Source organism: bacterium, assembly GCA_018814885.1.
Lineage (GTDB): Bacteria > Krumholzibacteriota > Krumholzibacteriia > LZORAL124-64-63 > LZORAL124-64-63 > JAHIYU01.
Genome location: JAHIYU010000122.1, coordinates 1 through 49,414 on the forward strand (window position 1 = coordinate 1; position 49,414 = coordinate 49,414).

Consider the following 49,414-nt stretch of genomic DNA (forward strand, 5'->3'; position numbering starts at 1 on the left):
CCGCCGCCACCTGTCCGGGGGCGGCGCGATCGTCCCGCTCGACCCCGCGCCGATGGCCGTGCCGGCGCAGCTGCCGGCAGTGGACATCGTCCACCGCTCGCTGGCCATCGACCGCATCCTGTCGGACGTGGTGCTCGCGGGCCTGCGGCAGGACCTGCAGAAGGGCCTGGAGACCGAGGCCCAGGGCTTCGCCCGCTGCAAGCGGACGGTCGACTACGGCATCGGCATGACCAACTTCATCCAGAACGGACCCCGGGTGCCCGCGGTGTTCATGCACGAGTAGACGGGAGATGCGCATGACCAAGGACCGAGCCATCGTCATCCTCGACGGCGCCCGTCGCACCCCGCGGGCCGACATCCTGATCGACAACAACGAACCGGGGCTCTTCAGCCGCTTCTCGACCACCGCCCTCGGCGGCCTCGCCATCGCGGCGACGCTCGAGCACACACCCGTGGACAAGCGCCTGGTCGGCCACGTGATCATGGGCATGGCGTCGCACAGCCACCGCGACAGCATCTACGCCGCCCAGGGCATGAAGTGGCGCGGCGGACTCGGGGACGACGTGCCCGCCTTGACCGTGGCGCGGATCTGCGGCAGCGGCGTCGAGTCGCTGGCCGTGGGCGTCGAGCACCTGCTGGCCGGCGTGCGCCACGACCGCGAGCGCCCGTTCCTGGTCGTCGGCGGCGCCGAGAGCATGCAGTACCCGTTCAGCGTCTACAACCTGCGCGGCAGGAAGGTGGGCGAGGCCGTGCAGAAGTACGGCCCGGCGGACCCGCAGGGACTGCCCCGCGGCACGCAGCTGCAGGACAGCCTGCTGATGGGCCTCTACGATCCGGGCGCTGCGATGGCCATGGCCAACACCGCCGAGGAGCTGGGCCGCCGCTACGGCATCACCCGCGAGCAGGCCGACGAGTTCGGCTACCGCTCGCACATGAACGCCAGGGCCGCCCGCGACGCCGGCTGGTTCGACGAGGAGATCGCCCCCGTCACAGTGCCCGGCACCGGGGGCGCCCCCGACACCGTCGTGCGCCACGACACCCACATCATGGACGGCATCAGCCTGGCCAAGATGGCCCGCCTGCGCGCCGCCTTCGAGATGGGCGGCATCATCACCGCCGGCAACGCCAGCGCCGTGGTCGACGGCGCCGCGGCCATGGCCCTGTGTTTCGAGTCGGACGCCGAGCGGCACGGCCTGAAGCCCCTGGCCCGCGTCGTGGGCCTGGGCACCGCCGCCTGCGACCCGCAGATCATGGGCTGGGGCCCCGTGCCCGCCTCGCGGATCGCGCTGGCGCAGGCCGGCCTCACGGGCCGCGACATCGACCACATCGAATTGAACGAGGCCTTCGCGCCCCAGGCCCTGGCCTGCATCAAGGATTTCGAGGAGATGGGCATCGATCCCGGGAAGGTAAACCCCATGGGCAACGCCATCGCCATGGGACACCCCCTCGGGGCCACCGGCGCGGTCCTGACGTTGACCTGCGCCTACGCCCTGCGCCGCAAGAAGGAGCGGTACGGCCTGGTGACCATGTGCATCGGCGGTGGCCAGGGCAACGCACTGATCATCGAGTCCCTGTCATGACCGTCCCGGTGCCGGGCCACGCCGACGCCCGTTACGGTCCCAGCGAAAGGTCGCCGATCATGTCCCTGGACTACTGCTGCCCCCACTGCCACGCTGTCCTGAATCCGAACGTCCGCGTGATCCTGGCCGCCGTCTTCGAGGGACAGCGGGGACTGGTGCTCATGAGCTCGAAGCTCGGCGACTACCAGCTGATCTGCGACAAGGGTTTCTGCAGCCGGGTCGAGGCCGGCGACATCGTCGAGTTCCACTGCCCGGTGTGCTCCGAGTCCCTGACCAGCAAGCAGATGGACCACTTCAGCGAGCTGGAGATGGCCGACAACGAGAAGCCTGACCAGCACCCCGCCAAGGTCCTGTTCAGCCGCGTCTGCGACGAGCGGGCCACCTTCGTCTACGACGGCGACTCGATCCGCGAGTACGGCGAGGCGGCCCAGCGACTGCGCGACCGGATGTCCATCGAGGGTGACTGGGGCTGGTAGGTCGGTGTACCGTGATGAATCCAGGTCACGATGCCGCCGACCCAGGCGCCGTTGTTTTGACAAGAACGAGCGGTCCAGCCTGAGAGATTCCTCCAACAAGCGTGGCGATCGAAACGGGAGCGTTGGTAACCGCCCGAAGGTCATCGAGTGGGTTTGCGTGCCCGCGGCCTTGAATCGCCCCCATGAATGCTTGTTTTCGGCGCTCAACGTATCTCTGGGGACCCCGGCGAATTGACAGCGAGATATCAGCACATGTAGAATCAAGCTCACTCGGTCACGAAGGGAGCGGACTCGGTGGTTGAATCCTCAGTACCCCGATACAGATCTCACATCGTTTCACCGTCGGACCTGCTCCGGCGTCGTCATACAGATATAGAAATGCGCTTCGTGACACTCTCTCGGATATCGCCCGGAAGCCGCACCCGCCAGAACCGAGGAGGCAATGACATGAGAAGGCTCGGAAGTACCTGTAGAGTGGACACCTGGTCCGCCCCTTTCCAGCGCACCCTCGCACTGAGCCTGGTTACGATGCTCCTCGCCGCCGCGGCGGGCGGTTCGGTCCTCGCCGACGAGCTCCCCTGGACGGACTGGGTGTACGCCTACGGAGGTTCCCAAGGTGATTGGTGCAAATCGGTCATCGAGACCTCAGACGGCAGCTTTCTCATGGCTGGCGATACGGAGTCGTTCGGCAACGGGAGTTCCGACGGGTGGCTGGTAAAGGTCGATGCGGACGGGAACACCGAGTGGAGCCAGACCTACGGCGGTCCGGACATCGACCGCTTCCGGTCGGTGGTCGAGGTGGAGAGCTCGGGAGGCTACGTGGCGGTCGGTTACCGCGATGTCCCGGGTGAGATTCTTTACGACGCCTGGGTAGTCCGAGTGGACTCGTTCGGTCAGGCGATCTACGAATCCACCTACGGCGGAACGGGTCGAGACGAGGCGAACCACGTCATCGTGACGAGTGGGAACAACGTGATCGTCGCCGCCGAGGCCGACGGCGGGGTTGCTGGCGTCGGCTACGGCGTGCCCTGGCTCTTCGAGCTCGACGACTCGGGCAACACTCAGTGGAGCACGAAGTTCACGCAGGTCTTGGAAGGGCGTGCCATGATCGTGGCCCACGATCATGGGAATCTCGCAGTCGGCGGCACGGTCGTCGACGAGTCAGGGAAAGGTAACTGCTGGCTCGCCCAAGTGGACCTCAACGGGAACCTGAACTGGGACGCGACCTACCCCGCCGCCTACGGCTCGAATCTTACGGGGCTCGCCGTGCACCCGACCCGCGGCTACGTGCTGTCCGGAAACGTAATCATTAATGCCGGGGGTGTGATCGAATCACACTACCCCCGCGTGCTCGAAACCCCAGGGCAGGGGATAGTCGCGTGGGACTCGACCTACGCCGGTTACGAAGGCAAGTGGGTGAACTCCTTGGCCCCCACCCCCGAAGGCGGTTATTCACTGGCCGGGGAGGACTGGCCATCGGCCTGGCTGCTCGTCATCGACGAATGGGGGGGGCCGGTCTGGGACTACAGGATCCCCGATGCGCAGCGGGGCTACGCGCATACGGTCACCTCCGACGGGGGCTACGCCGTGACGGGTTACACCACCTACATCGGCACTTGGGTCGCCGATTTCTTCCTCGCAAAGGTCGTTACCTCGGAATGCGTCGTCTCCCCGGCACGGATCGACTTCGATGATGTCTTGGTGTCGACGAGTCGGGACGAGAGCTTCGAGATCCGCAACGACTACGCCGACGCGCAGCTTGACGGGTTGGTCTCCTCGGACAGTCCGGAGTTCGAGATCGTAGCGGGCGAGGGCCCGTTCAGCATACTTCCGGGCAACTCGCTCACGGTGACGGTGCGTTTCCAGCCGCCCGACATCGGATGGTACGAGGGTACGATCGAAACGGGGCTGGATCTGTGCTCCGACGTGGGGTGCAAGGGTTACGGGGCATCCCAGTGCGTTGTCGAACCTTCAGTCTTCAACTTCGAAGAAACCTGCAGTTATGCGGACACCACCTTCACGATCCGCAACATCGGCTACACGCCCCTGGACGGCAACGTAGCCCTGCCGGCAGGCGACTTCTGGATCGTCGACGGCGAGGGGCCGTTCAGTATCGAGCCGGGAGGCTCGCTCGTGGTCACCGTCCGTTTCGAACCACTGTCGGAAGGCTCGCACCACGACACCGTGACGACGGGAACGGATATGTGCAATGTATATCTCAACGGGAGCTCGCCGTGTCAATGCGGGGTCTCCGCGACGGACCTCGACTTCCATACTCACACGGTCGGCAACGCCACCGACCTGGATTTCACGATACGCAGCTGTAGCGGCGTTCAGCTCAGCGGCACGATCACCGAGTCGTGCGACCACTTCCAGATCATCCAAGGAGAGGGCCCCTATTTACTGGACCCAGGAGACATGCTGACGGTGACTGTGCGCTACGAGCCAACCGAGGAGGGTTCGCACGAATGTCTCGTGAGCCTCGGGGAGGCGCTGTGCAGTGACGTGATGTGTACAGGGACGGCTGTACCTCCAGGGACGGAGGTGCTCGACCCGATGCCCTCGTTTCCCGAAAAAGCAACGCTCCGCAATCGGCCGAACCCCTTCAATCCGACCACGCTGATCGAGTACTCGATTCCGACCGCCGGTCACGTGCAACTCGACGTCTACGACGTGTTCGGCAGGTGCGTGAGCACGCTCGCGAACGGATATCGGGAAGCGGGCCGATACGAGGCCCACTGGAGCCCGAACGCGCAGGACGGACGAGGACTGCCGAGCGGCATGTTCCTCTGCCGCCTGGTCGCGCCAGGCGAGATCCTGACACTGAGGATGGTGCTGGTGCGCTGACGTCGGCCCCATCTCGAACGGCAAGGTTTCGCCACCGGGTGGGGTCGGGGCCGACCTCACCCGGACGAAAGGACCCAGAAGCGCCAGGAAGCGAGCATTACGATCTTCATTCCATTTGACAGTGTCCCACTGCTTCGCTATCATGGGCTTCGAACATATGTTCGATTTGCATAATCCTATTAATTTGAAAGCGATTTCGCCTGTCGGGTGCGATCGAGAATACACGACCCTGCGGACCGGCCCGGCACCGGCCGTGAAACAGGCCGGGCCGTGACAGGTTCGGAGACTGGTCGGGAGGCACACCCGGATGAAGCAGCCGGAATACATCCACAGCGGACGTTTCTTCCGGACTCTGATCCCCCCGGAGCCGCGACGCTACGCCGGGCAGCGCTGGGCCAAGATGATCGCCCGCTCGACCCACGTGGTCTTCGCCGGCATCTACCTCGGCGCCCTCGTGTTTGAAATCGATCCCGAGACCCGCGGGCCCTGGTTCCTGGCCGCCCTGCTCTCCGGTCTCGCGATGGTCTGCCTGGACCTGTACGAGAGCGGCGGTTTCCTGCTGCAGCTGCGCGGCCTGGTGACGGTCTCGAAGCTCGTCCTGCTCGCCTGCGCGCCCAAGTTCGGCGCGGCGGTCGTCTGGGTGACCGCTGCGGTCGCGTTCTGCTCCGTGATTTCCAGCCACGCCACGGCGAACTTCCGCTACTACCTCGTCTGGGGACGGGGACGGATCAAGGCGGCGGAGACCAGGGGCTGAATACGGTGCGCACGAGCCGGGATCCGTGGTAGAACTCCGGCCTGGAGACTGGCGTCAAGACCAACGAGGAGGGAACCATGCATCTCCATCGGCCCCTTCCCGAATCCGCGGACCGGAGCGGACCGGTGACGAATACCCGCTGGCGCCTGGTCTGCCTGGTCCTGCTGGCCTCGGCCTGGGGACTGAGCGAGTTGATCGGCGGCGAGACGATCCGGCTCACGGTCGTGGCCCTGCTCCTGCTCGCCGCGGCCCGGGCCCTGGTGAACCGCCCCGGCTCCTCGACCGCCATGGCCGCGATCGCCGTGCTCTTCAAGTCGGTCAACGCCCCACCGTTCTTCTGTCACCTGATGGGCATCGCCCTGCTGAGCGTCGCCTTCGACCTCGCGGCCACGCTCCTGTGGCGAGACGATCGCGGAGCGTTCCTCCGCGCGGCCCTCACGGGAGCGATCAGCGCTTATTTGAGCAGTTTTCTCTTCGCCACCTCGATGGTCTGGATCTTCAAGTACAAGGATTGGGCCGAAGGCGGGCTCGAGCGGATCGGCGAGTACACGCTGTATCCGGGAAGTCCAAGCGCGTTCGCCGCCCTGATCGTCGTCCCTGTCGGCCTCTGGCTCGGCTGCCTGCTGGCGCGGCAGGCAGCAGGCCACCCGCGTACGGCTCTGGCCACGGCGGTGACGGCCTGTCTGGCGCTCTGGGTGCTCGGGCCCTTCGCCGGCTGATCCCTCTTGACATTGTCCCTAAAACCGTCTAGTTTCCTGTCGATACCTATTTCGAACGGACGTTCGAACGGGAGTCGATGATGCCCCTCGAAACCACACGCCAGCGACCTCCCGCCTACGACAGGAAGCGGCTTCAAGTTCTGACTGCGGCGGCACGGGTCTTCAGTTCGGTGGGTTACGACAAGGCCTCGATGAGGCGTGTCGCGGCGGAGGCCCAGTCCAGCCTCGCCGGGATCTACCACTACATTGCGAGCAAGGAAGAGCTTCTCTACTCGATCCAGCTCCACACCTTCGATTCGTTGCTCCGGGGCCTGCAGAACAGCCTCGAAGGGATCGTCGATCCGCGACAGCGCCTCGGTGCGGTCGTTCGCAATCACGTCCGCCATTTCGGCGAGAACATGCCCGAGCTCAGGATCTGTGCCCGCGAGCTCGAGACCCTCGACGGCAAAGCCTACGACGAGGTCCACGATCGTCGGCGTTCCTACTTCGAAGCCGTTCACGATCTCGTCAAGGAGCTCCGACCACGACGTGACGCCCCCCTCCGATCGTGGCTCGCCACGGCGAACCTGTTCGGCATGCTCAACTGGTTCTATCAGTGGTACGACGCCGAGCGAACCCGGGTGAGCCTCGACGATCTCGCCGCGCAGCAGACCGCCCTCTTTCTGGATGGGTATACCGCTTCCGCCTCCAACGATGACAGCGGAGGAAACGAATGAGATACGCAGAGACGGGATTCGATCTGGAAATCGATCTGACCCGGGGAAACATCGAGCGGGTGGCCACGGACCCGCAGCTCACCGAGCTTCATCTCGGAGGGTTGGGCACCAACGCCAAGCTGTTCTGGGATCGGGTCCCCCCCGAGGTCGGGCACTTCGATCCGGAAAACCTGCTCGTATTCGGCACCGGACTGCTGGTGGGAACGCCCGCTCCCAGCTGCAACCGCACCGTCGTATCTTCCATCTCTCCGCAGACCCGACTGTTCGGGTTCTCGATGATGGGCGGGTTCTTCGGCCCCGAGCTGAAGCGCGCCGGGTACGACAAGGTGGTCCTGAGCGGCAAGTCCCCCACGCCGGTCTTCCTGTGGATCCATGACGACAAGGTGGAACTGCGGGACGCGAAGCATCTGATGGGTCTGGGTACCCTCGAGAGTGCCGAGGTCATCCGCCAGGAGCTGGGCCAACCGAACGCCGCGGTCTCTTCCATCGGTCTGGCCGGCGAGAACCGGGTCTTCTTCGCTTCCATCGAGCAGGGCAGATCCAGCGCCAGCCGACTCGGCATGGGCGCCGTGATGGGGGACAAGAACCTCAAGGCGGTCGCCGTGCTCGGAACCGGGGACATCCACATCGCGCACCCCGCCGAGTTCATGGAGCTCTGCAACGAGTCGCTGGCGTACATCCAGCACCGGGAAAAGAACCCGATCCCGGGCGTGATGCCCATCCTGGCCGGCCTCGGCTCCCCGCAGGAGATGGCCATCGACGACGAGAAGTGGCACACCGAGAACTTCGCCTGGGGCAACGCCCGCGTCCGCCGCAAGGGCTTCTGGACCGAGGAGGTCAGCGAGCAGTGGACGAACACGATGGAGTCCATGCGGACCCGGCTCCTGAGCTGCTACAACTGCCCGATGAAGTGCGGCGCCGCCATCTCCGTCGACACGCGGATGTGCTCGTACATGATGAAGTGCTTCTCCAAGCTCACCTACACCATGGGCGCGTTCTCGAACCTGGACTTCGGCCTGCGCATCGCCCAGAAGGCCACCGAACACGGCGTGGACGCCTTCTCGGCGCCGCAGACGATGGCCTTCGCCCTCGAGCTGCTGGAAGCCGGCATCCTCAAGGACGAGGATTTCCCGGGCATGCCCCTGGACAACGAGGGCCGGTTCTACTGGCTGCTCGACAGGATCGTCCGGCGGGAGGGCATCGGCGACATCCTGGCCGACGGCACCTACTGGGCCGCCGAGAGGATCGGCAACGGCGCGCAGGAATACGCGCACAACAACATCAAGAAGACCGAGCAGCTGCCGCTCAAGCTGGGCATGCTGAACCAGATGTACTTCCTGATGTACTGCACCGGCGAGAAGGCCAACATCACCCAGATCGAGGGCAACTTCCCCCAGGCGCCGTTCCCGACGAGGGAAGAGCGGGAGGACTTCACCGAGAACTGGCCCCACGTCCCGGACGAGCGCTTCAAGAAGTGGTTCGAGGACTGGGAGCTCCGCGGCGACAACTCGATTCCCAACTATCCGACCGCCGAGGCGAGCTGCGAGATCGTGAACTGGCAGGAGAAGATGCACTACATCGACGACAGCACCGGGATGTGCGCCGGGCTGTCGTCCTTCCCCTACAAGCCGCCGTTCCACATCCACAACCTGCCCTCGCTGATCTCGGCGGGATCCGGGCTCGAACTTGACGAGGACTCCCTGACCCGCATCACGAAGCGGAACCGGGACCTGGTCAGGGCCCTCAACATCCGCAGGGGCATGCGGCGGGCGGACGAGGCGCCCCCGGCGGACCACTGGAAGAGGCGGTTCCCAGAACTCGAGGAGAACCTGCTGGACACCTACTACGAGTTCAAGGGCTGGAACCGCGAGGGTATTCCCACCGGCGAGTCCCTGCACGACCTGGATCTGGACTACGTGGCCGAGGACTTCCGGCGGCGGGGCATCCTGACGGAGAACGACGGGGTCCCACCCCGAACGGCCTCCGAAGATGGAGGCGGATCGTGATGGCCCCGAAGAAGAAGACCATCAAGAAGATCAAGATCGACGTGAGCAAGTGCAACGGCTGCCGGGGCTGCGAGGTGATCTGCTCCGCTTTTCACTCTTCACCGCGATTCAGCAGCAACAATCCGGCGAGATCCCGTATCCGCGTGATCTGCGATCCCCTGTCGGACATCTACGTGCCGGTGTATGCGGGCGAGTACACGGCCGCCGAGTGCGCGGGCAGGGACCAGTACACGATCGACGGGAAGGAATACGAGGAGTGCACCTTCTGCCGGGCCTCCTGTCCGTCCCGTGACATCTTCAAGGAACCGGACTCCGGTCTCCCGCTGAAGTGCGACATGTGCGAATCCGATCCGTCGCTCGCAGAGCCGATGTGCGTCCAGTGGTGTCTGTCGGGTGCGCTGACCTTCGAGGTGCGGGAAGTGGAAGCGGAAGAAGAGGAAGAGGAAGCCCCCGGGGAGATCGACGCCGGGCTGGAGGCTCTGGCCAACAAGCATGGCTGGTCGAAGGTGATCGACGCCGTCGACCGGATGTCGAACAGGCCCTAATCGCCAATTGGAGATCGGTGAACATCGTGGAGACGGTCAGCCCCCTCGCGGAAATCGTCCAGGAGATCATGAAGGCCGGTGGGGAATCCTTCAAGTTCTGCTATCAGTGCGGGAAATGCGATGTCGTCTGCCCCTGGAACAGGGTTACGGACTTCAGCATGCGCAGGATCGTCCGGCAGGCCGCCCTTGGTTTGCCGGAGATCGAACTCGACGACATCTGGCGCTGCACGACCTGCGGTTACTGCCCGTCGGTGTGCCCCCGGGGCGTCGGGCAGATCGAGGTGGGTGTCGCGATGCGCAGGATCGCCGCGGCCTATGGCGTGTTCTCCGGCTCTGCGAAGACCGTGCCCGCCGCCGGCGCGAGCCTCGCCAGCGACGGCAATCCCCTGGGCGAAGCGAGAGACAAGCGGACGGCCTGGGCGAGCGGTCTTTCCGTCAGGCCGTTCACCGAGGGGATGGAGATCCTCTACTTCGTGGGGTGCTACTACAGCTATGACCCGCGCAACATGAAGGTGGCGGTCGCCACCGCCAGGATCCTCGACAGGGCAGGCGTGGATTTCGGGATCCTGGGCACCCGGGAGAGCTGCTGCGGCGAGAGCATCCGCAAGGCGGGCGATGAGGCGAAGTTCAAGACCCTGGCCAGGGAGAACATCAAGGCCTTCATCGACCATGGGGTGAAGAGGATCCTCGTGTCCTCCCCCCACTGCTACCACACTTTCAAGAACGAGTACTCCGAGTTCATGATGAACCTCGAGGTCGTTCACATCTCCCAGTACCTGAACGAGCTGGTCGAACAGGGACGACTCGAGCTCGACGGGCGGTTCGAGAAGAGGGTCACCTATCACGACCCATGCTACCTGGGGCGACACAACGGCCTCTTCGACCAGCCGAGGGACGTGCTGAAGAAGCTGTCCGGCCTGGAGCTGGTGGAGATGCCCGATTCCCGGCAGAAAAGCCTATGTTGCGGCGGAGGGGGCGGTCGGATCTGGATGCACACGGACAAGGACGAGAGATTCGGCAACCTCAGATTGGCTCAGGCGAAGGAGGTCGGCGCAGAAGTGCTGGTCACTTCGTGCCCCTACTGCATCAGCAACTTCGAGGAGAGCAGGCTTTCCCTTCTGACCGATGAAACGCTGTCGGACGAGGAAGCCTTGCAGATCATGGACCTCACCGAGGTCGTCCTGGAGTCGCTCGCGGGAAGCGAGGAGACGCCGTGAGCACCCCCAAGAACGGCTTCGGAGATGTCATGGTCGTCGGCGGCGGTATCAGCGGCATCCAGGCCGCGCTCGATCTCGCCTCGTCGGGCTTCAAGGTCTGCATGGTCGAGAAGGCGCCGACCATCGGCGGGAAGATGGCCCAGCTCGACAAGACCTTCCCCACCAACGACTGTTCGATGTGCATCGAGTCGCCGAAGTTCATCGAATGTGACCGGCACCCCAACATCGAGATCCTGACCTACACGGAGATCGACAACGTCGAAGGCCGGGCGGGCGACTTCGAGGTCGCCATGACCAGGAAGCCCCGATACGTCGATGAGGATCTCTGCACGGGCTGCACGGTCTGTGCCGAGTACTGCCCGATCCTGGTCCCCGACCTGTTCAACCAGGAGTTGTCCGACAACAAGGCCATCCACATCCACTTCTCCCAGGCCGTTCCGCTCGTCCCCTACATCGATGAACGTTGCCGCTTCCTGGAGGACGGGAGGTGCACCATCTGCGAAAGCGTCTGCAAGAACAACGCCATCGACCTGCATCAGAAGCCCGAGAAGATGGTCGTGAAGGTGGGGGCGATCGTCCTGTCTCCGGGCTACGGGGTGTTCGATCCCAGGCTGCGGGGAGACTACGGCTACGGGAAGCTCGAGAACGTGGTGACCAGCCTGGACTTCGAACGGCTCCTGTGCGCCACCGGACCGCACGAAGGTGAGATCCTGCGCCCTTCAGACAAGAAGCACCCCAAGAAGATCGCCTGGATCCACTGCGTCGGCTCGAGACAGATTCTCGAGGGCGGCCACAGCTACTGTTCATCGGTCTGCTGCTCCTACATCCAGAAGCAGGTGATCCTGACCAAGGATCACGACGCCGATATCGAGGCGGTCATCTTCCACAACGACATCCGCTCCTTCGGCAAGGACTTCGAGCGCTTCTATCAGCGGGCAGCAAACCTCCCCGGGATCGAGTTCATCCGCAGCTACGTGGATGTCGGTCGCGAGATCCCGGATACGAAGAACGTGACGATCCGGTACGCCACCGACACCGACGGCGTGAAGGAACAGGAATTCGATCTGGTGGTCCTGGGCGTGGGGCTGGGCCCGCCCGCCGATGTCGAGCGGCTGGCGGAGCAGTTCGGCATCGAGCTCGACGGGCACGGGTTCTGCAAGACCGATCCGCGCAATCCCATCAAGACCACCCGCCCGGGTGTGTTCGTCTGCGGCGCCTTCCGGGGGCCTGTCGACATCCCCGAATCGGTGATGAGCGCCAGCGGGACCAACGCCCTGGCGGGGGCATTGCTGAAGACCAGGCGAGGCAAGCTGGACGAGGAAAGGGTGTACCCCGAGGAACGGGATGTCTCCGGAGAGGAGGTCAAGGTCGGCGTCTTCGCCTGCCACTGCGGCGCGAACATCGGGCGCGTGGTGGACATTCCTTCGCTGGTCGAGTACGCGAAGACCCTGGACCATGTCGAACACGCCGAGGAGGGCCTCTTCATCTGTTCCACGGACGCGGCCGAGCATATCGCGGACACGATCCGCGACAAGGGGCTAAACCGCGTGGTGGTGGCCGCCTGCACCCCCCGGACTCACGAACCGCTGTTCCGGGACACGCTGCGGGAAGGCGGGATCAACCAGTACTTCTTCGACATGGCCAACATCCGTGAGCACTGCTCATGGGTGCACTCCAAGCAGAAGGAGGAAGCCACCGCGAAGGCCAAGGACATCGTGCGCATGTCGGTGGCCCGGACCATAGGCCTGGAGCCGCTCGAGGAGTTCCAGCTGCCCGTCGACAAGACGACCCTCGTCGTCGGCGGTGGCGTGGCCGGGATGACCGCCGCGCTGGGTCTCGCCGAACAGGGTTTCGAGGTCCACCTGGTGGAGAAGCAGAAGGACCTGGGCGGCATGGCGCGACGGATCCGTACCACCCTGGAGGGGCTGGACGTCCGGGCCTACCTGAGCAACCTGATTCGCCGGGTCTACGAGCACCCCCTCGTCCACGTGTCCCACGAGGCGACCATCACCGACGTGTCGGGGTACGTGGGCAGCTTCGTCACCACGCTGGAAGCGGAGGGTCGGGTCAAGACGATCCGCCACGGCGCCGCCATCCTCGCCACCGGAGCCGACGAGCACAAGCCCACCGAGTACCTCTACGGCGAGGACGAGAGGGTGTGGACCCAGCTCGAACTGGAGGAGCGGATCCACGAGGGTGACGAAGCGCTCGCGGCCGCGCGGAGCCTGGTGATGATCCAGTGCGTCGGTTGCCGGCAAAAGGGCCGGGACTACTGCGCCCGGATCTGTTGCAGCCAGGCCATCAAGAACGCCCTCTCGCTCAAGACGAGGCGCCCCGGGCTGGATGTCTACATCCTGTTCCGGGACATGCGGACCTACGGCTTCAGCGAGGACCGATACCGCGAGGCGGCCGACAGGGGCGTCGTTTTCGTCCGCTGGGAGCCGCAACGCAGGCCCGATGTGGAGACCGCCCAGGACAATGAGGGCAAGCCCGTCCTGCGGGTCACCGTGCCCGACCCCATCCTGGGTCAGCAGCTGGCCATCGACGCCGACCTCGTGGTCCTGTCGGCCGCCGTGGTCCCCTCGGCCGGCACCCCGGAAGTCACCCGGCTCTTCAAGGTACCCGTGAACCCGGACGGTTTCTTCCAGGAAGCCCACGTGAAGCTGCGGCCGGTTGACTTCGCCGCGGACGGCGTCTTCATGTGCGGGGCCAGTCACTACCCCAAGCACCTCGCGGAGACGATCAGCCAGGCCTACGGCGCGGCCGGCCGGGCCGTCACGCTCCTCTCCCATGAGACGGTCACCGCCTCGGGGGCCGTCTGCGAGGTCGAGGAACAGGACTGCATATCCTGCGGGGCGTGCCTCACGGCCTGCAGCTACGACGCGATCCACTGGCGCGAGACACAGGCGGGCAAGAAAGCCGAGGTGAATCCAGCCCTCTGCAAGGGGGACGGCCTCTGTTGCGCCAAGTGCCCGACCGACGCCATCGTCCTGAAGCACTACACCAACGAGGAGATCGCGGACCAGATCGACGCGGCGCTTTCGGGCTCACGGAGCTCGACGGGCGAGAAGACCGGGAACGAATCGAGAAACCCCGGAGCTACCACGGAGGTGGGAACATGACAGGACTCGGGCACACGCAGAGGATCGTCGCATTCCTTTGCAACTGGTGAGCATACTCCGCTGCGGATCTGTCTGGCGTGACCAGACAAAGCTATGCACCGGAGATTCGGATCATCCGCCTGATGTGCACGGGTCGGGTGGACCTGGCCTTCGTGCTCCGCGCGTTCCGGGGCGGAGCCGATGGGGTGATCATCGGCGGCTGCCGGCCGGGCGAATGCCACTACGAGACCGAAGGAAACTTCGACGCACTGGGCAACATGCACCTGTGCAAGAATCTCATGCGGCAGATCGGGGTGTACCCCGGCCGGCTGCGGCTGGAGTGGATCTCCGCCGCTGAGGGGAGCCGTTTCGCCGAGATCATGAGCGACTTCGCCGCGCAGCTGCGGGAGCTCGGACCGCTCGGCCAGGGAGAGGGGATCGACGCCCCCGACCTGAAGCTGAAGCTCGATGCCCTGAGCCGCCTGATCCCCTACGTGAAGCTGGTGGAACGGGAGAAGCTGCGTGTTCCGGTGAGGTCGGAGGAGGTGTACCGGGCGCTCTACGGGAGTGACGCGACGGATCGGCTGCTGCACGACCTGATCGCCGACAAGCTCGCCGTCAGCCAGATCCTGATGCTGCTGGAGGAGAGACCTCTCTCCACCCGGGAGATCTCCGAGCGGCTGGGCCTGAATCCGTCCGACGTCTCCAGACACATGAACGACTCCTCGCGGCGGAGCCTGGTCCGGTACGACCTCGACCAGAAGCGTTACGCCCTCGCAGGAGAAACAAGGCAGGCAGCGGATTGACAGAAGCAGTCATGGATCGCGATCGCGTCGATCAGATCATCGATGGACACCAGAGCGAAGCCAGCTCGCTGATCCAGGTGCTGCTTGATATCCAGGGCGAGATACACTGGCTGCCCAGGGAAGCCCTGGAGCGGATCAGCGAACGGCTGGAGGTCCCGCTTTCGACGGTGCAGCACATCACCACCTTCTACAAGGCGTTCAGCCTGGTCCCGAAGGGCCGTCACCAGGTCCACATCTGCCTGGGCACCGCCTGTCACGTCCGGGGCGCGCCGCGGGTCCTGGACGCGGTGCAGGATCTGACCGGCCTCGAGCCCGGCGAGACGGACATGGACCTGAAGTTCAGCCTGGAGACCGTCAACTGCCTCGGCTGCTGCGCACTGGGACCGGTGATCGAGATCGACGGCAAGACCCACGGCAACGTGTCGACCGCGAAAACGGCAGACGTGCTGAAGAGCTACGAGTAGAGGAAACCCATGGCGCGATTCAGTACACCATTCCGGACAAAACAGGAACTCGCCGACTACCGGCAGGCTCTGGCCGACCGGAGGCCCCCCGACCGGCCCTGCGTCTCCATCTGCGCCGGGGCGGGTTGCCTGGCTTCGGGCGCGAGCGAGGTCATCGCCGCCTTCGAGACCGAGCTCGCGGCGCAAGGTCTTCAGGAAGGTCTCGGGACGGACGTCGATACCAGGGGCGCCGGCTGCCCGGGATTCTGCGAGCGGGGCCCCGTGGTGGTCCTCCATCCCGAGGGGATCTGCTACCTCCAGGTCAAACCCGAAGACGTCCCGGAGATCGTCTCGCGGAGCATCAAGGGCAAGGAGGTGGTCGAGCGTCTGCTCTACGAGGATCCGGCCACGGGCGAACGGGCGGTCCACGAGGCCGACATCCCGTTCTACAAGCTCCAGGAACGGACCCTGCTCTCCAGCAACATCCTGATCGACTCGCGCAGCATCGACGACTACCTGGCCATCGGCGGATACGCGGCGCTGGTCAGGGCCCTGTTCGAGATGGGCCCCGAGGCGGTGCTGGAGGAGATCAAGAAGTCCAACCTCCGGGGCCGGGGCGGGGCCGGCTTCCCCGCGGGTCGCAAGTGGGAGGGCTCCCGCAACGCCCCCGACAAACCAAAGTACGTGCTCGTCAACGCCGACGAGGGGGACCCCGGGGCGTTCATGGACCGGGCGCTGCTGGAGGGGAACCCCCACTCCGTTCTCGAGGGACTGATGATCGGCGGCTTCACCATCGGCGCCGACGAGGGCTACATCTACGTCCGGCAGGAGTACCCCCTCGCGGTGAAGAACGTACGCCACGCGATCGCGCAGGCCGAGGCGTGCGGCCTGCTGGGCGAGGACATCCTCGGCTCCGGCTTCGACTTCACGATCAAGGTGCACAAGGGGGCCGGCGCCTTCGTCTGCGGCGAGTCCACGGCGCTGATGACGGCACTGGAGGGCCGGGTCGGCGAGCCCCGGCCGAAGTACGTCCGCTCCAACGTCAAGGGGCTCTGGGGCAAACCCACCGTGCTGAACAACGTCGAGACCTGGGCCAACGTGCCACTGATCGTAGAAAGGGGTTCCGACTGGTTCACGCGGATCGGCACAGAGGGAAGCAAGGGCACGAAGATCTTCTCCCTGGTCGGCAAGATCAGGAACACCGGCCTGGTGGAAGTGCCCATGGGCATGCCGCTGCGGGACATCATCTACGAGATCGGCGGCGGCATCCCGGGCGGGAAGAGGTTCAAGGCCGTGCAGACGGGCGGGCCTTCCGGCGGCTGCCTCCCCGAGGAGATGCTGCATCTCGAGGTCGGCTTCGACGAGCTGACCGGCGCCGGCTCCATGATGGGATCCGGCGGCATGATCGTCATGGACGAGGACAACTGCATGGTGGACGTCGCCAGGTATTTCATCAACTTCCTGACGGAGGAGTCCTGCGGCAAGTGCCTTCCCTGCCGCGAGGGTCTGCGGCAGATGCACAGGATCCTGACGAACATCTGCGAAGGAAGAGGCCGCGACGGCGACATCGAGACCCTCGAGGAGCTGTCCGAGGTTCTCACCGAGGCTTCGCTCTGCGGCCTCGGACAGAGCGCCGCCAACCCGTTCCTGAGCACGTTGCGCTACTTCCGCGCGGAATACGAGGCGCACATCGAGCAGAAGCGGTGCCCGGCTCTGTCCTGCAAGGGGCTGGTCTCGTACTGGATCGACCCGGACAAATGCACGGCGTGCATGCTCTGCCTGAAGCAGTGCCCCTCGCAGGGAATCGAGGGCGGCAAGAAGCGGATCCATGTGATCGACCAGGCGAAGTGCGACGCTTGCGGCGTGTGCTTCGAGGTCTGCCCCGACAAGTTCGACGCGGTGAGGAAGATCTCGGGCGGGCCCGTCCCGGGTCCCCTGCCGATGGAGGAGCGGACGCTCCGGACGAGCGGGAAGGGGGCAGTGCAATGAGCGACATCCGCCTGCAGATCGACGGCCGGGAAGTCCGCGCAAGCGAAAGCATGACCTTGCTGGAGGCGGCCCGCGAGGCGGGGATCCCGATCCCGACCCTCTGCCTTCACGACGCCCTGGAGCCCTTCGGAGGATGCCGGCTGTGCATCGTCGAGGTGGAAGTGCGCGGATGGAGCCGGCTCGTCGTGTCCTGCGTGTATCCGGTGGCCGCCGACCTGATCGTCACGACGCGCAACGAAAAGATCGACCGGATCCGCAAGACCCTCCTGGAGCTGCTGCTGGCCCACGCCCCCCATGCTCCTGCCCTGCAGGAGATGGCCGCGGAGTACGGAGCGGACCGGGGCCGGTTCGAGCAGGAGGCCTCCTTCTGCATCCACTGCGGGCTGTGCGTCCGCTACTGCGCCGAGGTGAAGAAGAAGCACGCCGTGGGGTTCATCGACCGCGGCATCCGGAAAGAGATCAGCTTCCTGCCGGAGATCGCCGCCAAGGAGTGCAGCAGCTGCAAGGAATGCTTCCCGCTCTGCCCGACGTCGTACCTGCAGGCGGCCTTTGTGCTGGTCGAGGCCCTCACGTCACGCCGATGATTCGGAGCGCATGTACGCTGCGACCTGCGTGTGGCGCTGCGCCAGGATCCCCATCCGTCCGCGCCCTGGCTCGAGTTTTCCGCGGCCGGCGTCGCCGCAGCGCCGTCGGTCGAGGGCGTCTACCGACTCCTCGACGAGAAAAAGGGGTTCCACGCCACCGTGGGCTTGGACAACCTGCATGAAGCGTTTAGCGGGTTGCTCGAGACCCCGGACAAGGCCCGCTTCCTCTTCTTCGGCGAATCGTAGTGGACGGCTCGCCTCAATTCCAGGCGTCGCCGAGCTGCCCAAGCCCACTCACGGCGTCGCTGGTGAACCTCGGCGGAATTCCGAAACGCTCCGCGACGATCTGGACCAGTTCGTCGCGGCCGGCCAGCTTCCGGATGTCCGACACGGTTCCCCTGGATTCGATGACGGTCAGATTGTGAATGACCAGGAAACGGTCGGGAAAGAAGCGCGCAAGCAGGATCGCGTTCATGAAGGTCGCCTCGGCCCGATAGGAATCGGCGATGACCGCCCGGAAGTCGGCTATCCTCCTTGGCGCCGGCTTGGCGACGTAGCCGTGCTTCAAATCGCCGTCCCGGTACAGCTCGAGCCTCGAACGCCCCTCGGCGTCCTGCGGTTTGAGCACATAGCGATCACGGCCCGATCCGACGACATGATCCACCGCCAGATCACGGGGCAATGGGGCCACCAGCGGTGCCGCATAACCGACATCCACCAGATACTGTCGTTTCTCCAGATCCACCATGCTGACCAGATGGACGTCGGGACCGGACATGTCGGCGCCGCACAACGTCGTCCGATACCCCAGGTTGGCGAGCAGCTGGTAGAAGTAGAAGTTGTTGGGGTAGCAGGTCCCGCCGAAGTTGAACTTCTCGATGCCGTCGAGGAACGACTCGAGACCTGGCAATCCCCGAAGACCCCGATGCTTCATGCAGTACAGCTTGGACACGTTCTCGAAGGGCACCCGGCACACGTGGGCCCGCACGAGTTCGCGCAATCCCGCCACACTCGGCCTGCCTCCCGGGACTCCCAGGAGACCGAGGTAACGCGCCAAGAACACAGGCGGCATGGGTGGATACGGTATTGTCACTTCCGGGGGGCCTTCATCCTTCGCCAAGTCCGGGTCGAGCGGTCCGGTCCGCGCGGGACTATGCAAACCGAGTGTGCTTGGTGCGCCATTTCCTGAGAGAGATCCCCAGCCAGAAGCTGTAGATCCCGAGGGTGATGATCGTCAGGAGCAGCCACTTGATCCAGTTCCCGAAGAGCTGCGACGCGGTCCCATCGAAGGAAAGCCGCCGACCGTTGATCACGGTATGCTTGGCTTCCCAGGCGAACATCATGCAGAATGCCCAGGGATAGCAGATGCCGAGGGTGAAAACCGTGACCAGGATCCCGAGGAGCGACCAGCCGATCAGCTGCAGGAGGCCGCCGTCGAAATATGAATCGGCTGCAGTGTCGCCGTCTACGCGCACGGTAACGTTGACGTCGCTGGACATGGGACTCTCCTTTGTGACGGTTGGTGGATCCGAGGGTCCTAGAACCAGTTCTTCTTGCCGATGATGTAGGCCGCATGAAACTCGGCGTCCGACTTGGTCAGATAGAGGATCCCTTCTATCAGGCCGATAGTGCCCATGACACCGGTGGCTATGCCCACGGTCAGCAACCCGAGAACGAGCGATATCAGCAGCATGATGATTCCCGCTCCGGTATATCCGAGATAGAACTTGTGGACCCCGAGAGATCCCAACAGGATTCCCAGGATACCGGCCGTGACCTTGTTCTTGCCGCCTGCCCCGGCTGCCGCACCCCGGCCGAGCATGGCGCCGCAACTCGTGCACATGACCTGGTTTTCCAGCGTCTCCTTGCCACACGCCTGGCAGAACTTCTTCTCCGAGAGTGGAGAAACGCCGCAGCCTGGGCAAGCCAGGGCATTTTCGTTCAGTTCCTTGCCGCAGTTTCGACAGAACATGAGAATCTCCTTCCGAGAAATGGATTGCGAAATCCGGACGGAAGATCGATCCAGGCCAGGTCGGGCCGCCTCTTCGGTTCGAACCTCGCCTATAGATCCCCTCCGTCGGGGTACGGAGAGAACTGGTCCGCGATCACCCACCACCGGCCGGCGTCTCTGACCAACACTATCATGTCGCGACCCGAAGGGCGAAAGCTCATTCCAGCTCGCTCACACCGCATCTCGTAAGAGTACGTCACGATGGCGGTGTCGCCGTAGACGCGGATGTTCGGATTGTGGGTCTGCCACGAAATGATCTTGGTGGTCTCCGCGTACTCCGTCCAGGCCGAGACACAGGCCTCTCGCCCTAGCAGCGGCATCCGGTCCGCTGGCGTGATCGCGACCATCGTCTCGTGGAAATAGTCGCGCAGATCCGCCGCGCTCCCGGTGGTCCAGCACCGATTCAGCGCTTCCACGGGGTCCCACACCTCGGTTTCAACAGCATTCATGGACGGCTGCCCCCTCGTCGATCTGCCGGCCCGACATGGCGTCGAGCCGCGGGTTGGCCCCGGCGCCCGGGTCACTCTGGTCCATCAACTACCGGCTGGCTACGGTCCACGCACTTCACCGACAGGAGGAGCATCATCAGCAGGCTCGCCGCCTCCACCGGGACATCGAGCATCGCGTAGCCCAGCCGGTACTCGCCGAGGTACACCGAAAGCATGTCCAGAGCGATGGCCAAGATGTTTGCCGCGGCGATCACGGCCGCTGCCCATCGTCGAGTTAGCGGGGACCTGGCGACGAAGACGTAGAGCAGGGAATATGGGACAATGCTGCCTCCCGCGCCACGAAGCATGCCGAGGATGACGGGATCCTGCGGTCCCGCGATCCGGGCGATGAACGCGGGGAACAGCACGAGCGCGAGACCCATGGCCAGGAAGTAGAGGGCGCACACGTAGCAGACGACGCGGAATCCGTCCAGGAAGCCGCGGTGCGAACTTGCGGAAGAACCATCCATCGCCTCTCCTCACGGAGACTCCCCGACGGCTTCGATGAACCGCAGGAGTTTCCGTTCGTCCAGTGCACCCGAAGTGCGAACCCCGGTGCATATGTCGACCCCGAACGGATGAACCGCACGAATCGCACCGCCCACGTTTTCCGCGCCCAGCCCGCCGGCGAGGAATACCGGGACAGGCGAGTCCCTGACGATCCTGGCGCTGAGAGACCAGTCATGCGTGCGGCCCGTACCGCCGAGTTCCTTGACCGGAAGGGACCGATTCCCGGAATCGAGCAGAAGCGCGTCTACCGCGCGCGCAACCCGCATCGCTTCCGAAACCGCCTCGTCGCCGGCGACATGGACGACCTGCACCAGCGAGATCCCGGGCATGGCTTCGCGCAATTCCGCGTGAACCTCCGGGGGAAGACGGTCGCAGAGCTGCACGGTGCTCACCCGGCACCGTTTCTGCTGGGCGACGATCTCCGCGGTGTCGGTCCTGCTGGTGAGCAGGAACGTGGCGATCGGCGGTGGCACCGTTGCGACGATCTCCGCAATGAGAGCTTCCGGAATGACGCCCGGACCGCTCGGCATCTCGGATACGAAGCCCAGCGCCGACGCCCCGAGACGGACGGCAAGGCGGGCCTCCTCGACCGAACCGATGCAGCAGATCTTGATTCGTGTCATTGCCTGCCCGCTTGTCCCCGACGTGCCGGGCTTCGTCCGGCTCGGCCGGGCTGAGGGATGCTCCGGGTCAACGCCATGGTGGCCCAACCGCACCCGGGATGCCATTGAATAATCGACCCCGATGGACCATCATCGATGCGTTCCAGATGGCCTCCCGGCCCGGCCCCCGGAGCGTGAACCGGGAATGCACCGTCTTGTCACGCGGACACCCTCCGCGTCCGGCTATACCCTGGTGCGGCACGCGCGGCATTTCAGGAGCGTAACATGGCCTCCCGGAAACCGATCGACTACTTGACCGAGGCAGACAGGCTGGAGCAAGCCGGTGATCTGGTGAAGGCTGCCGAAGCGGCGGCACGGGCGCTCGCTCTCTCGCCGGAGACCGACGAGATCCGCCTGTACCTGGCCAAGCTGCTCAAGCTGAACGGCAGGACGGACGAGGCGTACGCCCACTATCGCCGCCAGTTGAAGCTGGGCAGAACCGATCTGGATCTGCAGGTGAACCTGGTCGAGATGCTGAGGCTGCAGACCGACCGCGCCGCGGATCCAGATCTCGAGGACGAAATCCGGCAATGCCTGGCCTTCCCGAATGTCGATCATAACATGTTGGCCCGGGTGGCCGCCGCCCGGCTGAACCACAAGCACCCTGCCGGGCCGCGGATGAAGCCGCCCGATCCCGCCGAATGTTGCAAGGATGATTTCCTGATCTCCACCCTGGCGAAGATCTACTTCACCGACAGCGATCTGGAACCGACGCTGAAGGCCCTGCGGCGGGCACTGCTGCTGGAGATCCTCTCATCCGGAACCCTGTGTTCCGACAGGGTGGGCCTGATCACCGCCATGGCGCTGCAGGGCGCCAACAACGAGTACGTTTATGGCATCGACGACCAGGAAAAGCGGATGCTGGCGGCACTGCTGCAGCTGCAGGAGGCGCTGATTGCCGGCGACGGGCCCTCGACGGGCCTCCTCGGCGCGGTGCTGGCTGCGGCGATGTACATGCCGATCTGCGATATGCCCGTCGCGCACCGACTGCAATCGATTCACCTGACCGATTGGCCGGAAAACGTGAGACCGCTGATCAGCAGCACGCTGCTGGATCGACTGGTCGAGCGGGAAATCGCGGCCGCGGTTCCCCGTCTGCTGCCGATCCGGGATGAGGTCTCGAAACTCGTGAAAGCGCAATACGAGGAGCATCCCTACCCTCGCTGGCTGTCGGTGGCTTACCGGCCGAAGGTCAGCTATCGTGCCGATCTGCAGTCGCGTCTGCCGCGGGCCGAACTACCCGATATCCTCGACCGCGGGAAACTGGAAGTGCTGGTCGCCGGTTGTGGTACCGGCCGCCAGCCCATCTCGATAGCGAAGACCTACAAGGACATCTCGGTCACGGCCCTGGACCTGAGCAGCATGAGCCTGGCCTACGGGATGCGGATGGCCGCCGGGATGGGCATCGACAACATCGAATTCCATCAGGGTGACATCCTGGATCTGCCGCACCTGGACAAACGCTTCGCGCTCATCTACTGCTCCGGGGTGCTGCACCATATGCGAGATCCGGTCGCCGGTTGGCGGGTGCTGTGCGGGATGCTGGAGCCGGGCGGCATGATGAACATCGCCCTCTACAGCGAAAGGGCGCGAGCGGTGATCGCAAGGGCCCGCGAGATCATCGCCGGAGCGGGGATCGGCAACGATGCCGAGGCCATCCGCGGTTTCCGGCGCGATGTCCTCGCCGGGCGTTACGGCAAAGAACTGGCGCCATTGACCGGGATCGCCGACTTCTACAGCCTGAGCGGCTGCCGTGACCTGGTCTTCCATGTGCAGGAGCACCGGTTCAGCCTGCCGCGGATCGACGAGATCCGACGCGAACTGGGCCTGGTGGTCATGGGCTTCAACCTGCTGCCGCCCGCCTTCCAGGCTGCCTACCGCAGGAAGTTTCCCGGGGATCCGGGCATGGCCGATCTGGCGAACTGGGACATGCTGGAAGAAATGAACCCCGGCATGTTCCTCAACATGTACAATCTCTGGTTCCGCACCGAAAACTGAGCGCCTGTCGTCGTCTCCGGCGCAGGAGCTCGTCGGGCTTCAATGCCCCCGTTTCCGAGGACCCCGAGTGGTTTTGTGCCGCCGAAGACGACCAAGGCGGACAGGACGAATCCGACACCGGCAAGGCGGGCCGCAATCCGGACTGCCGGATTTCCTGCAACCATGGATACCGCATTCCAACATCGGCCGGAGACACGACGGACGAGCAGGGCCGGCGCGGCTTACCGATCCTCGACCACAGGCTTGAATAATCCGGCTTCATCAGCACCCCGCAAACCCGCATCATACAACCGCTCGTCGACCGGAGAGAGACCAGCGATCATCCTCGGCGTCAGCAGGGAATAGCTCCGGATCGAATCGGTCCGGTCCGCGATGCGCTCCATCGACTCGTCGCTGGTCATCCAGTCGAACGCGTCGTACGCCTCCAGATTCAAGGGCACGGTATAGCTCCGCAGGGTCTTTTCGCGTTCGACGTTGTAGTACTGCTCGAAATACGACATGACAAGTTCACGCAAACTCCGGAATACCGGCTCCCGGAAACGCAGGCCCGCGAAGTTCGATTTGGCGATCGCCCCCCAATGGCCGTCCCGCCTGAACAGGGACAGCAGATGATCGTCATCACGGCCATCCGGGAGCATGTCCAGGATCAGGGGAGGATGGCCGATCCGGCGTAGGGCCGCCGCCGCGAACAAGGCGCCGTCGAAGCAATGCGCGACCCGGTCCCGGAGCACCTTCAACGGGCAGCGGTAGACTGGTTCGCTGCTGTAGGGGATCGAATCGAGAAATCCCTGGATCCTGGCGGGGGTGCTCAGTTCGGCGATCACTCGCCGCTCCGGAGCTGTCAGCGCCTTGATGAAGGAATCGGTTCCGGACATTCAGACCTCCGGCTTCCAGCCCGCGACGTGGGTCGACCGTGCCGCGGCATGCCTGCGATGAAGGATTGCGACAGACCAGTCCGGCATATCGGCTCGGGCATCTGCACGCTGTTGCCATTCTGCACGTGGCCCGTACCGACATGCATATTTACGATGCGTTGAGCTGCGGGTGGATCTGGCGCGGGCCTGGCGAATGCCAGGGCCGAGGCGGGGCCGACCATCGACTCGAACGTCCCGTAATACGGTGAACCCACTACCCTTCCCACATCGCATCTCTATCGCGGCTCTATACGATACCACCAGCTCTCTCCGCCATCTGATGGCATGTAGACCGACCGGCCGTCGTTGAAGATCTTATCCTTGTCGCCGTTGCATGTTGAAAGGAGGATATACTCCTCGGTCACTTCGGCAACCGAGTCGTAGATGACTCCGCTCTCGATGACACACTTCCCGGGGCTGAACAGGCTTTCGTCGATCTGCAGGGGAACTTCTTCGACTGCAGATTCCGAACCCTCCCGAAACATCGAGTAGTCCAGTACGATCTCGGGACCACCGGCCCCTACCTGGCGCAGTCGCAGGTTCTGCTTCCTTGCGATTCCACGATCGGTATAACAGACCTGGGATGCACCGCAGTAGATGTTTGCCGATGCGCTGTCTCCGGCCGCCGAAACGACGAAGTAGTGAGAGTCGGTCCAAATCGTGTAGGCGCCACCTTCAGACACCCACACGCCCGCACGCATCGCGCGAAGCCGCTCGCCTGTTGTCGGAGTGCGGGAACATGACGCGACCGAGAACAACGCGACGGCTATCAGACCTACGAGAACAACTTTCCTCATATCTCCCTCAAATCCGTATAACGCTGCGCATCGGGCGCAGCGAGCCTTGCGGGCCGACGCCTGCATGCGCTTCGGCGGTCGGCCTTCGCAAGCATCGACCCGCACATCACTTCTCGTCAAGCCCGAGGAACCGCACCGCATTGTTGTAGAAGATGTCGCGCTTCTCCTCTTCGGTCAGGAAAGCGGCTGATTCGATCCCTTCCACTGCCATTCCGATGGCCTCGGGCCACACCATCTGGTCTGACCCGAAGAGCAGCCGCCTGCCGAAGCCGGCGCGGACGAGCTCCCGCATGTAGCTGTGGAATTCCTCTCGAGGCAGGATCCAATTGATCGTCGCGAGATCGACGTAGACCTGCGGGTACACCGACAGGATTGCCTTCGTTTCCTGAAGGTACGGGGCCCCGCCGTGCATCAGGTAGATGCGCAACCGTGGGTGGCGAATGAGCACTTCCTCAACGAGGATAGGGTTTCCGAGCGTCACGCGGAAATTCGGGCAGCACGGGTCGTACGGCGTTCCCGGGGGGCCAATCCCCGTGTGGATCCCTACTGGGATATCCATTTCTTCGGCGAGCGCGTAGTAGGGCTCCATGCAAGGGTCGTTCGGCGCCATGCCTCTGTGTTGCAGGATCAACTCGCCCAGAACGTGCACGCGACCCGCTTGTATTTCGGCGCGAAGTCTCGCGAGGTCAGGAAGGGGGCTCGCCTCGTCCACGAACGCGCCAACCATGATCCTGTCCGGCGCGGCCTCACGCCAACGACCGATTGTTTCCGGTGGCCCGCTGGCGACGGCCTTCACGATGTTGTAGCGCTCGAGCTCCGCCAAGGACATGTCGCGAAGTTCGGCGCTCGTTCTCGCGGCGGACGGTCGCCCGGTGACGGGATTCACTGCGGGTGGCTCTCCGTCATCCAGGTGGAAGGCATGAAGATGCATGTCGATGATGGGTGGCCTGCGGCTGTCGATGCTCGTCTGGGCCACCGCGGGGTCCAAGCAAATCGCAGCCACCACAAGCAGGAATACTAGCGCAGTCAATCTCTGCATGAGATCCTCCATCAAGTGCGTGAACCCGCCGCCGACTTCAGCCGGGGCTGAACGAACCGCCGAACGTTGGCTTCAGGTGCAAGAGTCGGTTGGCGCGGACTTGGCGCAAGCCAAGTACGTGACAAGCGGCTTCATCGGCCGTAAGCATTGTCGGGCTAGCCCTCCACATGGCATACCGCGCGTTCATCTCGTTCGACTGACTAGAAAGGCGATTAGAAGAGCCATTACGCCTGGCGCAGCTACCATCACGGTGAGCGGCCATCCCCCATTGAACCGGCCACCCAGGCTGGCCACGAGGCCCGATCCTGCGGCGCCTGCAATGGAAACCCAGATGTAAGCCGTGAATTTGTTCGGGCCTCGCCCGGGTTCGTTGTCCACTTCCCTCACTCCTTCGAATCGTCGGGTTAATTTTGGCTTCACCTGCAAGCGCGACTGGCGCGGCTTGTGCGCCAGCACAAGGCGTGACAGGCGCGATTGACACCGGCGGAGGGATCTCGGGCGCAGATTCACCGACCACAGCCTATCGAGGTCCCCTGAAGTTGATCTGCGCCGATCAAAAATGGTAGAATCGTCGCCTGCCTGGGCACCTGGAAGCGGGAATATGCGGCTGAAATTCCTATTCCCTCCCAGAACGCAGATAGCTCGTTACCGGCCTATGCTGAAATCGGCATAGGCCACGATCGGAAGATCGGACACCCAGGAGAGGCGGGGCGTCGGACCGCGCGTAATTCCTGCGTAACACCCGTTTGCGAAGCTGGTTTCTGCAAGGCCCTGATAGTCGCGGGAGAGGCATCGACGGCCGATGCCCCCGCCGGAGAGGGCCGGGAGGGATAGCAATGAATTCTACGAGAATCGTCGTGATCGCGGTGATCGCCGGGTTCTGTTGCGCCGGAACCGCCGGCGGCGAGGCATGGGACGTCACCGAGGACTGGAGCGACACGCAGAACCCGAATGGCGTCTGGTCCTATAACGCCGCCGTCGGAGATCCGCTCACGGTCCACCAGGAGGACTACGGCCTCTGGGAGGGCGATCCGCCCCAGCCCGCCTGGGCCTTCAATCCCGTGAGCGTCGGCGGGGCCCACCTGCCGAGCTTTCTCCGGTGCACGGACGACGTGACCGGAGGGGGGCTGGACTATCCAATCGGAAAGATCTTCATCCATGGGAACGATGTCTGGAACTCGCCGCCCGTGTATCAGAACGAAAGGGCAAACGTGGCGTGGACGAGCCCAATGGAGGGGGAGGTCGTGATCTCTGGCGGCATCTGGCATCCGAATCCGGGGATCGGGCGGGACGTGGACTGGGAGATATGGCGGAACCAGACGCGTCTGACCGCCGGGACGATCGGTTACGACGATCCTTACTCGTCGGGCTCGATGATGCCGTGGAGCGAGGGATCAGGGGGCGAGGGCGCCCTCGGTGTCGCGGTGGAAGTCGGAGACGAGGTCCGGCTGGAGATCCTCTGGAACCAGAACTTCGTCGCCGCCTACTTCGCGGGGGTCGACTTCCGTATCGAGGAGACCGCGACGGACGTCTCTACCCTGCCGGGACTTCCGGTCTCCCTCGTCCTGGAGCAGAACCAGCCGAACCCGTTCAACCCGGTGACGACGATCCGTTACGGCCTCTCCCTCCCGTCGGAGGTCTGGCTGGGCGTATACGATATCGCCGGCCGGCGCGTGCGGATCCTCCGAGGGGGTGGGGAGGAGACAGCCGGATTCCACGAGGTTCTCTGGAACGGGTGGGACGACTCGGGGAGACCGGTCTCTTCGGGGACCTACTTCTATCGGCTCATTGCCGACGGTCGGTCGGAGGCGAGGCGCATGACCCTGGCACGATAGTGTTCATCGGTGCCCCCTTCATCGGATTGTCTCTTGGCTGTCAAGCGAGAACATCACCAGCGGGCCGTGCCGTCCCGGTCCTGGCCCAGCCAGGACCGGGACGGCACGGAACGGCTTGTGCATGTAGTGCCAGGTTTTGCCATCTCATTCTACAGTTATGACTACCTTTCCTCGGGCATGACCTTGATTCAGATACCGAAAGGCTTCAGGGGTCTGACTGAGCGGGTACGTTCTGTCGATGACGGGTGTGACCTCTCCGGCCTCAATGAGCTTCTTCAGAACAACCAGGTCCTCGTTTTTCGGAATCGAAAGAAACAGGCGTACCTTCTGGCGGGCGAACACCGACAACAAGAGCGCCTTAGCAATGTAACCCAGGCCGCCATTGCCGCTGTTCGGTATTAGAGTCCCTTGGGGAGAGAGCGCGCGCCTGCAGTCTGAAAACGAACGGTTCGCTACATTATCGAGGATAAGATCGTAGCGATGGCCGCTGAGCGTGAAGTCCTCTTCGGTGTAATCAATGACATGGTCCGCGCCGATCGCACGGACCATGTCCACGTTCCTGGTGCTGCAGACGCCGGTCACCTCAGCTCCGAACGTCTTGGCAATCTGCACAGCGAATGTGCCCACACCCCCCGACGCACCATTAATCAAGACCTTGTGCCCTGGCTGCACCCTCCCCGCATCCCGAAGACCATGGAGGGCGGTGAGCGCTGACATAGGAACGGCGGCGGCTTGCTCAAGCGTTAGACTGGTCGGCCTCGGCAGAAGCTTGTCTTCTGCAGTACACACATACTCGGCACAGGTGCGGCCACACTCACCGAAGACTTCGTCACCTGGTTGAAACCGGGTCACGTTCTTACCGACCGCCACAACATGCCCTGCCACATCGTATCCCGGAACATGGTTCTTGGGATTGGGCCACCCGGTAAACAAGCGCACGAGGTACGGCACGCCTCTCATAATAAAGTAGTCGCCTGCATGGAGAGCAGCTGCATGAACGCGAACCAGCACGTCGTCATCCCTCTTGACAACCGGTGTAGCGATTTCCCTGAGTTCGAAGACATCCGGTGAACCATAGTGATTTTGAACGATCGCCTTCACGGGCACTCCTCGAAGCGCGGGGTGATTCGGTCTTGCTGCGTTGGTCCTCCAGAATCTATCAATCTTATAAGATCTTGTGACGTTGGCTTCAGCTGCGAAGTCGATTGGCGCGGCCCTGGCCCCGCCAGGAGCGTGACAAGCGGCTTTGACAGGTGGAGGCCTCATAGGTGTTAGGCAGTCTTCCGGAGGACCCTATAGCTCAGAATCGTAGTCCGACCACAAGACCACAGCACTGACCAACGGGTTTCTCGAAATCCAGGGTCAAACCAGCGATTTCCACCGCTTGCCAGCGCTCCCTTTGGCCTGCCACCAGCCCGATAAGAGTGCCGACGGATCCCAGGAACGCCGCCAATACCCCAGCCTTGGCCTCGGCCTTAAACGACAGCATGCCAGGCTGGTCATCGCCGGACGCAAAGCCTACGAGAGCCCCAAGGCCTGCACCCACGCCAAATCCGACCAAAGCCCCCTTGCCTCGGCCAAATGGACGAACACTTTCTTCGAGCTTAACCATGTCGTCTCGCAAGACCACCAATAGGGGTTCGTTCGCAGCTGTCCTAAATACGAATGCCGAGTCAGTTGCTTCGGCGAGAATGCCGGTAACTTGTCGAGTGCGAAAGCTGTCGGATGAACGGTCGACGATTGTGGCGCGGGCTCGCAGGCCAGGCTGAACTTCCGACCATTCCCCAGCGAGAGCCATCCCACCTGCGGCACAAATGACGAGAAACATGAACAGAATCGTAGGAAATATTCCCGCCTTGGGCACGTCGGCTCCCTTAGAACGAGTTACTCAATATCTGCCTAACGAAAAGGATTGTATCCGGAGCGTCCAGCAAACGCCGGAAGCACCAGGAGCGAGACAGATGCCGTATTCGAAGACCCCGAGGCGGTCCGGATACAATCTGTTGGACATAACCGCGGCCAACTATGGGGATTGTATCGCCACGAGGAGCCTGTGGCGAGTGATTTGTAGGAGCAGGTCCCGTCTGCCGGCCTTGTGCTGGGGGCCACAGTGCGGTTCGATCTGTAGTGGGACACCGGCACGGCTGGCCCTGCTGCCAGGGCCTCGGTGAGCCGGACAAACGCCGCCATCCCCGTCTCTGAACCGGACAGCAGAACCTAGTTCTCTCATGCCGCCCTCCTGTGGCTCTTGTTCCTGGCGACACTACAAGGCGGCGAACGAGCAGTCACCACCGCAGCGATGTCCCCGACTCTCAGCAACCGCCCTTGACGACACACTGGGCAACGGGTCCATCTGGCCGTGTCCAGGTTCCCGTCCTGCACGGCGCCATTGCCGCAGGCTTCGCCCTGGCTGTCTCTTCCGGCCAGCAACCGGCGACATCGGGCGAGCTTCTCGGTCTTGGCCCGGTTGGCCAGCAGCCCGTACTGCCGGATACGCTGAAACCCCTTCGGCAGGACGTGCAGCAGGAAGCGTCGGATGAACTCGTCAGCGGCGAGGGTCATCACCCGCTGCTGGTTGTCATGGCGGTAGTCCTTCCACTGGAACCGCACCGTGGCGTTGTCGATGCTCAGGATCCGCCGGTTGGAGATGGCCACGCGATGGGTATACCGGGCCAGGTAGCGCAACACCTGCCTGGGGCCACCGAACAGTGGCTTGGCGTAGACGACCCACGGCTTGGCTCGCAACGTCGCCAACAGTGACTGCCACCGCTCCGGTTCGGCGAGTGCGGCCTGTTCGCCGTGGAACTCCAGCTTCTGTTGCTGTCGGGCCTGCTGGAGAAAGCGCAGGAAACACCCCCGGAAGAACCGTCTGAGCACGGGCACCGGCAGAAAGTAGCGTTTCCGCGAAGCAACCCACTGCTGCCCGTCCAGCGAGAGGCCTCCACCAGGAACCACGCAATGCACGTGCGGGTGGTGGTGCAGGTTCTGGCCCCAGGTGTGCAGGACCGCCAGAAAGCCGATCTCCGCTCCGAGGTGCCGTGGATCCCGTGCGATGGCCGCGAGCGTCTGCGACACCGCCCGAAACAGCAGGCCGTACAGCAGGGCGGCCACCAGGCGAGGCGGTCCGTGGAGCTGCCCCAGCAGGAGCCCCACCTCGGCCTTCGACAGCACCGTGGGCAGGCGTTGCGGTCTCTTCGCCCGCACGAGGCCGTCGAGCCAGGGCAACTCGATCTCCAGCACGTGTCTGTAGAGGAACAGCAGGGCGCTCAGCGCCTGATTCTGGGTCGAGGCGCTCACGCGACGCCTGACGGCGAGATGGGTGAGGAAGGCCGTCACCTCTTCGGCGCCCATTTCCTCCGGGTGTCGCAGACCGTGGAACCTCACGAAGCGGCGGACCCAGTCCACGTAGGCGCGCTCGGTGCGGCGGCTGTAGTGGCGGGTGCGGATGGTGTGTCGGATGCGGTCCAGCAGCCGGGGGCGAAGCGTATCCCTGTCGCTTTCCATGCGTGCGTCTTGGCAAGATGCGGGCCGGCATCTTCTCCGGGATGGCGTCTACGGCGGCGCGGGCGAAGAACCGGCCTACGAGCCGAGCCGGTATCCGAGACCCAGCCCCGGCCGGTCCGATCCCACCAGCCACCCGTCCTCGAGCGTCACGGTCCCGGCCGTCGGATCGTCCAGCAGGTCGAGGTGTCCGTCGAGGTCGGCGTAATGCACGTTGCGCCTGGCCAGCGCGTACTGCAGGCCCGCTGCGATGCCCAGGGCGGCCTCGTCCATGCATCCCACCATCACCTCGAGGCCGGCGGCCTGGGCCACGGCGTCGATCTTCAGCGCCTGGCTCAGTCCGCCCACCTTCATGAGCTTGACGTTGATCATGTCGGCCAGGTCGTTCCGGGCGAGGCGGAAGGCGTCGCGCAGGGACATGAGGCTCTCGTCGGCCATGATGGGCAGGGACGAGCCGGCGGTGACGCGGCCGAGCTGGTCGAGCTCGTCGCGCGGCGTGGGCTGCTCGATGAGCTCGAGCCTGGCCGTGCGCACCGCCGCCACGAAGGCCAGGGTCTGCTCGACCGTGAAGCCCTGGTTGGCGTCGAAACGCAGCTCGGCGCCCGGTCCGAGCGCCTCGCGCACCTTCAGCACGCGCTCGGCGTCCAGGTCGGGATCGACGCCGCCCTTGATCTTGAGGCAGCGGAAGCCCTGCGCCGCGTACTTGCGCGCCCGGGCCACCGTCTCGCCGGGCGGCAGGATGCCGATGGTCACGCTGGTGCGGATGCGCGTGCGGTGGCCGCCGAAGAGCCGCCAGAGCGGCAGGCCCGCGCACTGCCCTACGAGGTCCCACAGCGCCATGTCCACGGCCGCCTGGGCCGAGGGACGGCCGGCGAGCAGGGGCGCGACCTTGTCGAGCACGGCCGCGGGGCGCAGCGAGTCCTGTCCCACCAGCGCGGCGGCCACGTCGCCCTGCAGCACGGCCAGGGTGTCCTCGGGGGTCTCGCCGGTCACCGGCAGGTCGGGCGCCGCGCAGCCCCAGCCCACGTAGCGCCCGGTGTCCACGCTCAGGAATATGTTGGTGGCCGTGGTCACCGTCTCGTAGGCGATGGTGTAGGGCTCGGCCAGGGTCATGTCCACGCGCCAGGCGTCGACCTTGCGGATCCTCATGTCAGTACCGCCGTTGATGGATCTCGTCGAGGGTCAGGCTCTTGAGGTCCTCGACGAAATCAACGAGGTTGCGGACCATCACCTGCCACATGCGGTGGCCCTTTTCGGCGCTGGCCCGCGTGGGGTCGCCCATCACGCCGTTGGGAGAGATGCGGGCCGTGTAGGCGTTCCACGTGACCGCGCGCAGGTTCGTGAAGTCGAGGTAGCGGCTCGAGAAGCGCGGCACCGACGGGGCCGCGCGGTCCATGTGCACCAGTTCCGGGCGCAGGGCCAGGGTGGTGCTGGTCTCGATCTCGCCGGCGTGCACGTCGTTGTCCGTCTCGGCGAGCGCGTTGATGTCCACGTCGCTGGTCTCGCCCGATTCCACGCAGGTGAAGATGCGGGCGTCGCGGTTGATCATCTGGGCCGCGAAATGCAGGGCCGGCCCGTTGCCGCCGTGGCCGTTGACGATGACGAGCTTGGTGGCCCCGCAGCGGGCGGCGCCCATGCCCACGTCGTAGACCAGCTGCGCCATGGTCTCGTTGCGCATCGACAGGGTGCCGACGAAGTCCTCGTGGTGGTACGACACCCCGTAGGGGATCAGCGGCAGCACCAGCGGCTTGGGGTCGGTGCAGGAGGCGGCCACCCGGCGTGCGAGCCAGTCGGCGTCGAAGGCGTCGACGTCCAAAGGCAGGTGGGGACCGTGCTGCTCGATGGCGCCCACCGGCAGGAGCACGATGTCCGTCTCGTGGAAACGCTGCTCGGCCTCGGGCCAGGTCAGCTCGGCCAGCAGCCACGGCTGCCTGTTCTCCGACGCCGCGCCCCGCCGGCGGTTCTCGAATGGCGACAGCGTATTGAAGTCGGGCTCGTCGAAGGGATCGCAGGGCAGCCACACGCGGCCGTGCCGTATCACGGCGCCGTCGGCGTGCTGCAGGCAGAGGCGCAGCACCGGTCCGCGCAGATCGCTGGGCATGGTGCCGAGCGGGGCCCGGTCCTTGTCCAGGCGGACCTGCAGGACCTCCGGATGCGCGTCCGGGAGCGGCTCGTCGGTCCGCCACAGGCCGCGCTCGTGCAGCATCAGGATCATCTGGTCGGAGCCGGCGCTCTCCTGCTTGACGTCGTGTCCGTGCAACGCCTGCAGGGCGTCCTCGATCTGCTTCGGCGCATACCCGCAGCGCTGGGGGTCGGCGCCCAGGGCCGCCAGCATGCCCACGATGCGCCGGCACTTCTCGCACTTGCCGCAGGGCAGGACGCGATCGCTGTCCTCGTCCTTGTGCGCGGCGTGGCAGGACACCTGGAGCCGCTGCAGGTCGGGATAGCGCTCCACCAGGATCTTCTCGATCAGCAGCTCCGAGAGATGGCGCAGCAGGGAGAACTGATGCACCCGCCAGCTCTTGCGCTGGAAGTAGCGGCTGAGCGCCAGGTCGAACCAGCGGCTCTGGTCGTAGAGCCCGTCGTAGTGGGTCAGGCCCCTGTGGCGGACCCGCCTGCTGGTGTCGAACTCGTCGCCGATCACCAGGCGGTCGATGCCGCGCTTGCGCAGCAGCGGCAGGGCGCCGAAGAGGAACACGGCCACGGTCCACAGCCGGACCGGGTAGATGTCGGCCCGCACCTTGGCGAAGTCCGGCCGGACGAAGGGCAGGCGGCGCAGCATCCAGCTGAAGACGCGGTCGCAATCGGTCCAGACGCGGCCGGTGTCGGGAACGTGCTCCCGGAAATGGCGGTGGGCGTTGAGGGCCGTGAACCAGTGGCGGCCCGATTCGTTGACGAAGACCGGGTGCGTCTCGACCCCCAGTTCGGCGAGGAGGCCGTAGCTCAGCAGGCTGTCCTTCCCCCCGCTGGACAGGACGCAGCAGGCGCCGCGCTCCCCGCCCCAGGACGCCTGCCGATCCTCCGCGACCGCGTCGGGAAAGACCAGCTCGGCGCGCGACGCTTCGCCAGCCCTGACCACGGGCAGCTTCGTCGCCGGCTCCACGAGGAAGGGGTTGGGCTTGAGGAACCTGTTCACGTAGATCTCGCGCGACGTGTTGGCGGCCATGTCTGCCAGGAAGCGGCGGTCGCGCTCGTCGAAGGCTCCATGCAGCACCATGCGGCGGCAGAACAGGCCGTAGTTGAGGGCGACCTGGGCGAGGATCAGGGAGGCCAGGTTCCGGTCGACGGGGTCGTCCGGATCGAGGACGTCCTCCTCCCAGGCGTAGCTCAGCTTCACGCTCTCTGTGCCCTCGGGGCGGACCACCGTGTACTGCGCGCTGATGCGCCGCGCCTCGATCCGCGCCGGACCCACCTCAAGACGGTCCCAGACCAGCAGCGGCGCCAACGGGTTGTCGGACATCACGCACTCCTCTCCGCGGCGGCCGCGCGCAGGGGTTCCAGGACGCCCACCAGTCCCGAGGCGCCGTCGGCCAGGACGTCGAAGGCGGGCAGGCCCGTCTGCCCGGTGATGGCCGCGCAGGCCGCCGGGATCCCGGCGGCTTCGAGACCCTCGTGGTTCACGGTGACGGCCACCACCGGCCGGCCCGAGATCAGCTCCACGGCGCGGATCTGCGTGGGCAGGTCGTGCATCGCGAAGCCCGGGAAGCCGTCGTACTCCCGGCGCGCCGGCGCGTGCTGCATGACGACGGCCTGGGGCCGGCCCGCCGCCAGCAGCTCGAAGCCCCCGGGGTAGGCGGGATTCATGAGACTGCCCTGGCCCTCGAGCACGATCGCCTCGGCGTCGCTCTCCCGCCAGCAGGACCACACCGCGTGCTCGATCTCGCCGGCGACGAAGTCGTTGATCAGCGAATCGAGGATGATGGCCCGGCGGGCGCCCTGCAGCCAGGCGGTCTGGCCGGTGCCCACCAGCTCGGCGCGGCGGCCGGCCTCGCGCCAGGCATCGACCAGCAGCCAGGCGGTGGTGCGCTTGCCCACGGCGGAATCGGTGCCCAGGATGGCCACGCGGAAGGCCGCCACCTCGTCGATGCGGCCGTCGAAGAAGTGCAGTTCGGACCGCGGCGGCGTGCGGCGCACGTCGCGGATCTGCGCGCCGTATTCGCGGGCCAGGGCGGAGAACTCCGGATCCTCGGACAGGAAGTCGTGCAGGCCGCTGTCCACGCCGAGACCGGCCCGCAAGGCGTCGGCCACGTCCTTTCGGGCCGCGCCGGGCAGCCGCCCGCCGTCGGGCGCCAGTCCCACCACGAAGTGGGTGGCCGGACCGCCGGATCGCGCGGCGGCGTCGAGGGCCGCCCGCAGATCGGCGACCACGGGGATGCCCCGCGGCCGGCCGTCGAGCACCTCGCCCGCGTCGCGCCCGGCCCAGGTCCCGTCTATCACGGCGGCCACGTCGTAGCGCTCGCTGCGGCGCACCAGCCCGTGGGCGGTCTTGCCGTTGGTGGTGTTGAAGGCGCCCCGGCAGTAGACCACGGCGCGCCCCTCGGGCTTGCGGGTCACGCCGATTTCCTTCCGGTGAGAATCGCGACGTAGCGATCGCCGGGCAGCGGTTCCTGCTGGTTGCGCGCCAGCAGCACGAGCAGGCCGGCCGTCGACGCCGGCAGCACGTTGAGGCCCTCCCGGTCGCGCAGCATGCGGGCGCAGTCGAGCATGGCCTTGTCGCTGGCGTCCGCGGCCCAGCCGCCGGTCGAGCGGATGGCCTCCAGCGCCAGGTCGCCGTCGATGGAATGCCAGTTGACGAGGGGCTCGTTGACCGCCGTCTCCTTGATGCGCTCCGGCGGCAGGTCGGCGCACTCCGGCAGGTTCTTGCGCCAGGCCACGACGATGGGGTTCTTGCCGTGGGACGAGCCGCAGACCAGGTGCGGCACGCGCGAGGTCTTGCCGCGGCGGTAGAGGCTGACGAAACCGTGGTAGATGCCGGCCAGGGTGGTGCCGTTGGACACCGGCACCGCGACCGCGACCGGCGCGTCGCGCAGCTCGTCGTAGATCTCGTAGGCGATGCCGCCGTAGGCCTGCAGCTGCAGCAGGGTGTTGGCCCCGCCGGGATTGGCGTCGTAGATCTCGTCCTTCTGGGCGCGTTCGCCGGAGACGAGGACGGCGTTCTCGTAGTCGCCCGGCACGCACTCGATCTCGGCGCCGAGCTCCACCATCTCCTTCTCGCGTCCGGTATGGTAGCCGGCCGGTATGTAAACGATGCAGCGCAGGCCCGACAGGCGCGCGGCCATGGCGGTGGCCACGCCGTAGTTGCCGCAGGTGGCGACGGTCATGGCGTCGAAACCGCGACGCATGGCGTCCAGGGCCTGGGCGAAGGCGATGCGGTCCTTCTGGGTGCCGCTGGGATTGCTGCCCTCGAACTTGAGGAAGATCTGCCGCAGGCCGCTGCTGCGCTCCACGTTGCGCGCGCGGGCGATGGTCGTGTCGCCGACCTCGCTCTCGAAGATGTCCTCGAAGGCGGCGAGGCGTTCATCCAGCGGCTTGTCCTGGTCCGCCGCCACCAGGTGCTGGGTGCCGTACCTGTCCCCGAGGTCTGCGCTGGCGGCGGAGGCGCCGTCCAGGAGGATGAAACCCGGGTCGGGTCTGGGGGTCCGTTCGTCGACCATGCGCCGGTCCTTTCATTGGTCCCGGCGCCGCAACCCGCCGGGATCTCGGCGAAGTACACCACAAGGCGCGAACACGCGCAACAGGCGCGATGACAGGCGCGGGTCGGACTCGCGGCCGAGACCACCGTCCGGCAACGCAGGCCCAAGATCGAGGTGCGCGGGACGAGCATCAGCGCAAGTGTCTGCGCTACGATCAGGCTGGCGAGGGCGAGGTGAACTACGTGGCGAGATTTTCGGTTGACCGCCTATCCCTCCCCCATAGACTGGCCGTCGAGCGGGCTCCTCTATCACTCGACGGCGATGCACTGTCCCGGACGGCGCCGGCAACCCGCTGCCACATTCCGATAAGGGCATTAGTCCCTGTCCCGAGGTGCACCGTCATGTCCGCCCGTTCCAAACCCGCCCGGACCGGCCCGCCCGCCGCGCCGCCCCGGAGGCGCCGGGGAGGCCTGTCGCCCGTCGTCTGGGTGATCGCGGCGGCCTTGCTGATGCGGCTGTGGTTGCTGCTGGATGTGCGGGACGCACCTTTCTGGCTGACGCCGACCGTGGACGAGATCGGCTTCATCCAGCTGGCCGAGATGCTGCGCAGCGGCACGCCCCTGCCCTTCGGCGCCTACTACGTGGCGCCGGGCTACGCCTATCTGCTGGCGGGCATCCTGGCCGCGGGCGGCGAGCCGATCTGGGCCAAGTACCTGCAACTGGCCATCGGCGTGCTCAACGCGGCACTCGTCTTCCTGCTGGGACGACGTTTCTTCGGATACCGCGCAGGCGTGGCGGCCGGCCTGCTCTGGGCGGTCTATCCGGCCGCCCTCTTCCACGAAGTGCTCCTGCTCAAACCGACCCTGACCGTCTGCTGCAGCCTCGTGGGGTTGGCGTGCGTGACGCGGGCGGACGGCGACACCCGACCCTGGCGCTGGCTGGTGGCGGGCATGGCCTTCGGCGCGGCGTCCCTGCTGCGCGGCGAGATGGTCGCCGTGGGCCTCGGTTTGGCCGCAGGAGGTTTGCTGGCCCGGCGCCGCGGCCGGCCCGGCGCGGCCGGCTGGCCGGGCCCGGTGTTGCTGGTGGTGGGGCTGGTCGGTGTCGTGGCCGTGCCGACTGTCCAGAATCTGCGCGGCTGCGGAAACCTGGTACCGGTGGCCTATGGCGGCGGCACCAACTTCTACATCGGCAACCACGACGGTGCGGACGGTTCCTATCTGCCCCTGCGCCACGACCGCAGCGATGTCCTCTTCGAGGAAAGCGACGCCATCGGCCTGGCCCGCCGCGCGAAGGGCGGCGACCTCGGACCGGCCGGCGTCTCCCGCCACTGGTATGGCGAGGGTCTCGGCTGGTGGGTCAAGCAGCCGGCCGCAGCCGTCGCCCTTACGGTCAAGAAGGCGTTGCTGGTCTGGGGACGCTGGGAAGGTTACGACGTGCTCTCGCTGCCCCTGGCCGGGCGTTGGGTGCTGCCCCTGCGCGACCCCGTCCTCCGCCCGGTGCTGTTGCTGCCCCTGGCCCTGGTCGGGCTGTGGGTCAGCCGCCGGCGGCGCGAACTGTGGCCGCTGCGGATCTTCCTGCTGGTCAGCTGGCTGGCGCTGAGCCTCTTCTTCCTCTTCGAGCGCTTCCGTCTGCCCCTGACCGCCGTGGCGCTGGTCTTCACCGGCTACTTGTTGATCGCCGCCTGGGACGCGTGGCGGGCCGGTCGCCGCACTTCCGTGCTGCTGGGACTGGCGGCCGTCGCCGCGATCGCTGCGCTGCTGGCCTTGCCCTCGGTCCAGCGCAACGAGGCGGTCCTGCACGTCAATGTCGGCAACATGCTCCTGCAACAGGGCCGTTTCGAGGAGGCCCTGGCCGAGTACCGCATCGTGCAGCGGCGCTCGCCCTCGTCGGGCCGGGTGTTGATCAACATGGCCAACGCCCAGTGGGCCCTGGGCCGCGCCGACGAGGCGCTGGCCTCGCTGGACGGCGCCCTGTCCTTCCTGCGCTACGAAGCCCAGCGCAGGGGCCGTCCCTCGGTCGAGGAGATGCTCTACTGCCACGAGATGGCCGGCGACATCCAGGCCGCCGCGGGCCGCGCCGGGCCCGCGGCGGAACACTACCGCGCCGCACTGGTGCTAGCGCCGGAGCATCCGCGGTTGAAGGGCAAGCTGGATCGGGTCGGCGGCGGGCAGTGAGAACTCCGCGCGCCGGCGCATCGTGATTGCCGGGCGCTCGCAATCCTGCGTACGCACCCCGATCCCCCCTTCGCCGGAACCCCCGTGCCCGACCCTGTAAAAGTGCGGGCGTAAGCGACACTGTATTGGCGGCTCTGAGCGAGCAAAGCGAGCGAAGCAGCAAGAAAGCCCGCCTCGAACGAGGCGGGCTTTCGCGCGCGGAGCCGAAACAGTGTCGCTTACCCCCGCACCTCCCGTACGCAGTCGATGACGGTCCCGTCCACCCACTTGATGGCGGCGACGACCTTCTCCCCCAGGTCCGGAGGCGTCGGCGGCCCGCCCACGATCTCCTCCACCTCGGCCTTGATCTCGGCGATGGGCCGGATGGGCAGCGACGAGCCGCGCACGGCCTCGATCAGGTCCCGCCGCTGCGGATTGATCGCGATCCCGCGCTCGGTCACCACCACGTCGATCAGTTCGCCGGGCCCGCACAGGGTGGTCACGCGGTCCACCAGCACGGGGATGCGGTCGCGGAAGCTCGGGATGGGCAGGATGGTGCACCTGGCGGTCAGGCAGTTCATCCAGCCGCCGATGCCGTGCAGCAGGCGGCCGTCGCTGTGGGTGACCACGTTGGCGTTGAAGCCCGAGTCCACTTCGGTGGCGCCCAGGACCACCGCGTCGAGCATGCTGGCGAAGTTGCCCTTGCCGTGCCAGTTGTAGCTGGTGAAGGGGCTCGTGTTCACGTGGCCGGGGTTCTCGCGCATGCTGCGCACGCCCTCCAGATCGAAGGTCTGGCCGTCGAGGATGTAGTCGGTGAGCCCCTCCTCGAGCATGTCGACGAGGTACTGGGTTGAGCCGCCGCGCACGAAGCGGGCCCTGACACCCTTCTCGCGCATGATGTCGCGCAGGAAGATGGCGAAGCTCAGGGCCGTGCCGCCGGCGCCGGCCTGGAACGAGAAGCCGTCGCGGACGATGCCCGCCTCCTCGCAGAAGCGCGCGGTCAACTCGGCGATCAGCAGCCGGTCGGGGGACCTCGTCACCTCGGTGGTGCCCGAGACGATCTTGTCCGCGTCGCCTATCCGGTCCATGACCACGACCTGGTCCACGTTGTTGCCCTGGATTTGCCAGGGGATGCAGGGGAAGTCGACCAGGTTGTCGGTGACCACGACCACGTGGTCGGCGTAGATCGAATCCGCCAGGGCGAAGCCGAGCAGGCCGCAGGCGGTGGGACCGCGGTCGCCGGTGGCGTTGCCGAAGGGATCGGCCGTGGGCGCGGCGATCACCGCGATGTCGATGTGCACCTCGCCGTCCTGGATGGCCTGCCAGCGGCCGCCGTGGCTGCGCAGCACGCCCATGCCGCGCATCTTGCCCTCGCTGCAGTAGGCGCCGAGCGGGCCGTTCATGCTCCCCTCGATGTGGTGGATGACGCCGCTGTCCATCAGCTCGATCAGGGGCGCGTGGCAGGGGAACGCCGCGCTCGGGAACCAGCGCAGACCCTTGGCCCCCGCCGCGGCCGCGGCGGCGAAGACCGCGTTGGCCACGTGGTCGCCGTTGCGCAGGTGGTGGTGGCTGCTGACGGTCATGCCGTCGCGCAGCCCGGCGTTCGCCAGCGCCGTTCCGAGATCCTTGACCACCTTGTAGCCGTCGACCGGATAGTCGCTGCAGGTGGGGACGGGCGGCGCGGCCTTGTGGCCGGTCGGCCGATGGGCGCCGACCCCCTCGAAGGGGACGGCGGCGGCGCCGTTGATCTCGACGGGGACATCGCGTCCCGCGGCGTTGGTGACCAGCTTCGTCATGTCGGGCTCCCTCGCTGTCAGAGCATTTCGACCAGTATCCCGGCTGCCGCGCGCACGCTGTCGGGACAGGTGCCCGCGAAGATGTCCTCCGCCTGGGCCCGCGCGAACCCTTCCGGCTGCGAGATGTCCACTCCCAGCAGCTCGGTGCAGGACGTCGACCGCCGCCGCTCGCGGAACCGGCGGATGAACTCGCGCGACAGGTTTCGCACGCGCTCGTTGGCAGCGTCGTCGTCGGGACGCGTGCCGCCGTAACGCAGCCCAAGCACCAGCAGCGCCCCGTTCAGGGCCCCGCAGGGGCCGTCCGTCAGCATCATGCCGCCGCCCAGGGGATCGGCCAGACGCAACGCCTCGTCGCGGTCGGTGCCCAGGGTCGGCGCGAACGCCGCCAGCACCGACTGGGCGCAGTTGTAGCCCGCGTCGAAGAGCGCCGCGGCGGTCTCGATGCGCTGCACGTCTAGACCTCTTCCCCGGCTTCCCGCCAAGTCTCGCCGATCATGCCGGTGGCCAGGGCCAGGTCGATCACCGTGTGGGCGCGCTTGACCACCGGCGCGTCGATCATCTTGCTGCCCATGGACACCACCCCCAGGCCGGCTGCCTCGGCCTCCTCGAAGGCCCTCACGATGGCCTGGGCTCTCTCCAGTTCGCCGGGCGCGGGCGCGAAGGCCGCGTGGATCGGGGCGATCTGCCGTGGATGGATGCAGCCCTTGCCCACGAAGCCCAGGGCCTTGGCCTCGCGCACCGAGGCGATCAGGCCCGCGGTGTCGGCCACGTCGCTGAACACGGTGTCGATGGGCTGCACGCCCGCCGCCACCGCGCCGTTGATCACCTGGCTGCGCGCCCAGAACGATTCGCGCCCCTCCAGGGTGCGGGGCGCGCCGATGTCGGCCGTGTAGTCCTCGAGCCCGATGGACAGCGCCACGATGCTCGGCGTCGCCGCGGCGATCTCGTGGGCGCGCCAGGCGCCCAGCGCCGACTCGACGATGGGCAGCAGGTAGATCTCGCCGTCGAGGCCGCGCGCGCTGCGGATGGCCTCGATGCGCTCGTCCACCGCCGTGAGCTGGTCGGGGTCCTCCACCTTGGGGACCAGGATCACGTGCGGGTTGTGGGGCACGACCCAGTCCAGGTCCTCCAGCCCGCGCGCGCCCTGGTTGATGCGGACCATGCGCTCGGCGCCCAGGAAGTCCACCTGGCGCAGGGCGTTGCGCACGATCACGCGGGCGGCGTCCTTCTCCGCCGGCGCGACGGCGTCCTCCAGGTCGAGGATCAGGCCGTCGGGCGCGTGCAGTCCCGCGTTGACGAAGAGCTTGGGCTGGTTGCCCGGCAGGTAGAGACGTGTCCGGCGCAGGCGGTCGCGGGTGGTGCCGCAGGTGCAGCAATCGCGCATCCCGGGCAGGAACTCGGCCGTCAGCCCCGGATCGGCGCGGCGCGCGGCGCACTCGAGCCGCGCGTCGATGACGAAGGGCAGCGCGCCCTGGTCCTCGATCGCCACGGCGGCATGGGCGATGCCCAGGGCGGTGCAGCCCTCCGCCAGGCGCGTGCGGATCCGGTCGCCGTACAGGCCGGCCACCTTGCTCTGCAGGGCGATCTCCAGCCCGCCCTCGTCGCGCAACTCGATTGCAATCCAGCAGTCCGAGCGCACCTGCGGTCCGCGACTGCCCGCCTCTCCCCTGCGTCCCATGCTTCCACCTCGCGTGGTGAGTAGACCCTGGCCCACATCGCGTATGATGGCCCGCAGAGCCTTATTAGGCAAGATAATCGGGCCGGGCGGGCGCCGCGATCTCCCGGCGTTCCGCAGGTATTTGTGCGTCTGTTCCGACGATGAACGCGATCCGGGAGCACGATTTTTTTTTTCAAAATCCGTTCAACACGCTGCGACTTCTGCCGATTCAACGGGAACAGGGCTGTACTGGGCGTCGAAGCACGGTCCGCCACATCATTCGGGAGAACACGAGCATGAAGATCCTGATCGTAGACGACTCGCGAGCCATGCGTCGCATCATCCAGCGCACGCTGCGGCAAGCCGGTTTCAAGGGTTACGAGATCGTGGAGGCCGAGAACGGCGCCGAGGCGCTCGATCTGGTCAGGAGCGAGAGCCCCGATCTCATCCTGTCCGACTGGCACATGCCGGTCATGTCCGGCCTCGAGTTCAAGCGGGCCCTCAACGAGGCGGACCTCGATATTCCGTTCGGTTTCATCACATCCGAGAACACGCTGGAGATGCGCGCGGTGGCCGCCGAGGCCGGCGCCGATTTCCTGCTGGCCAAACCGTTCACGCCTAACGACATGGCTCAAGCACTGGGGTTGTTCGTCACGTGATGTTGACATCGATGATCGAAAGCCTCGCGAGGGACGTCTCGCAGGAGCTGCCTGCGGACGGACTGACGCACGCGACGGAAGCCGTGATCGAGACCTGCGACGTGCAGCTCGGCTGGTCGTTCGCCCCTGCCGACGGCCCGGCTGCGGGGCCCGCGACGTCTCCGTGCTGCGGCAGCGCCATCGCGCTGACCTCCGACGACGGCACCTGGCTCCTGATCGCCCTCTGCGACCTCGACTCCGCCCGGCGCCTGACGCGCGCCCTCTTCGCCATGGACGACTACGACGACGTGATGATCGAGGACACGGCCGACGCCCTGAACGAGATCATGAACGTGTCGGCCGGCGTCTTCAAGTCGCACCGTGACAGGCGCGGCGAGAAGCTCAGCATCGGCCTGCCGACCTATCTCGACGGCGACGAGACGGCCTGCCGCCCGAGCGATCGCGTCGCGCGCAGTTCCCGGTTGCTCTGCACCGACGACGACGCCTGCATCCGCGTCATCGCCTTCTGGCGGGAAGGATCCGACAGTGGCCGTCTGCATGCCTGAAACAAGCGAGATCCTGGACATCCTCGGCGCGATCCTCGGGGACGAGGACCTGCTGCGCCCCGCCGACGAGCCGTGGGACCTCGGGCGGGTTTCCGCCGGGACTTACATCACATGTCTGTGCAACGGCGAAGGCGAAACGCTGGGCGCCGTGGCGACCGACCTCAACGCCACGATCTGCCTGGGCGGCAGGCTGGTCATGATGCCGGAAGCCGGCCTGGCCGACAAGGCGCGACGGCTGGAGGTGGACGAGGCGCTGACCGACGCCGTCACGGAGATCGTGAACATGACCCGCATCGTGTTCAATCGATTGCCGGGCAACGAGCACCTGAGCCCCCTGCCGGCGCGGGCGATGAAGACGCCGCGGGCCGACGGCGGGGAGGCCTGGTTGCTGGAACCGTCCGCGCGCCTGGACCTGGCCGGAGAGTGCTCTTTCGGGGCGCTGCGCATCGCCATCCTCTTCCGCTGACGGCGGAGATCCCGTCCCGGACGCGAACGGAAGATCCGGACCTGCCCGCGGTCCGGATCTTCCGTTGGCGCCGCGTCGGCAGGGGCCGGATCAATCGGCGTCGTCGTCGATGGCCAGGTTCAACAGCACCGGGCTGTCGTCCAGCTCGTAGCAGATGGTGCCCGGGTCCTCCAGGAGCTCGTCCCGCGCGCCGGACGCCAGCATGCGGAAGCTGGGCACCGACAGCTCGAAGGCCTCGTCCTCGCCCTGCAGACCGGGGACCACGTGCCCCGTCACCACGTTCAGCAGCTCGCGGAGCGCGTCCTCGGCCAGCAGGCCGTCGTCGAGCTCCTCGGGATCCATGCCCAGGATGTTCGCGGCGATCTCCAGGCACAGGTCCCGGGGCGCGCTCAGGGTCAGCGTGCCGCAGGTGCCCCCCGAGAAGGAGACGCTGGACTGTACCCACGGCGCTCCGGTCGTCTCGAACTTTTCCTTCGCCACGGGATCGCCGAACATGAAGGCGAGGCGCTCGCTGATGTCCAGGAAGATGACGCTCACGATTTCTTGTCCGAAATACATCATCGCACCCCCGCTCCGGTGTGTTCGATCACCAGCTCCTCGATCTGTTCGGGGGTGAACGGCTTGTGCACGAAGCCCCGCACGCCCAGCTCGCGCAGTCGTTCCACGCGGGGCGAGCCGCCGGCGCTGGAGATCACGACCACCGGCAGCCTGTCGGTGAGTCCGTCCCGGCTCAGCTTCGCGATGAATTCCTCGCCGTTCATCTCCGGCATGACCAGGTCGGTGAACAGGATGTCGACGTCCTGTTCCGCCAGGATCTTCATGGCTTCCAGGCCGTTGGCGGCCTCGAAGATCTCGGTGATGGCCAGGTTCGTGATGCGCAGCGCCTTCCGGAGAACGGCCCTGACGGTGATCGAGTCGTCTACGATCAGGATCTTCAAGGACATGATGCTATGCCTCCTGCGGAACCATGAACTGTTCCATCATTTCTTTCATTTCCATCATGACACGGGCCACGATGACCTCCCCCTTGGCGAGATCGACCCCCAACCTGCGGGCCGCGTTCTCGTCCAGCCGGTACTTCATGCCGTCGTGGCCGATTCCCCAGCCGACGTTGAGACAGAGCGCGTCGGCGATGTGCACGACATCGGGCAGTTCCTGGCGCCGTTCGCTCTTGCCTGGACGATGATGCCAGTGCACGGCGTCGGAGACGTCCCCCGGGATCTGCCATCGCTGCAGCAGGGCGCCGGCGATGGCCGCGTGATCGATGCCCAGGATGTCGTGCTCGGCCTCGTCGAAGGCCATGCCCTTCTCCTCCATCACCCGCTCTATGTCGGCGATGTCCACGTCGACGTAACTGCTCAGGACGACCTTGCCCATGTCGTGCAGCAGCCCTGACGTGTAGGCATCGGCCGGGTCCACGCCCCTCGTCATCTCGGCCAGCATCTCGGAGGTCATGGCCGTGGCCAGGGAATGTTCCCACAGCTGGAGCGGGGACAGGCCGTATCCGCTCAGCTCGAAGCTGGCCAGCGGCGCCACGCTGACGGTCAGCGCCATCTGGTAGACCCGTTTGAGGCCCAGCCTGGTCATCGCCAGCTGCACCGAGGCGATGGTGCCGGCCCCGCCGAAATAGGCGGAATTGGCCAGCCGCAACAGGCTCGCGGTCAGGGCGGGATCCCGTTCGACCACCCTGGCGATCTTGTCGTAGCCCACGTTCGCGTCGTTGCAGTACTCGCGCAGCTTCAGGACGACTTCCGGCAGGGGCGGTACCGCGGCGATTTTCTTGAGTATCTCGGACTTCTTGCTCACAGCTCCAGCTCCTTGCCATCCATCTTCACGACGGTCCGTCCGGTGAGTACGTTGAGGATCAGGGTGCGCGCCGAGGAACCGCCCACGTTCTCGCCCTTGATCAGGATGTTGTTCTTCCAGAGCACCTTGCGCAGCACGGTGTAGTTGCGCTTGCCTATCTTGAACACCTGGTTCTTGCCGAGCGGCGAGCCGGCGCCCGCGACCTTCGCCACGAGGTTCTTGCGGGTCGCGCCCATGTCGTAGACCTCCTGCAGCAGCCGCGGCACGCCGGTGTCCACGAACATGCACGGATTCATCTCCGCCTTCTCGGGATCGATCTTCGACAGCGGCAGCATGCAGTGGACCATCCCCCCCACTCCGGCCACGGAGTCGTGCAGCGACAGCCCCACGCACGATCCCAGGGAGTAGGTGATGATCACCTTGCTGGAGTCGTTGGTCACGACCATGTCGGAGATGCCGACAGTGAGCATGGACTCGGTTGCAGGCCGCTTGTGCGGCGTTTCTTGCAGTACGGTCATACCACGCTTCCTTCACGAGCGGTTCGCTGTCCCATGACGATCAATGTCTCCTGTAGATCGCCGGCCTCACGAAATCGAACTTGCTCTCGATCCCGATCAAGGTCTCGGCATGTCCCACCATCAGATACCCGCCCGGCCTGAGCAGGCGATGCGCCTCGGCGACGATGCGCGCGCGCAGATCTTGGTCGAAATAGATCATGACGTTGCGGCACATGATCGCGTCGAAGGCGCCCCGGATCGCAAACGGCGTCTTGTTCAGGTTCAGGCGCCTGAACACGATCATGTTCTTCAACGCATCGTGCACGCGGTAGACCTCGCCGTCCGGCGTCTGCTGGCGCAGCAGGAAACGGTTCGCCAGCTCGGCCGGGATGGTCGCGGCGGTCCCTGCCAGGTAGCTTCCCTGCACCGCCTGGCGCAGCATGCGGGTGGAGATGTCGGTGGCCAGGATCCGGATATCCGCCGCCTCGCTGCCCGGCAGGGAACGCAGCGCCATGGCCAGCGAATACGGCTCCTCTCCCGAGGAGCAGGCCGCCGACCAGAAACGCAGCTTCTGGCGGCCCTTGGCGAGCCAGCGCGCGGCCGTATCGCGGATGAAGTCGAAATGATCCCCCTCGCGGAAGAATTCGGTGACGTTGGTCGAGATGGCGTCGATCAGCAGCGCCAGCTCCCCGCCGCTCTCGTCCGCACGCAGGAAATCGAGATACTCGCCGTACTGCGCGATGCCGAGCGTGCGCAGGCGCTTGTTCACGCGCGATTCCACCAGGGCCCTCCTGTTCCCCTGCAGGACGATGCCCACGTGGTCGCACATCAGCGCGCGGATCGTCTCGAACTGTTCGTCCGACAACCGCTGTACCGTCACGACCCCGGAGGTCTTCTGATCCCGCATCGTGGAATCTTGCTGCATCGGGTTCGAGTCCTTCCTAAGCGCCGACCGTCGCCAGCGACTCCAGTTCCGAGCCGGACAGCACCTTCTCGATGTCCAGCAGTATGACCACGTTGTTCTCGAGCTTGCCCATGCCGATGATGAACTCCGCCTGCACGCCGCTCCCGAAGGCCGGCGGCGGGTCGATCTGGTCGGCGGAGAAGTTCAACACCTCCGACACGTCGTCGACGATCACGCCCATCGTCACGTTCTCGTCGCGATGCCGTATCTGCACGACGATGTTGCACGTCTTCTCCGTGTCCGGTCCGGTTGCCATGCCGAGCTTGCGCCTCAGATCGATCACCGGGATCACCTTGCCGCGCAGGTTGATCACCCCGCGCACGAAATCCGGCGTGCGGGGCACGCGCGTCGCCTTGGTGAGCCCGTTTATCTCCTGCACCTTCAGGATTTCGACGCCGTATTCCTCGTCGCCGAGGACGAAGCTGAGATACTTGCCCGGTGCGGCGACCGCCGCGTACTGGGTGTCCAGGGTCATGACCTGCCTCCTGCTTCCGAGTTGGCGGCGATCTTCTCGTCATGCGCGACCTTCACCAGTCCCGCGATGTCCAGGATCAACGCCACGTTGCCGTCGGACATGATGGCGCCGCCGGCCAGTCCTTCCGTGGCCTGGACCTGGTCGCCCAGGCTCTTGATGACGATCTGCTGCTGTCCGATCAGTTCATCGGCCAGCAGCCCCACGCGCCGCCCTTCGCTCTCCACGACGATGACCACGGCGTCGTCGAGCGACGCCCTGGCGTCCGCCACGCCGAAAATCTCGTACAGGCGGATCAGGGGGATGATCTGGCCTTCGAAACGCAGCAGCTCTCCCCGCGTCATCACCGTGGCGTAGTGCTCCGCATCCGGCCGCACCAGGCGCACCACGTTGAGGGTGGGAATGATGTAGCGTTCGCCGCCGGTCAAAAACACCATGCCCTCGATGATCGCCAGGGTCAGCGGCAGGATGCAGCTGAAGACGCTGCCCCGGCCCATTTCGCTGACGATGTCCACCGAGCCGCGCAGCTTCTCGATGTTGCGGCGGACGACGTCCATGCCGACGCCGCGGCCGCTGACGTCGGTCACCTCGCTGGCCGTGGAGAAACCCGGCTCGAAGATCAGATCGAAGATCTCCTGCTCCGAGAGCTGGGCCCCCTCGCCGACGAGCCCGCGCTCGACGGCCTTGGCGAGGATGGCGTCGCGGTCGAGCCCGCGGCCGTCGTCCTCCACCTCGATGACGATGCAGCCGCCCCGGTGGAAGGCGCGCAGCTCGATGTTGCCTGCGGCGGTCTTGCCGGCCGCGAGGCGCTCGGCGGGATCGCTCTCGATGCCGTGATCCACGGAGTTGCGCAGCATGTGCACCAAGGGATCGCCGATATTGTCGACCACCGACTTGTCGAGCTCGGTGTCCTCGCCGCTGGTGGTGAACTCGATGCTGCGACCGGACTTCTTGGCCAGGTCGCGCACCAGGCGGGCCATCTTCTGGAAGATGGGACGCACCGGCACCATGCGCAGCGACATGCCGATCTGCTGCAGCTCCCGGCAGATCTTGTCCAGGCGGCCGAGGTGGCGCGCGAGATCCATCGATTCCAGGGTGCGGATCTCCCGGTTCTGGCTGACCATGGCCTCGGCGATCACGAGTTCGCCGATGGTCTCCACCAGCAGGTCGAGACGTTCGGCGTCGACGCGCACCGCATCGCGGCGCTGGGCATCGCGCGCACCTTCCA

Annotated in this window: 48 protein-coding genes; 22 read left to right on the top strand and 26 right to left on the bottom strand. The window is 65.7% G+C overall.

Annotation, left to right across the window (positions count from 1 at the left end; translation table 11 throughout):
- From KJ554_08315 to KJ554_08390, 16 genes are all read left to right on the top strand, one after another.
- On the top strand, window positions 1-283 hold a 283-nt coding region (locus tag KJ554_08315; GenBank protein ID MBU0742333.1), incomplete at its 5' end, for a hypothetical protein.
- A 13-nt stretch (window positions 284-296) separates the two neighbouring features.
- The gene (locus tag KJ554_08320) at window positions 297-1,580 is read left to right on the top strand and encodes a thiolase family protein (GenBank protein MBU0742334.1); all 1,284 of its coding nucleotides are present in this window, start codon (window positions 297-299) and stop codon (window positions 1,578-1,580) included.
- The gene (locus tag KJ554_08325; protein ID MBU0742335.1) at window positions 1,577-2,056 is read left to right on the top strand and encodes a hypothetical protein; all 480 of its coding nucleotides are present in this window, start codon (window positions 1,577-1,579) and stop codon (window positions 2,054-2,056) included. The genes KJ554_08320 and KJ554_08325 overlap by 4 nt, the downstream gene beginning before the upstream one ends.
- Window positions 2,057-2,503: 447 nt before the next feature.
- A complete protein-coding gene (locus KJ554_08330; GenBank protein MBU0742336.1) occupies window positions 2,504-4,903 on the top strand; it encodes a choice-of-anchor D domain-containing protein in 2,400 nt (799 codons plus the stop codon).
- Between the two features lie 307 nt (window positions 4,904-5,210).
- On the top strand, window positions 5,211-5,657 hold the full coding sequence (locus KJ554_08335) for a hypothetical protein (protein ID MBU0742337.1): 447 nt from the start codon (window positions 5,211-5,213) through the stop codon (window positions 5,655-5,657).
- Between the two features lie 125 nt (window positions 5,658-5,782).
- Window positions 5,783-6,376, top strand: a complete 594-nt coding sequence (locus KJ554_08340; GenBank protein ID MBU0742338.1) for a hypothetical protein — start codon at window positions 5,783-5,785, stop codon at window positions 6,374-6,376.
- A gap of 80 nt (window positions 6,377-6,456) precedes the next feature.
- Complete coding sequence (locus KJ554_08345; protein ID MBU0742339.1) at window positions 6,457-7,092, top strand: TetR/AcrR family transcriptional regulator; 636 nt, start codon at window positions 6,457-6,459, stop codon at window positions 7,090-7,092.
- Complete coding sequence (locus KJ554_08350) at window positions 7,089-9,098, top strand: aldehyde dehydrogenase (protein ID MBU0742340.1); 2,010 nt, start codon at window positions 7,089-7,091, stop codon at window positions 9,096-9,098. The genes KJ554_08345 and KJ554_08350 overlap by 4 nt, the downstream gene beginning before the upstream one ends.
- Window positions 9,098-9,643, top strand: coding sequence for a (4Fe-4S)-binding protein (locus KJ554_08355; protein MBU0742341.1), 546 nt, complete (start codon window positions 9,098-9,100; stop codon window positions 9,641-9,643). Before KJ554_08350 ends, KJ554_08355 begins: the two co-directional genes overlap by 1 nt.
- Before the next feature lie 26 nt (window positions 9,644-9,669).
- A complete protein-coding gene (locus tag KJ554_08360; protein ID MBU0742342.1) occupies window positions 9,670-10,860 on the top strand; it encodes a (Fe-S)-binding protein in 1,191 nt (396 codons plus the stop codon).
- Window positions 10,861-10,889: 29 nt separating this feature from the next.
- A complete protein-coding gene (locus KJ554_08365; protein MBU0742343.1) occupies window positions 10,890-13,982 on the top strand; it encodes a CoB--CoM heterodisulfide reductase iron-sulfur subunit A family protein in 3,093 nt (1,030 codons plus the stop codon).
- Window positions 13,979-14,767, top strand: coding sequence for a hydrogenase iron-sulfur subunit (locus KJ554_08370; protein MBU0742344.1), 789 nt, complete (start codon window positions 13,979-13,981; stop codon window positions 14,765-14,767). Before KJ554_08365 ends, KJ554_08370 begins: the two co-directional genes overlap by 4 nt.
- Before the next feature lie 11 nt (window positions 14,768-14,778).
- Complete coding sequence (locus KJ554_08375; protein ID MBU0742345.1) at window positions 14,779-15,231, top strand: NAD(P)H-dependent oxidoreductase subunit E; 453 nt, start codon at window positions 14,779-14,781, stop codon at window positions 15,229-15,231.
- A gap of 9 nt (window positions 15,232-15,240) precedes the next feature.
- On the top strand, window positions 15,241-17,199 hold the full coding sequence (locus KJ554_08380) for an SLBB domain-containing protein (protein ID MBU0742346.1): 1,959 nt from the start codon (window positions 15,241-15,243) through the stop codon (window positions 17,197-17,199).
- Window positions 17,196-17,783: a (2Fe-2S)-binding protein gene (locus KJ554_08385; GenBank protein ID MBU0742347.1), complete on the top strand. Its 588-nt coding sequence runs from the start codon at window positions 17,196-17,198 to the stop codon at window positions 17,781-17,783. Before KJ554_08380 ends, KJ554_08385 begins: the two co-directional genes overlap by 4 nt.
- Before the next feature lie 30 nt (window positions 17,784-17,813).
- Entirely contained in the window at window positions 17,814-18,029 is a 216-nt protein-coding gene (locus KJ554_08390) for a hypothetical protein (protein ID MBU0742348.1), read from the top strand.
- Between the two features lie 13 nt (window positions 18,030-18,042).
- On the opposite strand, the gene KJ554_08395 is transcribed toward KJ554_08390, so the two are convergent.
- From KJ554_08395 to KJ554_08420, 6 genes are all read right to left on the bottom strand, one after another.
- A complete protein-coding gene (locus tag KJ554_08395; protein MBU0742349.1) occupies window positions 18,043-18,792 on the bottom strand; it encodes an arylamine N-acetyltransferase in 750 nt (249 codons plus the stop codon).
- A 142-nt stretch (window positions 18,793-18,934) separates the two neighbouring features.
- On the bottom strand, window positions 18,935-19,282 hold the full coding sequence (locus KJ554_08400) for a DUF898 domain-containing protein (protein ID MBU0742350.1): 348 nt from the start codon (window positions 19,280-19,282) through the stop codon (window positions 18,935-18,937).
- Between the two features lie 38 nt (window positions 19,283-19,320).
- The gene (locus tag KJ554_08405) at window positions 19,321-19,755 is read right to left on the bottom strand and encodes a TM2 domain-containing protein (protein MBU0742351.1); all 435 of its coding nucleotides are present in this window, start codon (window positions 19,753-19,755) and stop codon (window positions 19,321-19,323) included.
- 89 nt (window positions 19,756-19,844) lie between these two features.
- A complete protein-coding gene (locus KJ554_08410; GenBank protein ID MBU0742352.1) occupies window positions 19,845-20,243 on the bottom strand; it encodes a nuclear transport factor 2 family protein in 399 nt (132 codons plus the stop codon).
- Between the two features lie 71 nt (window positions 20,244-20,314).
- The gene (locus KJ554_08415) at window positions 20,315-20,752 is read right to left on the bottom strand and encodes a hypothetical protein (GenBank protein MBU0742353.1); all 438 of its coding nucleotides are present in this window, start codon (window positions 20,750-20,752) and stop codon (window positions 20,315-20,317) included.
- 9 nt (window positions 20,753-20,761) lie between these two features.
- The gene (locus KJ554_08420; GenBank protein MBU0742354.1) at window positions 20,762-21,415 is read right to left on the bottom strand and encodes a phosphoribosylanthranilate isomerase; all 654 of its coding nucleotides are present in this window, start codon (window positions 21,413-21,415) and stop codon (window positions 20,762-20,764) included.
- 264 nt (window positions 21,416-21,679) lie between these two features.
- On the opposite strand from KJ554_08420, the gene KJ554_08425 reads away from it, so the two are divergent.
- Window positions 21,680-23,452 carry a class I SAM-dependent methyltransferase gene (locus KJ554_08425; protein MBU0742355.1) on the top strand — a complete coding sequence of 591 codons (1,773 nt, stop codon included), beginning with the start codon at window positions 21,680-21,682 and terminating at the stop codon, window positions 23,450-23,452.
- 221 nt (window positions 23,453-23,673) lie between these two features.
- Here the strand turns inward: KJ554_08425 and KJ554_08430 are convergent, their stop codons facing one another.
- The 3 genes from KJ554_08430 to KJ554_08440 form a co-directional block, all read right to left on the bottom strand.
- Entirely contained in the window at window positions 23,674-24,306 is a 633-nt protein-coding gene (locus tag KJ554_08430) for a hypothetical protein (protein MBU0742356.1), read from the bottom strand.
- 296 nt (window positions 24,307-24,602) lie between these two features.
- On the bottom strand, window positions 24,603-25,163 hold the full coding sequence (locus KJ554_08435) for a hypothetical protein (GenBank protein MBU0742357.1): 561 nt from the start codon (window positions 25,161-25,163) through the stop codon (window positions 24,603-24,605).
- Between the two features lie 106 nt (window positions 25,164-25,269).
- On the bottom strand, window positions 25,270-26,202 hold the full coding sequence (locus KJ554_08440) for an amidohydrolase family protein (protein ID MBU0742358.1): 933 nt from the start codon (window positions 26,200-26,202) through the stop codon (window positions 25,270-25,272).
- Between the two features lie 836 nt (window positions 26,203-27,038).
- On the opposite strand from KJ554_08440, the gene KJ554_08445 reads away from it, so the two are divergent.
- Window positions 27,039-28,037: a hypothetical protein gene (locus tag KJ554_08445; protein MBU0742359.1), complete on the top strand. Its 999-nt coding sequence runs from the start codon at window positions 27,039-27,041 to the stop codon at window positions 28,035-28,037.
- A 144-nt stretch (window positions 28,038-28,181) separates the two neighbouring features.
- On the opposite strand, the gene KJ554_08450 is transcribed toward KJ554_08445, so the two are convergent.
- The 7 genes from KJ554_08450 to KJ554_08480 all read right to left on the bottom strand — a co-directional run bounded on the left by KJ554_08450 (window position 28,182) and on the right by KJ554_08480 (window position 37,192).
- Window positions 28,182-29,138, bottom strand: coding sequence for an NAD(P)-dependent alcohol dehydrogenase (locus KJ554_08450; GenBank protein MBU0742360.1), 957 nt, complete (start codon window positions 29,136-29,138; stop codon window positions 28,182-28,184).
- Between the two features lie 199 nt (window positions 29,139-29,337).
- Window positions 29,338-29,901 (bottom strand): hypothetical protein, encoded by a 564-nt coding sequence (locus tag KJ554_08455; GenBank protein MBU0742361.1) that lies wholly within the window; start codon window positions 29,899-29,901, stop codon window positions 29,338-29,340.
- Window positions 29,902-30,263: 362 nt separating this feature from the next.
- Complete coding sequence (locus KJ554_08460; GenBank protein ID MBU0742362.1) at window positions 30,264-31,541, bottom strand: transposase; 1,278 nt, start codon at window positions 31,539-31,541, stop codon at window positions 30,264-30,266.
- 75 nt (window positions 31,542-31,616) lie between these two features.
- A complete protein-coding gene (locus KJ554_08465) occupies window positions 31,617-32,687 on the bottom strand; it encodes a dipeptide epimerase (GenBank protein ID MBU0742363.1) in 1,071 nt (356 codons plus the stop codon).
- A gap of 1 nt (window position 32,688) precedes the next feature.
- Window positions 32,689-34,998: a creatininase family protein gene (locus KJ554_08470; protein ID MBU0742364.1), complete on the bottom strand. Its 2,310-nt coding sequence runs from the start codon at window positions 34,996-34,998 to the stop codon at window positions 32,689-32,691.
- Window positions 34,998-36,092: a DUF1611 domain-containing protein gene (locus KJ554_08475; GenBank protein ID MBU0742365.1), complete on the bottom strand. Its 1,095-nt coding sequence runs from the start codon at window positions 36,090-36,092 to the stop codon at window positions 34,998-35,000. Before KJ554_08475 ends, KJ554_08470 begins: the two co-directional genes overlap by 1 nt.
- The gene (locus KJ554_08480) at window positions 36,089-37,192 is read right to left on the bottom strand and encodes a pyridoxal-phosphate dependent enzyme (protein ID MBU0742366.1); all 1,104 of its coding nucleotides are present in this window, start codon (window positions 37,190-37,192) and stop codon (window positions 36,089-36,091) included. The genes KJ554_08475 and KJ554_08480 overlap by 4 nt, the downstream gene beginning before the upstream one ends.
- A gap of 380 nt (window positions 37,193-37,572) precedes the next feature.
- Between KJ554_08480 and KJ554_08485 the strand changes: the two genes are divergently transcribed.
- Window positions 37,573-39,345 (top strand): glycosyltransferase family 39 protein, encoded by a 1,773-nt coding sequence (locus tag KJ554_08485; protein MBU0742367.1) that lies wholly within the window; start codon window positions 37,573-37,575, stop codon window positions 39,343-39,345.
- Window positions 39,346-39,563: 218 nt separating this feature from the next.
- On the opposite strand, the gene KJ554_08490 is transcribed toward KJ554_08485, so the two are convergent.
- Genes KJ554_08490 through KJ554_08500 form a run of 3 tightly spaced genes read right to left on the bottom strand, consistent with a single transcriptional unit; the run spans window position 39,564 to window position 42,798 of the window.
- The gene (locus KJ554_08490) at window positions 39,564-41,120 is read right to left on the bottom strand and encodes a citrate lyase subunit alpha (protein MBU0742368.1); all 1,557 of its coding nucleotides are present in this window, start codon (window positions 41,118-41,120) and stop codon (window positions 39,564-39,566) included.
- A gap of 17 nt (window positions 41,121-41,137) precedes the next feature.
- Complete coding sequence (locus tag KJ554_08495; GenBank protein ID MBU0742369.1) at window positions 41,138-41,572, bottom strand: C-GCAxxG-C-C family protein; 435 nt, start codon at window positions 41,570-41,572, stop codon at window positions 41,138-41,140.
- A gap of 2 nt (window positions 41,573-41,574) precedes the next feature.
- Entirely contained in the window at window positions 41,575-42,798 is a 1,224-nt protein-coding gene (locus KJ554_08500; protein ID MBU0742370.1) for an HpcH/HpaI aldolase/citrate lyase family protein, read from the bottom strand.
- A 275-nt stretch (window positions 42,799-43,073) separates the two neighbouring features.
- On the opposite strand from KJ554_08500, the gene KJ554_08505 reads away from it, so the two are divergent.
- From KJ554_08505 to KJ554_08515, 3 genes are read left to right on the top strand one after another with little or no spacing between them, the layout of a single operon-like run.
- Complete coding sequence (locus KJ554_08505; protein MBU0742371.1) at window positions 43,074-43,436, top strand: response regulator; 363 nt, start codon at window positions 43,074-43,076, stop codon at window positions 43,434-43,436.
- 11 nt (window positions 43,437-43,447) lie between these two features.
- The gene (locus KJ554_08510; protein ID MBU0742372.1) at window positions 43,448-43,981 is read left to right on the top strand and encodes a chemotaxis protein CheX; all 534 of its coding nucleotides are present in this window, start codon (window positions 43,448-43,450) and stop codon (window positions 43,979-43,981) included.
- Entirely contained in the window at window positions 43,974-44,447 is a 474-nt protein-coding gene (locus KJ554_08515) for a hypothetical protein (protein MBU0742373.1), read from the top strand. Before KJ554_08510 ends, KJ554_08515 begins: the two co-directional genes overlap by 8 nt.
- A 90-nt stretch (window positions 44,448-44,537) precedes the next feature.
- Here the strand turns inward: KJ554_08515 and KJ554_08520 are convergent, their stop codons facing one another.
- From KJ554_08520 to KJ554_08550, 7 genes are all read right to left on the bottom strand, one after another.
- Window positions 44,538-44,984: a chemotaxis protein CheX gene (locus KJ554_08520; GenBank protein ID MBU0742374.1), complete on the bottom strand. Its 447-nt coding sequence runs from the start codon at window positions 44,982-44,984 to the stop codon at window positions 44,538-44,540.
- Window positions 44,985-45,004: 20 nt separating this feature from the next.
- A complete protein-coding gene (locus KJ554_08525; GenBank protein ID MBU0742375.1) occupies window positions 45,005-45,391 on the bottom strand; it encodes a response regulator in 387 nt (128 codons plus the stop codon).
- A gap of 4 nt (window positions 45,392-45,395) precedes the next feature.
- Window positions 45,396-46,253, bottom strand: a complete 858-nt coding sequence (locus KJ554_08530) for an HDOD domain-containing protein (GenBank protein MBU0742376.1) — start codon at window positions 46,251-46,253, stop codon at window positions 45,396-45,398.
- Window positions 46,250-46,723 carry a chemotaxis protein CheD gene (locus tag KJ554_08535; GenBank protein ID MBU0742377.1) on the bottom strand — a complete coding sequence of 158 codons (474 nt, stop codon included), beginning with the start codon at window positions 46,721-46,723 and terminating at the stop codon, window positions 46,250-46,252. The genes KJ554_08530 and KJ554_08535 overlap by 4 nt, the downstream gene beginning before the upstream one ends.
- Window positions 46,724-46,811: 88 nt before the next feature.
- Window positions 46,812-47,657, bottom strand: a complete 846-nt coding sequence (locus tag KJ554_08540; GenBank protein ID MBU0742378.1) for a protein-glutamate O-methyltransferase CheR — start codon at window positions 47,655-47,657, stop codon at window positions 46,812-46,814.
- Window positions 47,658-47,691: 34 nt separating this feature from the next.
- On the bottom strand, window positions 47,692-48,189 hold the full coding sequence (locus KJ554_08545; GenBank protein MBU0742379.1) for a chemotaxis protein CheW: 498 nt from the start codon (window positions 48,187-48,189) through the stop codon (window positions 47,692-47,694).
- Window positions 48,186-49,414, bottom strand: a 1,229-nt coding sequence (locus tag KJ554_08550) for a chemotaxis protein CheA (GenBank protein ID MBU0742380.1), incomplete at its 5' end; no start/stop codon positions are given. The genes KJ554_08545 and KJ554_08550, both read right to left, overlap by 4 nt.

Coding starts and splice junctions, on each gene's coding strand:
- KJ554_08350 (MBU0742340.1), top strand. CDS start 7,089: ATGAGATACGCAGAGACGGGATTCGATCTGGAAATCGATCTGACCCGG.
- KJ554_08445 (MBU0742359.1), top strand. CDS start 27,039: ATGAATTCTACGAGAATCGTCGTGATCGCGGTGATCGCCGGGTTCTGT.
- KJ554_08505 (MBU0742371.1), top strand. CDS start 43,074: ATGAAGATCCTGATCGTAGACGACTCGCGAGCCATGCGTCGCATCATC.
- KJ554_08345 (MBU0742339.1), top strand. CDS start 6,457: ATGCCCCTCGAAACCACACGCCAGCGACCTCCCGCCTACGACAGGAAG.
- KJ554_08335 (MBU0742337.1), top strand. CDS start 5,211: ATGAAGCAGCCGGAATACATCCACAGCGGACGTTTCTTCCGGACTCTG.
- KJ554_08400 (MBU0742350.1), bottom strand. CDS start 19,282: ATGTCCAGCGACGTCAACGTTACCGTGCGCGTAGACGGCGACACTGCA.
- KJ554_08440 (MBU0742358.1), bottom strand. CDS start 26,202: ATGCAGAGATTGACTGCGCTAGTATTCCTGCTTGTGGTGGCTGCGATT.
- KJ554_08545 (MBU0742379.1), bottom strand. CDS start 48,189: ATGACCCTGGACACCCAGTACGCGGCGGTCGCCGCACCGGGCAAGTAT.
- KJ554_08470 (MBU0742364.1), bottom strand. CDS start 34,998: ATGTCCGACAACCCGTTGGCGCCGCTGCTGGTCTGGGACCGTCTTGAG.
- KJ554_08380 (MBU0742346.1), top strand. CDS start 15,241: ATGGCGCGATTCAGTACACCATTCCGGACAAAACAGGAACTCGCCGAC.
- KJ554_08355 (MBU0742341.1), top strand. CDS start 9,098: ATGGCCCCGAAGAAGAAGACCATCAAGAAGATCAAGATCGACGTGAGC.
- KJ554_08515 (MBU0742373.1), top strand. CDS start 43,974: ATGCCTGAAACAAGCGAGATCCTGGACATCCTCGGCGCGATCCTCGGG.
- KJ554_08465 (MBU0742363.1), bottom strand. CDS start 32,687: ATGAGGATCCGCAAGGTCGACGCCTGGCGCGTGGACATGACCCTGGCC.
- KJ554_08540 (MBU0742378.1), bottom strand. CDS start 47,657: ATGCGGGATCAGAAGACCTCCGGGGTCGTGACGGTACAGCGGTTGTCG.
- KJ554_08490 (MBU0742368.1), bottom strand. CDS start 41,120: ATGACGAAGCTGGTCACCAACGCCGCGGGACGCGATGTCCCCGTCGAG.
- KJ554_08500 (MBU0742370.1), bottom strand. CDS start 42,798: ATGGGACGCAGGGGAGAGGCGGGCAGTCGCGGACCGCAGGTGCGCTCG.
- KJ554_08480 (MBU0742366.1), bottom strand. CDS start 37,192: ATGGTCGACGAACGGACCCCCAGACCCGACCCGGGTTTCATCCTCCTG.
- KJ554_08325 (MBU0742335.1), top strand. CDS start 1,577: ATGACCGTCCCGGTGCCGGGCCACGCCGACGCCCGTTACGGTCCCAGC.
- KJ554_08385 (MBU0742347.1), top strand. CDS start 17,196: ATGAGCGACATCCGCCTGCAGATCGACGGCCGGGAAGTCCGCGCAAGC.
- KJ554_08535 (MBU0742377.1), bottom strand. CDS start 46,723: ATGCTCACTGTCGGCATCTCCGACATGGTCGTGACCAACGACTCCAGC.
- KJ554_08330 (MBU0742336.1), top strand. CDS start 2,504: ATGAGAAGGCTCGGAAGTACCTGTAGAGTGGACACCTGGTCCGCCCCT.
- KJ554_08415 (MBU0742353.1), bottom strand. CDS start 20,752: ATGGATGGTTCTTCCGCAAGTTCGCACCGCGGCTTCCTGGACGGATTC.
- KJ554_08485 (MBU0742367.1), top strand. CDS start 37,573: ATGTCCGCCCGTTCCAAACCCGCCCGGACCGGCCCGCCCGCCGCGCCG.
- KJ554_08525 (MBU0742375.1), bottom strand. CDS start 45,391: ATGTCCTTGAAGATCCTGATCGTAGACGACTCGATCACCGTCAGGGCC.
- KJ554_08425 (MBU0742355.1), top strand. CDS start 21,680: ATGGCCTCCCGGAAACCGATCGACTACTTGACCGAGGCAGACAGGCTG.
- KJ554_08375 (MBU0742345.1), top strand. CDS start 14,779: ATGGATCGCGATCGCGTCGATCAGATCATCGATGGACACCAGAGCGAA.
- KJ554_08460 (MBU0742362.1), bottom strand. CDS start 31,541: ATGGAAAGCGACAGGGATACGCTTCGCCCCCGGCTGCTGGACCGCATC.
- KJ554_08435 (MBU0742357.1), bottom strand. CDS start 25,163: ATGAGGAAAGTTGTTCTCGTAGGTCTGATAGCCGTCGCGTTGTTCTCG.
- KJ554_08365 (MBU0742343.1), top strand. CDS start 10,890: ATGGTCGTCGGCGGCGGTATCAGCGGCATCCAGGCCGCGCTCGATCTC.
- KJ554_08410 (MBU0742352.1), bottom strand. CDS start 20,243: ATGAATGCTGTTGAAACCGAGGTGTGGGACCCCGTGGAAGCGCTGAAT.
- KJ554_08510 (MBU0742372.1), top strand. CDS start 43,448: ATGATCGAAAGCCTCGCGAGGGACGTCTCGCAGGAGCTGCCTGCGGAC.
- KJ554_08405 (MBU0742351.1), bottom strand. CDS start 19,755: ATGTTCTGTCGAAACTGCGGCAAGGAACTGAACGAAAATGCCCTGGCT.
- KJ554_08320 (MBU0742334.1), top strand. CDS start 297: ATGACCAAGGACCGAGCCATCGTCATCCTCGACGGCGCCCGTCGCACC.
- KJ554_08420 (MBU0742354.1), bottom strand. CDS start 21,415: ATGACACGAATCAAGATCTGCTGCATCGGTTCGGTCGAGGAGGCCCGC.